Origin of the sequence: Streptomyces sp. NPDC052721 (genome assembly GCF_040678315.1) — a bacterium.
GTDB lineage: Bacteria > Actinomycetota > Actinomycetes > Streptomycetales > Streptomycetaceae > Streptomyces.
The window spans coordinates 56,410-110,612 of the sequence record NZ_JBFATL010000014.1 but is presented as its reverse complement, the minus strand read 5'-3'; the positions used below and the strand labels follow the sequence as shown (position 1 = coordinate 110,612).

The 54,203-nt window shown below is 72.0% G+C and carries 60 protein-coding genes and 1 tRNA gene (2 of these 61 only partly in view); 33 read left to right on the top strand and 28 right to left on the bottom strand.

Features of this window, described 5'->3' with window-relative positions; all coding sequences use genetic code 11:
* From AB0L21_RS16390 to AB0L21_RS16380, 3 genes are all read right to left on the bottom strand, one after another.
* A protein-coding gene (locus AB0L21_RS16390) for a fused response regulator/phosphatase (protein WP_365708659.1) crosses the window boundary here: on the bottom strand, positions 1-1,198 show its 5' portion. It extends 104 nt beyond the left edge of the window; the window shows 1,198 of its 1,302 coding nt (coding positions 1-1,198); its start codon is at positions 1,196-1,198; its stop codon lies beyond the left edge, outside the window.
* A 293-nt stretch (positions 1,199-1,491) separates the two neighbouring features.
* Positions 1,492-2,577, bottom strand: coding sequence for an NlpC/P60 family protein (locus tag AB0L21_RS16385; protein ID WP_365784592.1), 1,086 nt, complete (start codon positions 2,575-2,577; stop codon positions 1,492-1,494).
* Between the two features lie 213 nt (positions 2,578-2,790).
* Positions 2,791-3,603 (bottom strand): class I SAM-dependent methyltransferase, encoded by an 813-nt coding sequence (locus AB0L21_RS16380; protein WP_365708655.1) that lies wholly within the window; start codon positions 3,601-3,603, stop codon positions 2,791-2,793.
* A 256-nt stretch (positions 3,604-3,859) separates the two neighbouring features.
* Between AB0L21_RS16380 and AB0L21_RS16375 the strand changes: the two genes are divergently transcribed.
* From AB0L21_RS16375 to AB0L21_RS16365, 3 genes are all read left to right on the top strand, one after another.
* Positions 3,860-5,272 (top strand): glycosyltransferase, encoded by a 1,413-nt coding sequence (locus tag AB0L21_RS16375; protein ID WP_365784590.1) that lies wholly within the window; start codon positions 3,860-3,862, stop codon positions 5,270-5,272.
* On the top strand, positions 5,265-5,765 hold the full coding sequence (locus tag AB0L21_RS16370) for a YbjN domain-containing protein (protein ID WP_365708651.1): 501 nt from the start codon (positions 5,265-5,267) through the stop codon (positions 5,763-5,765). The genes AB0L21_RS16375 and AB0L21_RS16370 overlap by 8 nt, the downstream gene beginning before the upstream one ends.
* Positions 5,766-5,890: 125 nt before the next feature.
* Positions 5,891-7,540, top strand: a complete 1,650-nt coding sequence (locus AB0L21_RS16365) for a glycosyl hydrolase family 28-related protein (RefSeq protein WP_365784588.1) — start codon at positions 5,891-5,893, stop codon at positions 7,538-7,540.
* Here the strand turns inward: AB0L21_RS16365 and AB0L21_RS16360 are convergent.
* On the bottom strand, positions 7,519-8,316 hold the full coding sequence (locus AB0L21_RS16360) for an AraC family transcriptional regulator (protein WP_365708647.1): 798 nt from the start codon (positions 8,314-8,316) through the stop codon (positions 7,519-7,521). The two genes, AB0L21_RS16365 and AB0L21_RS16360, sit on opposite strands and share 22 nt — an antisense overlap.
* On the opposite strand from AB0L21_RS16360, the gene AB0L21_RS16355 reads away from it, so the two are divergent.
* On the top strand, positions 8,315-8,791 hold the full coding sequence (locus tag AB0L21_RS16355) for a DUF2000 domain-containing protein (RefSeq protein WP_365784586.1): 477 nt from the start codon (positions 8,315-8,317) through the stop codon (positions 8,789-8,791). The genes AB0L21_RS16360 and AB0L21_RS16355 overlap by 2 nt on opposite strands.
* 12 nt (positions 8,792-8,803) lie before the next feature.
* On the opposite strand, the gene AB0L21_RS16350 is transcribed toward AB0L21_RS16355, so the two are convergent.
* Entirely contained in the window at positions 8,804-9,277 is a 474-nt protein-coding gene (locus AB0L21_RS16350; protein ID WP_365708643.1) for a carboxymuconolactone decarboxylase family protein, read from the bottom strand.
* A 248-nt stretch (positions 9,278-9,525) separates the two neighbouring features.
* Between AB0L21_RS16350 and AB0L21_RS16345 the strand changes: the two genes are divergently transcribed.
* From AB0L21_RS16345 to AB0L21_RS16335, 3 genes are all read left to right on the top strand, one after another.
* The gene (locus AB0L21_RS16345; RefSeq protein WP_365784584.1) at positions 9,526-9,909 is read left to right on the top strand and encodes a hypothetical protein; all 384 of its coding nucleotides are present in this window, start codon (positions 9,526-9,528) and stop codon (positions 9,907-9,909) included.
* A 65-nt stretch (positions 9,910-9,974) separates the two neighbouring features.
* Positions 9,975-10,385, top strand: a complete 411-nt coding sequence (locus AB0L21_RS16340; protein WP_365784582.1) for a hypothetical protein — start codon at positions 9,975-9,977, stop codon at positions 10,383-10,385.
* Between the two features lie 161 nt (positions 10,386-10,546).
* Entirely contained in the window at positions 10,547-10,897 is a 351-nt protein-coding gene (locus AB0L21_RS16335) for a hypothetical protein (RefSeq protein WP_365708637.1), read from the top strand.
* A gap of 109 nt (positions 10,898-11,006) precedes the next feature.
* Here AB0L21_RS16335 and AB0L21_RS16330 read toward each other — a convergent pair whose 3' ends face one another.
* Complete coding sequence (locus AB0L21_RS16330; RefSeq protein ID WP_365784580.1) at positions 11,007-11,684, bottom strand: hypothetical protein; 678 nt, start codon at positions 11,682-11,684, stop codon at positions 11,007-11,009.
* Positions 11,685-12,318: 634 nt separating this feature from the next.
* Positions 12,319-12,489 (bottom strand): GYD domain-containing protein, encoded by a 171-nt coding sequence (locus AB0L21_RS16325; RefSeq protein ID WP_365784657.1) that lies wholly within the window; start codon positions 12,487-12,489, stop codon positions 12,319-12,321.
* Between the two features lie 315 nt (positions 12,490-12,804).
* Here AB0L21_RS16325 and AB0L21_RS16320 point away from each other — a divergent pair, with 315 nt between their 5' ends.
* Entirely contained in the window at positions 12,805-13,011 is a 207-nt protein-coding gene (locus AB0L21_RS16320) for a hypothetical protein (RefSeq protein WP_365784578.1), read from the top strand.
* Between the two features lie 251 nt (positions 13,012-13,262).
* Here AB0L21_RS16320 and AB0L21_RS16315 read toward each other — a convergent pair whose 3' ends face one another.
* The gene (locus tag AB0L21_RS16315) at positions 13,263-14,024 is read right to left on the bottom strand and encodes a phosphoglyceromutase (protein ID WP_365708633.1); all 762 of its coding nucleotides are present in this window, start codon (positions 14,022-14,024) and stop codon (positions 13,263-13,265) included.
* Between AB0L21_RS16315 and AB0L21_RS16310 the strand changes: the two genes are divergently transcribed.
* Together AB0L21_RS16310 and AB0L21_RS16305 are read left to right on the top strand one after the other, a co-directional pair.
* A complete protein-coding gene (locus AB0L21_RS16310) occupies positions 14,023-14,448 on the top strand; it encodes a hypothetical protein (RefSeq protein WP_365784576.1) in 426 nt (141 codons plus the stop codon). The genes AB0L21_RS16315 and AB0L21_RS16310 overlap by 2 nt on opposite strands.
* Positions 14,449-14,521: 73 nt before the next feature.
* A complete protein-coding gene (locus AB0L21_RS16305; protein ID WP_365708631.1) occupies positions 14,522-15,775 on the top strand; it encodes an MFS transporter in 1,254 nt (417 codons plus the stop codon).
* Between the two features lie 89 nt (positions 15,776-15,864).
* Here AB0L21_RS16305 and AB0L21_RS16300 read toward each other — a convergent pair whose 3' ends face one another.
* On the bottom strand, positions 15,865-16,248 hold the full coding sequence (locus AB0L21_RS16300; RefSeq protein ID WP_365784574.1) for a hypothetical protein: 384 nt from the start codon (positions 16,246-16,248) through the stop codon (positions 15,865-15,867).
* A 167-nt stretch (positions 16,249-16,415) separates the two neighbouring features.
* Here AB0L21_RS16300 and AB0L21_RS16295 point away from each other — a divergent pair, with 167 nt between their 5' ends.
* Entirely contained in the window at positions 16,416-17,288 is an 873-nt protein-coding gene (locus tag AB0L21_RS16295; protein WP_365784572.1) for a GAF and ANTAR domain-containing protein, read from the top strand.
* 20 nt (positions 17,289-17,308) lie between these two features.
* Here the strand turns inward: AB0L21_RS16295 and AB0L21_RS16290 are convergent, their stop codons facing one another.
* The 3 genes from AB0L21_RS16290 to phoU form a co-directional block, all read right to left on the bottom strand.
* Entirely contained in the window at positions 17,309-17,557 is a 249-nt protein-coding gene (locus tag AB0L21_RS16290; protein ID WP_365709829.1) for an SCO4226 family nickel-binding protein, read from the bottom strand.
* A 133-nt stretch (positions 17,558-17,690) separates the two neighbouring features.
* The gene (locus AB0L21_RS16285) at positions 17,691-17,846 is read right to left on the bottom strand and encodes a hypothetical protein (RefSeq protein ID WP_165951611.1); all 156 of its coding nucleotides are present in this window, start codon (positions 17,844-17,846) and stop codon (positions 17,691-17,693) included.
* A 115-nt stretch (positions 17,847-17,961) separates the two neighbouring features.
* A complete protein-coding gene (phoU, locus tag AB0L21_RS16280; RefSeq protein ID WP_365709831.1) occupies positions 17,962-18,651 on the bottom strand; it encodes a phosphate signaling complex protein PhoU in 690 nt (229 codons plus the stop codon).
* Positions 18,652-18,830: 179 nt separating this feature from the next.
* On the opposite strand from phoU, the gene AB0L21_RS16275 reads away from it, so the two are divergent.
* Entirely contained in the window at positions 18,831-20,132 is a 1,302-nt protein-coding gene (locus AB0L21_RS16275; RefSeq protein ID WP_365784570.1) for an ATP-binding protein, read from the top strand.
* On the top strand, positions 20,129-20,809 hold the full coding sequence (locus tag AB0L21_RS16270) for a response regulator transcription factor (RefSeq protein WP_365709836.1): 681 nt from the start codon (positions 20,129-20,131) through the stop codon (positions 20,807-20,809). The genes AB0L21_RS16275 and AB0L21_RS16270 overlap by 4 nt, the downstream gene beginning before the upstream one ends.
* An 89-nt stretch (positions 20,810-20,898) precedes the next feature.
* On the opposite strand, the gene AB0L21_RS16265 is transcribed toward AB0L21_RS16270, so the two are convergent.
* On the bottom strand, positions 20,899-21,582 hold the full coding sequence (locus AB0L21_RS16265; protein ID WP_365784568.1) for a DUF461 domain-containing protein: 684 nt from the start codon (positions 21,580-21,582) through the stop codon (positions 20,899-20,901).
* 626 nt (positions 21,583-22,208) lie between these two features.
* On the opposite strand from AB0L21_RS16265, the gene AB0L21_RS16260 reads away from it, so the two are divergent.
* The 7 genes from AB0L21_RS16260 to AB0L21_RS16230 all read left to right on the top strand — a co-directional run bounded on the left by AB0L21_RS16260 (position 22,209) and on the right by AB0L21_RS16230 (position 29,066).
* Entirely contained in the window at positions 22,209-22,691 is a 483-nt protein-coding gene (locus AB0L21_RS16260) for a CarD family transcriptional regulator (protein WP_003953493.1), read from the top strand.
* 341 nt (positions 22,692-23,032) lie between these two features.
* Positions 23,033-23,785 (top strand): 2-C-methyl-D-erythritol 4-phosphate cytidylyltransferase, encoded by a 753-nt coding sequence (ispD, locus tag AB0L21_RS16255; protein ID WP_365709840.1) that lies wholly within the window; start codon positions 23,033-23,035, stop codon positions 23,783-23,785.
* The gene (gene ispF / locus AB0L21_RS16250; RefSeq protein WP_030989328.1) at positions 23,775-24,272 is read left to right on the top strand and encodes a 2-C-methyl-D-erythritol 2,4-cyclodiphosphate synthase; all 498 of its coding nucleotides are present in this window, start codon (positions 23,775-23,777) and stop codon (positions 24,270-24,272) included. The genes ispD and ispF overlap by 11 nt, the downstream gene beginning before the upstream one ends.
* 56 nt (positions 24,273-24,328) lie before the next feature.
* On the top strand, positions 24,329-24,733 hold the full coding sequence (locus AB0L21_RS16245) for a PPOX class F420-dependent oxidoreductase (RefSeq protein WP_365709842.1): 405 nt from the start codon (positions 24,329-24,331) through the stop codon (positions 24,731-24,733).
* 83 nt (positions 24,734-24,816) lie between these two features.
* Complete coding sequence (gene cysS, locus AB0L21_RS16240) at positions 24,817-26,220, top strand: cysteine--tRNA ligase (protein WP_365709844.1); 1,404 nt, start codon at positions 24,817-24,819, stop codon at positions 26,218-26,220.
* Positions 26,221-26,309: 89 nt separating this feature from the next.
* Positions 26,310-27,251 (top strand): 23S rRNA (guanosine(2251)-2'-O)-methyltransferase RlmB, encoded by a 942-nt coding sequence (gene rlmB, locus AB0L21_RS16235; RefSeq protein ID WP_365784566.1) that lies wholly within the window; start codon positions 26,310-26,312, stop codon positions 27,249-27,251.
* A gap of 228 nt (positions 27,252-27,479) precedes the next feature.
* Positions 27,480-29,066, top strand: coding sequence for a DoxX family protein (locus AB0L21_RS16230; RefSeq protein WP_365784655.1), 1,587 nt, complete (start codon positions 27,480-27,482; stop codon positions 29,064-29,066).
* 80 nt (positions 29,067-29,146) lie between these two features.
* On the opposite strand, the gene AB0L21_RS16225 is transcribed toward AB0L21_RS16230, so the two are convergent.
* From AB0L21_RS16225 to ugpC, 3 genes are all read right to left on the bottom strand, one after another.
* Positions 29,147-29,878 carry a nucleotidyltransferase family protein gene (locus tag AB0L21_RS16225; protein WP_365709848.1) on the bottom strand — a complete coding sequence of 244 codons (732 nt, stop codon included), beginning with the start codon at positions 29,876-29,878 and terminating at the stop codon, positions 29,147-29,149.
* Between the two features lie 101 nt (positions 29,879-29,979).
* Positions 29,980-30,441, bottom strand: coding sequence for a hypothetical protein (locus AB0L21_RS16220; RefSeq protein WP_365709850.1), 462 nt, complete (start codon positions 30,439-30,441; stop codon positions 29,980-29,982).
* Between the two features lie 219 nt (positions 30,442-30,660).
* Positions 30,661-31,797 (bottom strand): sn-glycerol-3-phosphate ABC transporter ATP-binding protein UgpC, encoded by a 1,137-nt coding sequence (gene ugpC, locus AB0L21_RS16215; RefSeq protein ID WP_365784564.1) that lies wholly within the window; start codon positions 31,795-31,797, stop codon positions 30,661-30,663.
* A 207-nt stretch (positions 31,798-32,004) separates the two neighbouring features.
* Here ugpC and AB0L21_RS16210 point away from each other — a divergent pair.
* Positions 32,005-32,078, top strand: a tRNA-Thr gene (locus tag AB0L21_RS16210).
* A 41-nt stretch (positions 32,079-32,119) separates the two neighbouring features.
* On the opposite strand, the gene AB0L21_RS16205 is transcribed toward AB0L21_RS16210, so the two are convergent.
* Positions 32,120-33,031: an aminoglycoside phosphotransferase family protein gene (locus tag AB0L21_RS16205; RefSeq protein ID WP_365709854.1), complete on the bottom strand. Its 912-nt coding sequence runs from the start codon at positions 33,029-33,031 to the stop codon at positions 32,120-32,122.
* On the opposite strand from AB0L21_RS16205, the gene AB0L21_RS16200 reads away from it, so the two are divergent.
* The 3 genes from AB0L21_RS16200 to AB0L21_RS16190 are packed head-to-tail and all read left to right on the top strand — an operon-like array spanning position 33,030 to position 35,612.
* Positions 33,030-33,683, top strand: coding sequence for a rhomboid-like protein (locus tag AB0L21_RS16200; protein ID WP_365784653.1), 654 nt, complete (start codon positions 33,030-33,032; stop codon positions 33,681-33,683). The two genes, AB0L21_RS16205 and AB0L21_RS16200, sit on opposite strands and share 2 nt — an antisense overlap.
* 10 nt (positions 33,684-33,693) lie before the next feature.
* Complete coding sequence (locus AB0L21_RS16195) at positions 33,694-35,100, top strand: FAD-binding oxidoreductase (protein WP_365784562.1); 1,407 nt, start codon at positions 33,694-33,696, stop codon at positions 35,098-35,100.
* Positions 35,101-35,132: 32 nt separating this feature from the next.
* The gene (locus AB0L21_RS16190) at positions 35,133-35,612 is read left to right on the top strand and encodes a GNAT family N-acetyltransferase (RefSeq protein WP_365709860.1); all 480 of its coding nucleotides are present in this window, start codon (positions 35,133-35,135) and stop codon (positions 35,610-35,612) included.
* Positions 35,613-35,943: 331 nt separating this feature from the next.
* Here AB0L21_RS16190 and AB0L21_RS16185 read toward each other — a convergent pair whose 3' ends face one another.
* Together AB0L21_RS16185 and AB0L21_RS16180 are read right to left on the bottom strand one after the other, a co-directional pair.
* Positions 35,944-36,927, bottom strand: a complete 984-nt coding sequence (locus tag AB0L21_RS16185; RefSeq protein ID WP_365784560.1) for a zinc-binding dehydrogenase — start codon at positions 36,925-36,927, stop codon at positions 35,944-35,946.
* 47 nt (positions 36,928-36,974) lie between these two features.
* Positions 36,975-38,147: an FAD-dependent oxidoreductase gene (locus tag AB0L21_RS16180; RefSeq protein ID WP_365784558.1), complete on the bottom strand. Its 1,173-nt coding sequence runs from the start codon at positions 38,145-38,147 to the stop codon at positions 36,975-36,977.
* A gap of 122 nt (positions 38,148-38,269) precedes the next feature.
* Between AB0L21_RS16180 and AB0L21_RS16175 the strand changes: the two genes are divergently transcribed.
* The 3 genes from AB0L21_RS16175 (at position 38,270) to AB0L21_RS16165 (ending at position 41,249) form a co-directional block, all read left to right on the top strand.
* Positions 38,270-38,959, top strand: a complete 690-nt coding sequence (locus tag AB0L21_RS16175) for a pentapeptide repeat-containing protein (RefSeq protein ID WP_365709867.1) — start codon at positions 38,270-38,272, stop codon at positions 38,957-38,959.
* Between the two features lie 214 nt (positions 38,960-39,173).
* Positions 39,174-39,305: a hypothetical protein gene (locus AB0L21_RS16170; protein WP_365784651.1), complete on the top strand. Its 132-nt coding sequence runs from the start codon at positions 39,174-39,176 to the stop codon at positions 39,303-39,305.
* 384 nt (positions 39,306-39,689) lie between these two features.
* Positions 39,690-41,249: a M4 family metallopeptidase gene (locus AB0L21_RS16165; protein ID WP_365784649.1), complete on the top strand. Its 1,560-nt coding sequence runs from the start codon at positions 39,690-39,692 to the stop codon at positions 41,247-41,249.
* Between the two features lie 37 nt (positions 41,250-41,286).
* Here the strand turns inward: AB0L21_RS16165 and AB0L21_RS16160 are convergent, their stop codons facing one another.
* Complete coding sequence (locus tag AB0L21_RS16160) at positions 41,287-42,681, bottom strand: M1 family metallopeptidase (RefSeq protein WP_365784556.1); 1,395 nt, start codon at positions 42,679-42,681, stop codon at positions 41,287-41,289.
* A 71-nt stretch (positions 42,682-42,752) separates the two neighbouring features.
* Here AB0L21_RS16160 and AB0L21_RS16155 point away from each other — a divergent pair, with 71 nt between their 5' ends.
* On the top strand, positions 42,753-43,253 hold the full coding sequence (locus AB0L21_RS16155) for a hypothetical protein (RefSeq protein WP_364862032.1): 501 nt from the start codon (positions 42,753-42,755) through the stop codon (positions 43,251-43,253).
* Positions 43,254-43,301: 48 nt separating this feature from the next.
* Here the strand turns inward: AB0L21_RS16155 and AB0L21_RS16150 are convergent, their stop codons facing one another.
* Positions 43,302-43,877, bottom strand: coding sequence for a TerD family protein (locus AB0L21_RS16150; RefSeq protein ID WP_365709871.1), 576 nt, complete (start codon positions 43,875-43,877; stop codon positions 43,302-43,304).
* A 166-nt stretch (positions 43,878-44,043) separates the two neighbouring features.
* Here AB0L21_RS16150 and arfB point away from each other — a divergent pair, with 166 nt between their 5' ends.
* Both arfB and AB0L21_RS16140 read left to right on the top strand, forming a co-directional pair.
* Positions 44,044-44,481, top strand: coding sequence for an alternative ribosome rescue aminoacyl-tRNA hydrolase ArfB (arfB, locus tag AB0L21_RS16145; protein WP_365709873.1), 438 nt, complete (start codon positions 44,044-44,046; stop codon positions 44,479-44,481).
* A gap of 107 nt (positions 44,482-44,588) precedes the next feature.
* Positions 44,589-45,428 (top strand): sigma-70 family RNA polymerase sigma factor, encoded by an 840-nt coding sequence (locus AB0L21_RS16140; protein ID WP_365784554.1) that lies wholly within the window; start codon positions 44,589-44,591, stop codon positions 45,426-45,428.
* A 17-nt stretch (positions 45,429-45,445) separates the two neighbouring features.
* Here the strand turns inward: AB0L21_RS16140 and AB0L21_RS16135 are convergent, their stop codons facing one another.
* Positions 45,446-45,907 carry a GNAT family N-acetyltransferase gene (locus AB0L21_RS16135; RefSeq protein WP_365784552.1) on the bottom strand — a complete coding sequence of 154 codons (462 nt, stop codon included), beginning with the start codon at positions 45,905-45,907 and terminating at the stop codon, positions 45,446-45,448.
* 80 nt (positions 45,908-45,987) lie between these two features.
* Positions 45,988-46,560 carry a flavin reductase family protein gene (locus AB0L21_RS16130; protein ID WP_365709879.1) on the bottom strand — a complete coding sequence of 191 codons (573 nt, stop codon included), beginning with the start codon at positions 46,558-46,560 and terminating at the stop codon, positions 45,988-45,990.
* Between the two features lie 369 nt (positions 46,561-46,929).
* On the opposite strand from AB0L21_RS16130, the gene cdgB reads away from it, so the two are divergent.
* On the top strand, positions 46,930-48,585 hold the full coding sequence (gene cdgB, locus AB0L21_RS16125) for a diguanylate cyclase CdgB (protein WP_365784550.1): 1,656 nt from the start codon (positions 46,930-46,932) through the stop codon (positions 48,583-48,585).
* Positions 48,586-48,703: 118 nt separating this feature from the next.
* Positions 48,704-49,639, top strand: a complete 936-nt coding sequence (locus tag AB0L21_RS16120; RefSeq protein WP_365784548.1) for a carbohydrate-binding protein — start codon at positions 48,704-48,706, stop codon at positions 49,637-49,639.
* A gap of 55 nt (positions 49,640-49,694) precedes the next feature.
* Here the strand turns inward: AB0L21_RS16120 and AB0L21_RS16115 are convergent, their stop codons facing one another.
* The 5 genes from AB0L21_RS16115 to AB0L21_RS16095 form a co-directional block, all read right to left on the bottom strand.
* Positions 49,695-50,105, bottom strand: a complete 411-nt coding sequence (locus AB0L21_RS16115; RefSeq protein WP_365784546.1) for a hypothetical protein — start codon at positions 50,103-50,105, stop codon at positions 49,695-49,697.
* 2 nt (positions 50,106-50,107) lie between these two features.
* Entirely contained in the window at positions 50,108-50,293 is a 186-nt protein-coding gene (locus AB0L21_RS16110) for a peptidase inhibitor family I36 protein (protein WP_365784647.1), read from the bottom strand.
* 213 nt (positions 50,294-50,506) lie between these two features.
* Positions 50,507-51,424: a 1-phosphofructokinase family hexose kinase gene (locus AB0L21_RS16105; RefSeq protein WP_365784544.1), complete on the bottom strand. Its 918-nt coding sequence runs from the start codon at positions 51,422-51,424 to the stop codon at positions 50,507-50,509.
* Positions 51,425-51,546: 122 nt separating this feature from the next.
* Positions 51,547-52,674, bottom strand: coding sequence for an N-acetylglucosamine-6-phosphate deacetylase (gene nagA / locus AB0L21_RS16100; protein ID WP_365784645.1), 1,128 nt, complete (start codon positions 52,672-52,674; stop codon positions 51,547-51,549).
* A gap of 74 nt (positions 52,675-52,748) precedes the next feature.
* Entirely contained in the window at positions 52,749-53,693 is a 945-nt protein-coding gene (locus tag AB0L21_RS16095) for an ROK family protein (protein ID WP_365709910.1), read from the bottom strand.
* 141 nt (positions 53,694-53,834) lie between these two features.
* On the opposite strand from AB0L21_RS16095, the gene AB0L21_RS16090 reads away from it, so the two are divergent.
* Positions 53,835-54,203, top strand: the 5' portion of a protein-coding gene (locus AB0L21_RS16090; RefSeq protein WP_365709888.1) for an extracellular solute-binding protein. Its footprint extends 885 nt past the window's final position; 369 of the gene's 1,254 nt are visible here — the first part of the coding sequence; it begins with the start codon at positions 53,835-53,837; its stop codon lies beyond the right edge, outside the window.

The window sequence follows — 54,203 nt, the reverse complement described above, 5'->3', positions numbered from 1 at the left end:
GCAGCCCCTCGGAGAGCTGCCGGCGGATCATCTCCAGCATGCCGTCCTGCCCGAGCCGCTCCCCGCCCTCACCGACCCGGCCCTCGATCAGCCCGTCGGTGTAGAGCATCAGGCTCCACTCGGCACCCAGCTCGACCTGCATCCGCGGCCAGCGGGCGCCGGGCAGCAGCCCCAGGGCGGGGCCGTTGTTCTCGTAGGGGAGCAGCCGCGCCGGCCGGCCGGGGCGGGCGATCAGCGGGGCCGGGTGGCCGGCCAGGCACAGGCCGGCCCGGCGGCCGTCGGGCGCGATGTCCACCGTGCACAGCGTCGCGAAGATCTCCTCGTCGGCGCGCTCGTGCTCCAGCACCTGCTGGAGCGTGTTCAGCAGCTCGTCCCCGCACAGCCCGGCCAGGGTCAGCGCCCGCCAGGCGATGCGCAGCTCCACGCCGAGCGCGGCCTCGTCCGGGCCGTGCCCGCAGACGTCACCGATCATGGCGTGCACGGTGCCGTCCGGGGTGCGGACGGCGTCGTAGAAGTCACCGCCGAGCAGCGCCCGGGACCGGCCGGGGCGGTAGCGCGCGGCGAACCGCAGCGAGGAGCCCTCCAGCAGCGGCGTGGGCAGCAGCCCGCGCTCCAGCCGGCGGTTCTCCTGGGCGCGCAGCTTGCCCTCGGCGAGCCTGCGCTCGGCCGTGTCGGACCGCTTCCGCTCCACCGCGTAGCGGATGGCGCGGCTGAGCAGCCGGCCGTCCAGCTCGTCCCGGAAGAGGTAGTCCTGGGCGCCCACGCGCACGGCCTCGGCGCCGCGCTCGGCGTCGCCGGAGGCGGTCAGTGCCAGCACGGCGTGCCGGGGCGCGAGCTGGAGGACGTGCCGGAGCACGGCCAGCTCGTCGCCGGTGTCGCTGCCGCAGGGCGCCGGGAGCGCCAGATCCAGCAGGATGCAGTGGACGTCGTCGGTGAGCAGCCGCTCGGCCTCGGTGAGGTTGCGGGCGGTGCGGACGCGGATCGGCTTGCCGGCCGAGTCCAGCAGGTCGGGCACGATCGGCGAGCCGGCCGGATCGTCCTCGATCAGCAGCAGGGTGAGAGTGGCGCCGGTGCCGTTCACGGCCGTGGCGTCGCGGTGGGCCTCTTCCTTGAGGGGGCCGCCGGCTGCGCGGGCGGCCTGCGCCTGACCACTCTCCACGGCCGGGATCGCTCTCTGCCGCGGTACGGGTACGGGCATTGTCCTGGGTTCCTTCCCTCCCCCCGAGGGCACGGCGGCGTCGAGGGGTCTCGACCCACCGACCGGGACCATAGCGGCTGGGACCGCCCCGATGGAATGGTGTGAGCCGCGTCGCTCCGGTGCCCGCCACTGTCATATGCCGCGTTCCGTACCGCAGTTGGACACGCCGACGGCCCCGACGGGATGACGAAGCTCACGTCCTGGGGGAGTTTGGCAGGGGATCGGGCGTGCGGTGGCTCACATGACGTACGTCACCGGGGACATGGCCCGCGCCGCACCGCGCGGGCGTCCGGTCACGCGTCCGGCCGTACGACCCCCAGGATCGGCATCGAGCCGGCGCCCGCGATCGTCACCGTCCGCCCGGGGCGCGGCGCGTGGATGATCGCGCCGTCGCCGATGTACATCCCGACATGGCTGGCGTCGTCGAAGTAGATGACGAGGTCGCCGGGGCGCATGTCCTTCACGTCGACGCGTTTCAGCTGCTTCCACTGCTCCTGCGAGGTGCGCGGCACGGGATGGCCGGCCGCCGCCCAGGCCTGGGAGGTCAGGCCCGAGCAGTCGAACGAGTCCGGCCCCTCGGCGCCCCACACATACGGCTTGCCGAGCTGCCGGGTGGCGTACTTCACGGCCTTCTCGCCCTGCGCGGAGGCCTTTCCGTGGACGTCCTTGAGGACGCCGGTGTCCAGCCAGGCGGTCTGCGCCTGGGCCGCGGCCTGCCGTTCCAGCTCGGCGAGCCGCTCCTTCTCCTTCTTCTCCAGCCGGGACTGAAGCTTCTCGGCCGCGTCGATCTGCTTCTCGATCTTCTTCTTGGCGGCGTCCTTGGCCTTGCGGTTCGCCTCCAGCTCCTTCCAGCGGGCGGAGGCGTCGTCGGCGTACTGCTGCAACTCCTGCTGCGTGCGGGCCTTGTCCGTCATCAGGTTCTTCGCCGCCCGCTGGCCCTGGAGCACCCGGCCGGCGCCGTCCAGGAACCGGCCCGGGTCGTCGCCGAGCAGGAAGCGGGCCGTGTCGGACAGGCCGCCGGTGCGGTACTGGTCGCGGGCGGCGGCGCCCGCCTGGTCCTTGAGCTTCTCCAGCTTCCGCCGGCCCTCGACGATCTTCTTCGCCAGCGCCACGATCTCGGCGGACTGCTTCTCCGCCTTCTCCTCGGCCGCGTTGTAGGCGTCGGTGGCCACGGCCGCGTCGTGGTAGAGCTTGTCGAGCTTCGCGCGGACCTCCTCAAGGTCCTTGCCGGGCGCGGGAGTCGCGGTCGGTGTGGGAGTCGCCGTCGGTGTGCGGCTGGGCCCGGGCGTCGCGAACGCCGTGCCGGGCGCCGACAGGACGGTCACCGCGCAGATGACGGTCAGGGCGGCCGTGAGCAGGCCGCGCTTGCCCGGTCCCATACCTCTTCCCCCAAACTGATTTACCGTCAGTAACTTACGGTCGTCTGAGGGATCGTGCCACGGCCGCGTGCAAAGCGACAGAGGTCGTCGGAAACCGGAATTCCCCCGCTCACCGCCGGATACGACGATCTCCTCGCCGGTGTGACGAACGACGCGCGGAGATCGTTCCGCCTCCGCTGCCCGGCCCCCCGAACGGGTGATGCCGAACCGGTGTCAGACCCGGGGAGCCAACGCCGCCCAGGCCACCGTCACTTCACCCTGCCGCCAGCGGGCCGGGGAGTCGGTGACGGGCCAGTCGGCGGTCAGGTCCCGCACCGCGCGCAGCCAGCGCTGCCGGGCGCCGTAGGAGGCGTAGGGCGCGGCGGCGGCCCAGGCGCGGTCGAAGTCGCGGAGGAAGGCGTGCACCGGCTCGCCCGGGACATTGCGGTGGATCAGCGCCTTCGGCAGGCGCTCGGCGAGGTCGGAGGGGCGGTCCAGGGAGCCCAGCCGGGTGGCGAAGGTGACCGTGCGCGGACCCTCGGGGCCGAGCGCCACCCACACGTGCCGCCGCCCGATCTCGTCGCACGTCCCCTCGACCAGCAGCCCGCCGCGCGAGCCGCCGGCCGCCGGGGCGAGCCGCGCGCGCAGCCGCTCCCACACCGCGGCGACCTCGTCCTCGTCGTACTGGCGCAGCACGTTGGCGGCCCGGATCAGCACCGGGCGCCCGGGGACCGGGATCTCGAAGCCGCCGTGCCGGAAGGCCAGCCCCTCCCGCTCGTACGGCCGGGCCGCCGCCACCCGGTCCGGCTCGATCTCGATACCGACCACGCGCGCGCGGGGCGCTGCCGTGCGGAGCCGGGTCAGCAGCTCCACGGCGGTCCAGGGGGCGGCGCCGTATCCCAGGTCGATCGCCACCGGGTCGCTCGCGCGGCGCAGCTCGGCGCCGTGCGTGGCCGCGATCCAGCGGTCCATGCGGCGGAGCCGGTTGGGGTTGGTCGTCCCGCGCGTCACCGTTCCAATGGGGCGGGCGGCGGTGCGGGCTGTCATGGGTACGAGGGTAAGCGGGCGGCGCCCCGCCGGGGCGCGGGGCCGTGTCGGTGTGCGGCTTTGCCGCGTGGGCGCGACCAGCCACGACGTACCCGCAGCCGGAGAGCGACCCGCACCGAACGGTTGATCGGCCAAGGGTAATGATTCGGCAAAGCCGCCTGATCGGGAAATGGCCGGACACCCGCCCACTGTTGGACCACCTTGGAGGGCGAGGTGGGCCCTCGTCAGGCATGCCCGCAACAAGGAGGAACGCCAGGTGAGCCAGTACGTCAGCAGGCTCGGGCGACGCTCCCCGTCGGCCGGCACGCGGCTCCGGCTGTACCGCAGGCCCCGCCGGGTCGCCATGCTCTCCGTGCACACCTCCCCGCTCCACCAGCCCGGCACCGGCGACGCGGGCGGCATGAACGTCTACATCGTGGAGCTGGCCCAGCGGCTGGCCGCGATCAACATCGAGGTCGAGATCTTCACCCGGGCCACGGCCGGCGGCCTGCCCCCCACCGTCGAGCTGGCCCCCGGCGTCCTCGTCCGGCACGTCGACGCGGGCCCCTACGAGGGCCTGGCCAAGGAGGATCTCCCGGCCCAGCTGTGCGCCTTCACGCACGGCGTGATGCAGGCCTGGGCCGGCCACCGCCCCGGCTACTACGACCTCGTCCACTCCCACTACTGGCTCTCCGGCCACGTCGGCTGGCTCGCCGCCCAGCGCTGGGGCGTGCCCCTGGTGCACGCCATGCACACCATGGCCAAGGTCAAGAACGCCAACCTGGCCGACGGCGACACCCCCGAGCCCGCCGCCCGGGTCATCGGCGAGACCCAGATCGTGGCCGCCGCCGACCGGCTGATCGCCAACACCGCCGAGGAGGCCGGCGAGCTGGTCCAGCACTACGCCGCCGACCCCGCGAAGGTCGCCGTCGTCCACCCCGGCGTGAACCTGGACCGCTTCCGCCCCTTCCCGAAGAACGGCTTCCCGAGCGACGGCTTCCCGAGCGACGGCTCCCTGAGCGACGGCTCGCCCGCCCCGGCCGACGACGCCCGCGCCGCCGCCCGCGCCCGCCTCGGTCTCCCGCGGGACGCCCTGATCCCCCTCTTCGCGGGCCGCATACAGCCCCTCAAGGCACCGGACATCCTGCTGCGCGCGGTCGCCGTCCTGCTGGACGAGCGCCCGGAGCTGCGCTCGCGCATCCTCGTCCCGGTCGTCGGCGGCCCCAGCGGCAGCGGGCTCGCCAAGCCGGAGGGGCTGCAGAAGCTCGCGGCCCGGCTCGGCATCGCGGACGTCGTACGGTTCCGCCCGCCGATCGGCCAGGAGCAGCTGGCGGACTGGTTCCGGGCCGCGTCCGTCCTGGTCATGCCCTCGTACAGCGAGTCCTTCGGTCTGGTCGCCATCGAGGCGCAGGCGTCCGGGACGCCGGTGCTCGCGGCCTCGGTCGGCGGTCTGCCGGTGGCCGTGCGGGACGGCGAGACCGGCTTCCTCGTCCGGGGCCACGATCCCGCCGACTACGCGCGCGTGCTGCGCCGGTTCGCCGACGAGCCGGCCCTCTCGGCGCGCATGGGCCGGGCCGCCGCCCGGCACGCCCAGTCCTTCGGCTGGGACGCCGCCGCCGCCGCCACCGCCGACGTCTACACGGCCGCGACCCAGTCCCACCGCCGTCGCGTACGCTCCCACCATGGGTGATGTCGAGAAGGCCGGACAGGTCCTGGAGAGCGTCTTCCGGGACGCGGAGCTGGAGTGGGAGAGCCCCGGGCCCGGGAACTACGTGGTCAAGCTCCCCGGTACGCGCAAGCTGTCCACCACGGTGTCCTTCCTCGTCGGCCGCCACTCCCTGTCCCTCAACGCCTTCGTCGTCCGCCACCCCGACGAGAACGAGGCGGGCGTCCACCGCTGGCTGCTGGAGCGCAACCTCAAGCTGTACGGCGTGAGTTACGCCGTGGACCACCTGGGCGACGTCTACGTCACCGCCCGGCTGCCCCTCGCCGCCGTCACCCCGGACGGGGTGGACCGGCTCCTCGGTCAGGTCCTGGAAGCGGCCGACGGCGCCTTCAACACCCTGCTGGAGCTGGGGTTCGCCTCCTCGATCCGCAAGGAGTACGCCTGGCGGGTGGCGCGCGGCGAGTCCACACGGAACCTGGAGGCGTTCATGCACCTGATCGACCGCCCGACGGACTGACGCTCGCTTTTCTTCGGTACGACCCCTTTCCCGCTCGCCGGGCGCAGTGGCATGCTCACCGCCAACGCATTCCTGAACGTCATTCATATAGATGAATACCGGGAAGATGTAAGGGGCGGGTGGACATGAGCAACACGCACCTCACCAGACGAACCCTGCTCGCCGGCGCCACCGCGGTGGCCCTGGGCGCCGCGACCGGCACCGCACGGGCGGCCGAACCACCCACCCTGTGGCGGGAGTTCACCCGCACCCCGCTCACCCACCCGCAGATCCCGTACATCGGCCGGGCGGGCTGCCGGGCCGGAGCGAGCCGCTTGCCCCGCCCCCGGGTCGTCGCCGACGTCACCGCGTACGGCGCCGTACCCGACGGCACCACGGACTGCGCCCCCGCGATCAACCGTGCCCTCGCCGCCGCCGGAAGGGCCGGCGGTGGCACGGTCACCATCCCGCCCGGCACCTACCGCATCGACGACGTCATCCGCCTCGGCGACTCGAACGTCGTCCTGCGCGGCGCCGGCAGCGGCCGTACGACCCTGTACGCGACGAAGAACCTCACCGAGCTGATCGGCGTCTACGGCTCCCGCTACGGCGGCGACAAATCCTCCTGGTCCTGGGCCGGCGGCCTCATCTGGCTGGCGCCGAGGGCCCGTTGGGAATCCCTGACCGCCGCCATCAGGGACCGGGCCTGGCCCTTCGAGGGCTGGACCGGCAACAGGCGGGACGAGTGGACGACCCTCACCACCGTCGCACCGGCCGAGCGGGGCTCGTGGACGGTCACGGTCGCCGACGCCTCCGCCCTCCACCCCGGCCGGCTCGTCCTCCTCCGCCTCGCCGACGACGCCACCCACACCCTCCTCCAGCACATGGCGGGCGACGGCCCCGGCCCGGCGTCGTACGTCTGGGACGACAAGACCAAACTGACGTCGTACGTCCCCTACGAATGGCCCGTCCGCGTCCACCGCGTCCACGGCCGGAGCGTCACCCTGGAACGCCCCCTCCCCCTCGACATCCGCCCCGAGTGGGACCCGCGCCTGACCACGCACGTGACGGAGCTGACCGGATCAGGCGTCGAAGGACTGACCCTCGAAGCGGTTCAGACCCCGCAGTCCCCCCACCTCCTCGACAAGGGCTACAACGGCGTCGTCCTCCAGTGCGCCTACGACTGCTGGGTGGACGACGTCACGGTCCGTCACGTCGACAACGGCTTCGGCCTCGTCGCCGCCTCCGCCTGCACCCTGCGCCGTACCCGGGTCGCCGGCCGCGGCTCGCACCACCCGTACTTCTGCCGCGAGGGCTCCCACGACAACCTGATCGAGGACTTCACCATCGAGGAGCGCACGGTCCCCGCGCCCGCGAACACGCAACTGCACGGCATCAACGTCGAAGGACTGTCCTCCCACAACGTCTGGTCGCGCGGCGACATGCGGATGGGCACCTTCGACAGCCACCGCGGCCTGCCCTTCGCCAACGTCCGCACCGACATCACCGTCGACAACAACGGCCGCCACGGCGGGGACGCCAGCGCCGGCCCGCTCTTCGGCGCCCGGTTCACCCACTGGAACATCCGGGTCACCAACGGCCGGGCCGGCCTGATGAAGATCGACGGCCTCGCCCCGTACTCGGCGACCGTCGGCATCAACGAGGTCCGCGAATTCGACCAGACCGACGTCCCCGACTTCACCGGCGACCTGCACTCCCGCCTGGAGCTGTACGGCACCACGGACGCCGTACGCCCGCGCAACCTGTACGACGCTCAGCGCGCCCTGCTCCGATAACGCCCCGGAGTCACCCCGACCAGCTTCTTGAAGTGCCGGGTGAGATGGGCCTGGTCGTAGAACCCGGCGACCGGGGCCACCTCGCCCGGAGGCAGCCCGTCCAGCAGCAGCCGCCGGGCCCGCCCGACCCGCCGCGACATCAGGTACTGGTGCGGGGCGATGCCGTACGCGCCGCTGAACGCCCGGATGAGATGCGCCGGATGGGCGTGCAGCAACCGGCCGGCCTCCTCCAGCGAGACACCGTCGACGACCCGCGAGTCCAGCAACTCCCGCAGCCTGCGGGCGAGTACCGGACTCTCATGCCGTCGCCCGGCCGCGCGCCGCCGCAGCCGGTGCCGCAGCTGCTCCGCGACGAGGGCCAGCCTGCTCTCCGCCTCCAGCTCGTCGCCGGGCCGCGCGAGGGCGGAGTGCAACTGCCCGACGCGCAGCCGGAGCACGGGATCCCGGAGGTCGGGGGAGTCCACGGCGGGCCCGATGAACTCCTCCCCGAGCCGGCTGCTGTCCAGATAGACGACCCGCTTGCGGAAACCGCCCGGCGTGGCAGGCGACCCGTTGTGCGGCACATGCGGCGGCAGCAGCGACACGGTGTCGAGCGGGGTGCCGTGCTCATGCCGGTCGAGGTCGTACCGTACGGCCCCGTCGTCCACGATGAGCAGCGTCCAGGCGTCGTGGACGTGCATCGGATAGGCGTACTCCGTGAAGTGGGCGTGGAAGACCTCGGTGACGCCCGGCACCCGGGGACGCCACGCGCTGACGAGTTCCTGCCCGGCGGCCATGCAAAAAACGTACAAGACGCGACCGGGCGCCGCCCGCGAGTCTCACCCCATGACCACTGAACCCATCCGTTTCGACACGAAGATCGCCGTGCTGCTGCGCGAGGACCTGGAGCCCTGGCAGCGCCTGAACGTGACCGCGTTCCTGGTCAGCGGCCTGGGCCCGACGCTTCCCGAGGTGGTCGGCGACCCGTACGAGGACGCGGACGGCGTGTCGTACCTGCCGATGTTCCGCCAGCCGGTGCTGGTCTTCGAGGGCACGAAGGAGACCCTGAAGGCGGCGCACGGCAGGGCGCTGAGCCGTGCCCTGCCGTGCGCGGTGTTCACAGCGGACCTGTTCACCACGGGCAACGACCGCGACAACCGCGCGGCGGTCCGCGCCGTCCCGACGGCCGAGCTGGACCTGGTGGGCGTGGCGGTCTACGGCCCGAGGAACGGAGTGGACAAGGTCCTGAAGGGCGCGCGCATGCACCCGTGATCCTCTGCCGGTTCACCCGAACATGCCGGGGACGTAGTCGCCGGCGGGCTGCTGGACGATGACGTTGGCGCGGTTGTAGGCGTTGATCAGGGCGATGAGGGCCACGAGGGCGGCGAGCTGCTCCTCGTCGTAGTGCTTGGCGGCGTTCGCCCACACCTCGTCCGGGACCCCGCCGGCCGCGTCGGCGATCCGGGTGCCCTGCTCCACCAGCTCCAGCGCCGCCCGCTCGGCGTCGGTGAACACGGTGGCCTCACGCCAGGCCGCGACCAGGTTCAGCCGGGTCTGCGTCTCCCCGGCCTCCAGGGCGTCCTTGGTGTGCATGTCGGTGCAGAACCCGCACCCATTGATCTGGCTGGCACGGATCTTCACCAGCTCCTGCGTGGCAGCGGGCAGCGTGGACTCCGTGATCGCCCTGCCGGCCGCGTTGAAGTGCTTGAACACCTTGCCGATGACGGGGCTGGCGAAGAGATTGAGCCGAGCGTCCATGGTGTGCTCCTGAGTGGGTTGCGGCTGCTTGCACCTCCTTGACGGAGGGCGAGCCGGAGATGTGACGCGCCGAACAGTGACCCGCGTCACACAATCACTCCGACTGCTGCATTGGCACCACCTCCGTCACCGGGACGTGGGAGGGGCATGGCGCTCGCCAGGACGGCCGCCGGAACCGGTGTGACGATCACAGAGAGATGACAGGCCGTCCGCCGTCCGTCATTGCGCCTGCCAGGGAGACCCACTTGATGAACCACTCGATGCACCACACCCCGCACCGCCTGCTCGGCGCCGTCGCGGCGGTGGCCATGGGCGCCACGGCCCTGCTCGGCACCGGCGCCGGCACCGCCACCGCATCGGAAAGGGCACAGTGCGAGCGTGCCGAGCGCCCGATATGGAGCGAAGGGCCGAGCCGCAACGTCACCGCCCACGGCTGCGACATCCCGGAGCAGAAACACCGCTGGTACGTCATCGACATCGACACCCTCGTCCAGCCCCGCCACACGACGGACTACCTGGACGAGGACATCGCCGGGACCGGCACCCTGCACGACAAGACGCTGAGGTGCATGGGCTACACGAAGGACAAGCACGCGGTGAACTGGTTCGGCTGCGTACCGCACCTGAGGTGACCTGTGCGGTGGACCAGGCACCCGGCGCGGAACCGCGCCGGGTGCGTTCGCTGTCGTGTCCTGTCGTGACCACAGCCAAGCCGAGTTCCGACTCCTGCCTCCCCTGGGCGGCCTCCGCCGTGTTCGGGGCCGCCATGGGCTACGCCGCCTGGTCACTGACCGTCTGGGCCCGCGCGTACTGCGACGCGGGGTACGACGCCGGCGGACGCCTGGAACTCAACGCCTTGCTCCCGCTGGCCCTGGGTGCGGAAGCACTCGTGGCGCTGATGGCCGGAGCCGTCGGCCGCCGCCTGGTGTCCGGTGCCCCGAGGACGATCCGCGTCGCACTGCCGACGTTGCTGGTGATCGTCACGACGGTGTGCCTGGCCTGGTGGCTCTTCGCGGTCCGGGGAACGCTGAACGACTACCCCGGCGACTCGGGCCTCTGCCCGGCGTCCAACGTCCCGCCGGGGTGGCCTGACTGGATCCCGGTCTGATCAGCGGGCGGCCATCGCTGAGGCCTACGTTGCCGCGTCGCCGCGCAGCAGGAGCCCACTGGATGCGCGCCCCGGGGCGTGGATGACCTGGATGGACAGTGGACCGCGAACAGCTTGATCGCTGACACTGTGCTGGGTACAGGTGGCGATCAAGGGGCGAGATGACTGCGCACAGCTTCGGCAACAAGTGGGTGGGGATCAAGGCCCTGGCGGAACCGCCGGTCGCGCCCGCGGTCCGGGACATGGGCCGCGGCCGAGGCCATGTGTCGCGGTCAGGAACGTCTGTTGCATACACGGGTGTTCCGTCGATCGATCTGGGGGAGGGGCTCCTGGTCAATGCGCCCACCGTGCGCTCGGCGCTGCTGCAACTGGCCAGGGCGCACAGGCGGAACGGCCGCACTACCGAGGCCGAGCTGCTCCTGGACCTGCGGCGAAGGCTGATCCGTGATCCGAGCGCCGAGCTGGGCGAAGACCTGAAGCTTCTGCTTCGGAGAGGTTTTGGTGCGGCTTAGCCGGACGTCGCTCTGAATGAGCGGATGATGGACGCGAGCGCACCCTTGGGGCCGTTGGAACTGTCCCCAACAGTCCGCCCGCCACTTGTACATCGGCGTTGTCACGCAGTCAGACACTCCGGCGCAGAAGTCGCGCCATTACCGTGCACACCAGGACCGGCACGGTCACGAGCACGGTCCACCACGGGATGTGGAGCCACACCGAGGCGGCCCCCACGCCCACGCCGACGCAGATGTCGGTGAAGGCCAGCCACCTGCCGTACGGCTCCCAGACGAGGGGCGCGTAGGCGGTCGGCCTGGCCAGGCGGACCGCGCCGAATACCAGCGACTGGGCCGCGAGAAGTGCGAGGAGGACGCCCAGGGCGGCGTTCCCCTGGTGCTCGTCGCGGGGTGCGTCGGAGGTGTTCTGGCGGACACCGTCCTTGCTGAGGACGACGATGTCGCGGCGCCAGCCGGTGGCGGTGACCTCGTCGCCCCGATGCAGCTTGTCGAAGAGCGGCCCGGAGTCGCTGAACCGCACGGTCCTGTGCCGTAAGTCGTCGCCCTTGTCCCTGAGGGTCGCCTCGTAGACCGTGACCTTTCCTGTGAACGTGGACTCGGCCTTCGTGACGGTGAAGTGCCAGGTAACGAGGCAGTCCTTCGCAGCCACCTCCTGCGGGGCCGCCTGCGCGGGGCACGGCTCAGCCGCCCGGTACTGCTCGTAGCGCTCCTGTCGGCCCGGCACCCACACCGTAAACGTCAGGTAGCTCAGCACTGCTCCCGTCAGAGACAGCACGATCAGCGCCATGCCCGCGAGCCGCGCCCGGCTCGCTGACTTCCGGTCGGGACTGCCCTTCTTGCCTGCCGCGGCCCACGCCCGCTCTACCATCGCCGCCCCCAGCCGTTTTTCATGAGCTGAAGCAGGCATAGCACGGGCGGAGGGCAGTCGGTGGGCGGGTACGCGTTCCACCGGTGATCGGCCGGAGAGGGTCTTCCCACAGGCGCGTACGTGGTCACGTGGCGGTCCGGCCGAGGGGACGGCCTCACGACAGCCTCGCCACGGCATCAAGCCCCCTGCCCGCGAGAAACCCGCAGGCAAGGGGCCCGAGCGGCTGGGTTTCGCTTGTCAGAGCGGCCTCGGACTGCTTACGCACGGCCCGGCCGCCGCCAGACCACCCACGGAGGTGGTGACATCCTCAGTGCTTGAAGGAACTCTTGGCTCCCTCTTTCGCGCCCCGCATCCTGCCCCGCGCTTCGAGGGCGGCACCCTTCACCGCTAGATCATCCTTGTGCACCGCGTGAGCCAGCGTTCGCACGGCCTTTCCCACAACCTGTTCGGCCTTTGCCTTGGCCTTCTCTCCCCTCTCCGGCACTCATCTCAGTACCTCCACGCTTACTGACCGAGTGCCCTGTAGGGCGAGGAAGCATGTCTCCCCGCACCCTCAGCGCACGACCTCCCGCCAGGCCGTTTCGATCTCTTCGAGTGGGAGGAGGGGAGTGGCCCGGGTGTGGAGGGCGCCGCTGGCCTCGACGGTGAGGCTGACGGCGGCCATCGACACTGGGGGGAGGTCGATGATGCACACGAGGTCGTCCTCCCCGAAGTCGAAGTAGATGACAGCGCGATGGCCTACCCGCTGTCACGTCTGACGCCACTCAGCGAACGGCTTGATCCACTCGGAAGCTGAATGTCTTTCCTTCTCTGCTGAGTAGCCGAGTAGAGCAGCAGACCCCTGCCCGCGAGAAAGTCGCAGGTAGGAGGACTGGAAAGGCGAGGGTACTTCTTCTTTCCCTGGCTCTGGCGGGCCCGTCTTCCGCCCCGCACCCGACAGCTACGTCACCCGAATGGCGCAACATGGCGTGCCACCCACATGGGTGAAGATCAAGCTGAGTAGTGCCCCAACCGAGGCAATCCGTGAAAGGCGAACCACATGCGCATTCGACGAATCCTCGCCGCCGGCATCGCCACGGCAGCTCTCGCCGGACTCGGCCTCACAGGCGCCGCCACCGCCACCGCCGCCGCACAGGGTGCCCCGACCTACGTCACCCCTTCTGAGTGCAAGCAGGGCGGCGGAACGCCCGATCTGACGGACAACCTCTGCAAGGGCGGTTCGCACGACGGGGAGAAGATCGACTGAACCCCACAAGGCGCCCCGCAGCCACGCGCCGCGGGGCGCTCCCGCGCGAGCGCAGCCAGCCGGGAGAGCCGCAGGGACTGTGCCGACCCGACGGGCACGCCAGGTCCGAGTCGGCCCGGAAGCACGCCGCGGGCGGGAGCTCCCGAACGCCGTTACTGAGGCAAGAAGCCGGGGCCCAGAGACGGCCCCAGCACAGCAACAAGCCCCCTACTCACGGAGAAACCGCAGGCAGGGGGCTTGTTCGTGCGGGCTTACTTCTTCTTGCCCTGGTTCTTGACCGCCTCGATCGCAGCCGCCGCCGCCTCCGGGTCCAGGTACTTGCCGCCGGGGGTGACCGGCTTGAAGTCGGTGTCCAGCTCGTAGTAGAGGGGGATGCCGGTCGGGATGTTCAGGCCCGCGATGTCCGCGTCGGAGATGCCGTCCAGGTGCTTGACCAGGGCGCGCAGGCTGTTGCCGTGGGCGGCGATCAGGACCGTGCGGCCGGTCAGCAGGTCGGGGACGATCGCGTCGTACCAGTACGGGAGCATCCGGATGACGACGTCCTTCAGGCACTCCGTGCGCGGGCGCAGCTCCGGCGGGATCGTCGCGTAGCGCGCGTCGTGGGCCTGGGAGAACTCGGAGTCGTCCGACAGCGGCGGGGGCGGGGTGTCGTACGAGCGGCGCCAGAGCATGAACTGCTCCTCGCCGAACTCGGCCAGCGTCGCCGCCTTGTCCTTGCCCTGGAGGGCGCCGTAGTGGCGCTCGTTCAGGCGCCAGGACCGGTGGACGGGGATCCAGTGGCGGTCCGCGGCCTCCAGCGCCAGCTGGGCCGTGCGGATCGCGCGCTTCTGGAGGGACGTGTGGACCACGTCGGGGAGGAGATCGGCGTCCTTCAGAAGCTCGCCACCGCGGACTGCCTCCTTCTCGCCCTTCTCGTTCAGGTTGACGTCCACCCAGCCGGTGAACAGGTTCTTCGCGTTCCACTCGCTCTCGCCGTGGCGGAGGAGGATCAGCTTGTACGGTGCGTCGGCCATGGCCTTGAGCCTACCTAAGGGTGATGGGGGCCGTGTCGGGCGCGGGGGCCGCAGCACGCCGGCCGGCCGGCGGGGCCACGGCGGGGCCACGGCGGGGCCACGGCGGGGCCACGGCGGGGCCACGGCGGGGCCACGGGTCGCTGAGTCCGGGTTGATTGTGGCGCGGCTCGCGGCCGGCGAGGGCGTGGACTTCTTCTGCCTCAACGACGTGGACACCGACCCGGCGGACCGGGCGGCGGCGCAGACGGCCATCCGCGCCTTCCTGGGGCGGAAGTATCCGTTCCCGAGCCGTTTCGAGAGGGCGGCACGGGCCGCGTCGTATCCAGCCGCTTCCTCCGCGCCTCCGGCCACCCCTCCCGCCGCACCGCGCCGGTCGCGCCGGCGCCGCCCGGTCGTGGCTCGATTGACGCGGCCCGCTAATTGAGTGGCGTTTCCGGGAGCCCCGCTCGTAATTTGTGCTCACCGCTTGAGCCGCTTACAGACGTGGGGGATCCTCGATGTCACCAGCCCGTGTGAGACGTGCCGTCCACGAATCCGTCTCCGGGCTCCCCAGAGAGTTCTGGTGGCTGTGGACCAGCACCCTCGTCAACCGGCTGGGTGCCTTCGTGGCCACGTTCATGGCCCTCTACCTCACGCTCGACCGCGGCTACTCCGCCTCGTACGCCGGTCTCGTCGCCTCCCTGCACGGGCTCGGCGGGGTCGTCTCCTCGCTGGGGGGCGGTGTGATGGCCGACCGGCTCGGCCGGCGGCCGACGCTGCTCATCGCGCAGACCGCCACCGCCGCCTCGGTCGCCCTGCTCGGCTTCATGACCGACCCGGTCACCATCGCCGCCGTCGCGTTCCTCGTCGGCATGGCCTCCAACGCCTCCCGGCCGGCCGTGCAGGCGATGATGGCCGACATCGTCCGTCCCGAGGACCGGGTGCGGGCCTTCTCCCTCAACTACTGGGCGATCAACCTGGGCTTCGCCGTCTCCTCCATGGCCGCCGGTTTCATCGCCGAGTTCAGCTATCTCGCCGGGTTCCTGATCGAGGCCGGGATGACCCTGGCCTGTGCGGTGGTCGTCTTCGCCAAGGTGCCGGAGTCGCGGCCGGCGGCCACGGCCAAGCAGGCGGAGGACAGCGTCAGCCTGGGCACGGTGCTGCGGGACAGGCGGTACATGGCCGTCGTCGGGCTGTCCTTCCTCGTCGCCCTGGTCTTCCAGCAGGGCTCCGTCGGACTGCCGGTGGCCATGGGGCGGGCCGGGTTCTCCCCGGCCGACTACGGCCTCGCCATCGCCGTCAACGGCATCCTGATCGTCGCCCTCCAGATCCCCGTCACCCGGTTCATCGAGCACCGCGACCCGCGCACGCTCCTGGTCGCCTCCTCGCTCCTCGCGGGATACGGCTTCGGGCTCACCGCGTTCGCCGGCTCGGTCGGCGTCTTCATGGTCACCGTGTGCGTGTGGACCCTGGCCGAGATCGTCAACGCCCCGACCCAGACCGGCCTCGTCGTGCGCCTCTCCCCGGTCCACGGCCGAGGGCGCTACCAGGGCGTGTACACCCTCTCCTGGTCCGTCGCCGCCCTGATCGCGCCCCTGATGTCGGGCATGGTGATCGACCACCTCGGCGCCGGGTGGCTGTGGGGGATGTGCGCGGTGGTGGGTACGGCGGCCGGACTCGGCTACGGCGTCCTGATGCGCCGTCTGCCCGCGGAGCAGCCGGCCCCGGCCAGGGCGCGGGCGGACGCCGGGGCCGAGGTCCGTACGGCCTAGGTCCTGTCGTCAAACTCCCGTCGTCCGCCCGGAGCGCGGCAGACGGGAGTTTGACGACAGGGCCTAGTCAGCCGCTGCTCGTACCGCCCTCACAGGGCCGGCAGGAAGCCGCCGCGGGCCGTGCCCGAGGAGAGCAGGGCGGACCAGTCGAGGGTCTCGGGCAGCCGGTCCAGGGACAGTACGACCGCTCCGCCCGCCCGCTCGGCGTCCGTGCACCAGTCGCCCATGTCGCCGGGCGCTCCCTCTCCGCCGGTCACGGGGGCGGCGAGGGCGGGTACGACGAGGCCCAGATCGCCGGGTCCGTCCACGACGCACAGGGTGAGCCGGGGGGCGATGCTCCACCCCTCGCACACCGGCACCGCCCCGTCGGGCGCGGCCAGCACCGGCAGTGCTTCGTGGACAGGCGCCTCGGCCAGCAGCAGCACGGGCGTGGCCCCACGGACGAACAGGGTCTTCTCAGGTTCCAGCAGCACGGACCCACTCTCGCAGGACCCCTCTGCGGGCGCCGGAGGGGGGTGTGCCGACGTGCGGGGCTCACGTCGGCGGAAACGCGCAGTTACTTTCCCCTTCCTGGGAACTCGGCAGGCGGATGCCGGTGGATCATGCCGGCGGAGACCGTGCCCCGGCGGGGGTGATGAGCATGCCGCCCGAGAAGTCAGGGCCGCCCGCGGGTGGCGGCGGGCCGCCCGACGCCGAGGTACGGCAGCGGGTCAGTGAGACGCTGGCCGCCGCCGCGCGCGGTGCCGACGAGCCGAAGGCGGTGCCCGGGGCGCTGTGCGCGGCGTGCGCGCGGCTGCTGCCGGTCACCGGTTCCTCGGTGTCGATCTCCGGTGGCAAGGGCGTCCGCATGACCTGGTGCGCCAGCGACCGGGTCGCCGCCCGGCTGGCGGAGCTGCAGTACACGGTGGGCGACGGCCCCTGCCAGACCGCCCTCGACCAGGGCGCCCCCGTCCTCGCCGCCGACCTCACGCAGGGTCCCGACGTCCGCCGCTGGCCGATCTTCGCGCACGAGGCGGTGGGTCTCGGCGTCCGCGCGGTGTTCTCGCTGCCGCTCGGCGTCAGCGGCGCCGCCATCGGCACCCTCGACCTGTACAGCGAGCAGGCGGGCGGGCTGGCCGAGCCGGATCTGCGGGTCGCGCTGTGGGTGCGGGACGCGGTCACCCTGGCGCTGATGAACCTCCAGGCGGGCCGCCACGGCGGCGCGGGCGGGGGCACCGATGAGGACACCGAGGGTGAGGTGGCGTCCTGGGTGGCGGCCTCGGAGGCCGGCCACACCGAGGTCTACCAGGCGGTCGGCATGGTGATGGTGCAGCTGGACGTGGATTCCGAGCAGGCCCTGGACCGGCTGCGGGCCCGCGCGTACGCCGACGGCCGCACGGTCAGCCAGGTGGCCCGGGAGGTCCTGACCCGCCGGCTGAGCTTCCGGCCGGAGACGGACGGCGGTGACCCGGCTCGTCCGTACGGCGGTGACTCCCCGGGCCCCCTCGGAGAAGACGGGCGTGACGTCCGCTGACGCGGAAGCGGGCGCCGCCCTCACACCTCCAGCGGTACCGGATGCACCTCGTCCGCCCGGTGGCCCGCGCGCTCGTGGATGCGCTGGACGGCTTCCGCCGAGGGCGCTTCGGAGAGGCAGTAGACGATGCCGGACTCCGGGTCCGCCCAGGCGTGCTCGAAGTGCACGGACTCGTCCGCCTCGATGGCGAGGTCGGCCCGGTGCGCCTCCCTCAGCTGGTCGGCCGTGATGCCCTCCATGCCACGGTGTACGTCGATGAACTTGGCCATGGCCCGACACCTCCTCTTCGCGCCGGTCGTCCTTCCCACCCGCTCCTTCCATGCTGCGCCCGGGGGAAGGGAGGGGCATCCGGTACGGCGGGGGCCGGTGTGAACCGTGCTCACACCGGCCCGGGGGTGCCGTTCAGCCGCACTGGCAGGGGTTGCCCGACTGGCACCCGCAGCCGCAGCCGGAGCCGCAGCCGCACGCGCCGAACAGCGGAAGGGTCCTGATCTCGGCGGGCTGCCCGGACTCGCGCTCCTGCGTCGGGTCGGGCGTGGTGCTGGGGGATTCGGCCATGGGTCCCTCCTAGACCTGGGGCAGGGTGCCCTCGCCCATTTCATGCCCGTTCCGCCGGGCGCATCAACGGCGCACGGAGGCGTTCGCGGACCCGGCCCGCCCCGGCCCGGAGGGGTTACGCCCCCTCGGTGCCCGTCACCGGCTGGATGTCCGGCTGCAGCTCGTCCGCGTGCTCGCCGGTCACCAGGTACACCACGCGCTTGGCGACGGCCACGGCGTGGTCGGCGTACCGCTCGTAGTAGCGGCCCAGCAGGGTGACGTCCACGGCCGTCTCGATGCCGTGCTTCCAGCGGTCGTCGATCAGGTGCTGGAAGAGGGTGCGGTGCAGCAGGTCCATCTCGTCGTCGTCCTGCTCCAGCTGGAGGGCGAGGTCGACGTCCTTGGTCACGAGCACTTCGGCCGCCTTGGCCATCAGGCGCTGCGCGAGCTGGCCCATCTCCAGGATGGTGGCGTGCAGGTCGTGCGGAACGGCCCGGTCCGGGAAGCGCAGCCGCGCGAGCTTCGCCACGTGCTGGGCGAGGTCGCCGGAGCGCTCCAGGTCGGCGGACATGCGCAGTGACGTGACGACGATCCGCAGGTCCGTCGCCACCGGCTGCTGCCGGGCCAGCAGGGCTATCGCCCGGGCCTCCAGGTCGTGCTGGAGTTCGTCGACCTTCTTGTCGGCCTCGATCACGCTCTCGGCCAGCTTGAGGTCGGCGTCGAGGATGGCGGTCGTGGCGCGCCCGATCGCCGATCCGACCAGCCGGGCCATCTCCACCAGTCCGTCGCCGATCGAGTCCAGTTCCTCGTGGTACGCGTCCCGCATCAGGGTTCCCTCTCATCGGTGTGCTTGGTCCCCACGCTCCCACGTTCCGCCCCGCACCCGTCCGTTTCCGCCACCCCGAATGAACCGGTACTGGCTGCAAGGTGAACTCTGGGCGACGAGTGTTCGAGGTCGCACCTCGACGCTGTGGCCATGTCCTACCCCGTGCCTAACCTGGAGGCATGGACGTGAACGCGGCGGTCGCCGCAGCGGCAGCGATCGCCGGGGTGCTCACCGGTGTCATCGCCATGCTGGCGTTCCGCTGGAGCGAACGCGACCAGAAGCGACCCACCAGGACTTCCTTGCACACTGATCCCGTACTCCCGCCCGGCGTGGACACCGTACTGTCCGTGCTCCGCTCCTCCGCCGTCGTCCTCGACGAGGCCGACGCCGTGGTCAAGGCCAGCTCCGCCGCCTACGCCCTCGGGCTGGTCCGCGGCGGCAAGCTCGCCGTCGAGCCCATGCTCCAGATGGCCCGGGACACCAGACGGGACGGGGAGATACGACAGGTCGAACTGGACCTGCCCCGGCGCGGCACCGGACGCGGCGAGGCGCTCGCCGTCTCCGCCCGCGTGGCCCCGCTCGGCTCCCGCCTGGTCCTGCTGCTGGTCGAGGACCTGACCGAGGCCCGCCGGATCGAGGCGGTGCGCCGCGACTTCGTGGCGAACGTCAGCCATGAGCTGAAGACGCCCGTCGGCGCGCTGTCCCTGCTCTCCGAGGCCGTGATGGACGCCTCCGACGACCCCGAGGCCGTGCAGCGCTTCGCCGGCCGGATGCAGATCGAGGCGACCCGCCTGACCAATCTGGTGCAGGAGCTGATCGACCTCTCCCGGGTGCAGAACGACGACCCGCTGGAGGACGCCGAGCCCGTCCGGGTGGACGAGCTGGTGGCCGAGGCGATCGACCGCTGCCGCCACCAGGCGGGCGCGAAGCAGATCACAATGGCCTCGAACGTATGGGTGCCCGAAGGGCCCGATCAGGGTGGTGGCGGACGACGGGCGGGCGGTGCGGCGGACCTGCACGTGTGGGGCAACCGCGGCCAGCTGGCCGCCGCCCTCGGCAACCTGGTCGAGAACGCGGTCAACTACTCCCCGGCCCGCACCCGCGTCGGCATCGTCGCACGCCGGGTCGACGCGCCCGGCGGCGACATGATCGAGCTGGCGGTGACCGACCAGGGCATCGGCATCTCGGACAGGGACAAGGAGCGCATCTTCGAGCGGTTCTACCGCGTCGACCCGGCCCGCTCCCGGGCCACCGGCGGCACCGGTCTGGGTCTCGCCATCGTCAAGCACGTGGTCGCCTCGCACGGCGGGGAGGTCACGGTGTGGAGCGCCGAAGGCCAGGGCTCCACCTTCACTCTCAGGCTGCCGGAGGCGGGCGCGGCCCGCGACCGCGCACAGCAGCACGCCGGCCTCGACGACGAGGCCGGGCCCACCGACTCATCCCCGTACGCATCACTTCCCGCCCCGGAGGTCCTTCCGTGACCCGTGTGCTCGTCGTCGAGGACGAGGAGTCCTTCTCGGACGCCCTGTCGTACATGCTCCGCAAGGAGGGCTTCGAGGTCGCCGTCGCGGCGACCGGCCCCGACGGCCTGGACGAGTTCGAGCGCAACGGCGCCGACCTGGTCCTCCTCGACCTGATGCTGCCGGGCCTGCCCGGCACCGAGGTCTGCCGCCAGCTGCGCGGCCGTTCCAACGTCCCCGTGATCATGGTGACCGCCAAGGACAGCGAGATCGACAAGGTCGTCGGGCTCGAAATAGGAGCCGACGACTACGTCACCAAGCCGTTCTCCTCCCGCGAGCTGGTCGCCCGCATCCGCGCGGTGCTGCGCCGGCGCGGTGAGCCCGAGGAGGTCACCCCGGCCGCGCTGGAGGCGGGCCCGGTCCGTATGGACGTCGACCGGCACGTGGTCACCGTCGGCGGCACCAAGGTCGACCTTCCGCTCAAGGAGTTCGACCTCCTGGAGATGCTGCTGCGCAACGCCGGCCGCGTGCTCACCCGCATGCAGCTCATCGACCGCGTCTGGGGCGCCGACTACGTGGGCGACACCAAGACCCTCGACGTCCACGTCAAGCGCCTGCGCGCCAAGATCGAACCGGACCCGGGCGCGCCGCGGTACCTGGTGACGGTGCGGGGTCTGGGCTACAAGTTCGAGCCGTAAACCGCAGGCGCCCGCAGCGTAGGCAAACGCCGGCAGGCATGCCGAAGGGCGGCACCCGCGCGGGGTACCGCCCTTCGGCGTACGGCTGGTCAGTGGCCGGCGGCCGACGCCGACGCCGAGTCGTGCGGGGTGACGGCCGCACCGGACGCGGTGGCCGACGGGCTCGTCTTGTGGCCGCCCTCCGGCTTGCCGTTGCCGGACGCGCTCGCGCTGCCGGACGGGGTGGCCGGGGCGCCGCCGGCGGCGGCCGGGGCCGACGGGACCTGGCTCGGGCCCCACTTGTCGAAGTAGCTGGTGGCCGGGACGACGAAGGCGCGCAGGCTCACCTTGCCGGTCTTGCTGAAGGTGAAGGTGATCTTCTGGGCGTTGCCGTCCTGGACGGCCTCACGGCCGCTGGGCAGCGTCGCGGACGCGTTGTCCTTGCCGCCGAGGATCAGCGAGCCGTGCGCCGGAACGGTCAGGCTCTGGCCCTTGGCGGGCTTCAGCTCGGCGGACGTGCCGCTGCCGTCCAGGGTGATCGACTGGAGGGTCTGGTCGGTGCGCCCGGAGTTGAACACGGTCCCGGAGATCACCGCGGGGCCCGTCGACTGGAGGTCGGGCTGGGTGATGACCACGGCGTTCTGGATCTTGATGTCGCCCACGGTGGTCGCCGCGTTGTCCGGCTTGACCTCCAGTGTCTGGGCGTTGTTTCCGGCGCCGCAGGCGGCGAGCGAGGCGATCGAGAAGGCGATGGCGGAGGCGGCGAGGGCGCCGCGTCGAAGGCTGCTGCTCACGGCGGCGGCAACTCCTTGAACGCGCGGGCGGCTCCCCTTATAAAGCCGCCCTAAGTGTCTGTCAGCGGCCTTAGGTTACCGAGCCGTTCCCAGGCCATCGCACCCGACCCTCCTCCTGGCCCCGGGCTTCCCTCCAGGTGGGGGTACCCCGCGCGGCACAAGTGACTCCACGGTCACATTGCGGATCCGCTGGTCTGTCATTCACATAACGCGACGGTGACCCCCTCTCGGCCCCTCACAACGACGCTCGCAAAATTTCCGTGAAGGAATGCGCGGCCCTCCCCGATATTGATCACGGCCCACCCCTCCGGCAGCCGTTGATCAATTCCGGATTCGTCTCACATCCGGCCATGGCCACCGAACGGAGTAGCGGAAGTCGCACGCCTGAGACCGGACGAATCGGGATGTTCCGCCACTTGGAACGGCCTCCCGAGGCGTGTGACGTACGTGTTTCACCCCGCCCGGAGAGCCCCTCCGACCTGCGAATACCCGCTTCCGGAGACTCCTCGCAGCACGTTCCGGTTGCTGTTGTCAAGCCCCGAGATATGCCCTGACCTGCGAAAACGCCATTCAGAAGACGCCGTATCCGTGTTACCCTGGATAGCCACGGAAGGGGTACCTGTCACATGACGTTCAAGGTTGGCGACACCGTGGTCTATCCCCATCACGGGGCCGCGCTGATCGAGGCCATCGAAACTCGCCAGATCAAAGGCGTGGACAAGACCTACTTGGTGCTGAAGGTCGCCCAGGGTGACCTGACGGTACGTGTGCCAGCGGACAATGCGGAGTTCGTCGGCGTACGTGATGTGGTCGGTCAGGACGGGCTGGACCGGGTCTTCGAGGTGCTGCGCGCGCCGTACGCCGAGGAGCCCACGAACTGGTCCCGTCGCTACAAGGCAAACCTGGAGAAGCTCGCCTCCGGCGATGTCATCAAGGTCGCGGAAGTCGTGCGTGACCTGTGGCGTCGCGAGCGCGAGCGCGGACTGTCCGCCGGTGAGAAGCGCATGCTCGCCAAGGCCCGCCAGATCCTGGTGAGCGAGCTGGCTCTCGCGGAGAACACGAACGAGGACAAGGCCGAGGCCCTGCTCGACGAGGTGCTCGCCTCCTGACGCGCGACGGCAGCGAACCTTCGCTTCCGGCACGCTCAGCACACTGAAATGCCGCGGTGCCCGATGACACTGAACCTGTCGCCGGGCGCTGCGGCATGTTGCGTCCCCGCAGCGGGTGCTCCTCGGGAAGCCTGTGGGTCAACCCCCCGACCCGCGATCCCCCGATAATCGATCCCCGGTCGATACTCGATCCCCCGGTACCCGATGTGCCGGTACTCGATGTACCGGCCCGAGCGGATGGCTCGACCAGGGTCACGGAAAGGGTCCGGTCAAGGCGTCGCGCCCGGCACTCCTCCAGGCCATACCCACCTAGGTCGAGCACACAAACCTGACAGGAACCGATGTCTGACGAATCGCGCCCCACGCCCGCGCAGACCCCCGTCGCCGCCGTGATTCCGGCCGCCGGCCGGGGCGTGCGGCTCGGTCCGGGCGCCCCCAAGGCGCTCCGCGCGCTGAACGGCACGCCCATGCTCATCCACGCGGTCCGCGCCCTCGCCGCGTCCCGCCATGTCTCGCTGGTGATCGTCGTGGCCCCACCGGACGGCGCCGCCGAGGTCAAGTCCTTGCTCGACGCGCACGCGCTGCCGGAGAGGACGGACTTCCAGGTCGTCCCCGGCGGCCAGTCCCGCCAGGAGTCGGTCCGGATCGGCCTGGACGCCCTGCCGCCGCACTACGGGACCGTCCTCGTCCACGACGCGGCCCGGCCGCTCGTCCCGGTCGACACGGTCGACGCGGTCATCGAGGCCGTACGCGACGGCGCCCCCGCCGTGGTGCCCGTGCTGCCGCTGTCCGACACGGTCAAGGAGGTCGCGCCCGCGGCCGTGGCCGGCGACCCCGAGCCGGTCGTCGCCACCCCCGACCGGGCCCGGCTGCGCGCCGTGCAGACCCCGCAGGGCTTCGACCGGGCGACCCTGGTCCGCGCGCACGAGAGCGTCACCGACAACGTCACCGACGACGCGAGCATGGTGGAGCAGCTGGGGCTGCCGGTCGTGGCCGTCCCCGGCCACGAGGAGGCCTTCAAGGTCACCCGCCCCCTCGATCTGATCCTCGCCGAGGCGGTCCTGGCCCGCAGGAGGCTGACCGATGGCTTCTGAGGCGGGCTTCGTGCTTCCCCAGGTCGGCATCGGCACCGACATCCACGCCTTCGAGGAGGGCCGCGAGCTGTGGTGCGCCGGCCTGAAGTGGGAGGGGGAGGGGCCCGGCCTGGCCGGCCACTCCGACGCCGACGTCGTCGCCCACGCGGCCTGCAACGCCCTCTTCTCCGCCGCCGGGCTCGGTGACCTGGGGCAGCACTTCGGCACCGGCCGCCCCGAGTGGTCCGGCGCGTCCGGGGTCACCCTGCTCACCGAGGCCGCCCGGATCGTGCGCGCGGCGGGCTTCACCATCGGCAACGTCGCCGTCCAGGTGATCGGCCCCCGCCCGAAGATCGGCAAGCGGCGGGACGAGGCCCAGAAGATCCTCTCCGAGGCGGCCGGCGCGCCCGTGTCCGTCTCCGGCGCCACGACCGACGGGCTCGGCTTCCCGGGCCGCGAGGAGGGGCTGATGGCGGTGGCCACGGCACTCGTGGTGCGCGTGAGCTGACGGCGTGGCAGGGTACCCACACGACCACGAGTGATCGCGTACTCCGGAGGGTGCCCATGTCCGCCGTACTGTCCGACCGCCTGAAGTCCGTACTCGACGGCAAGGTGTTCGTCGTCGTCGGTACCGTCCAGCCCGACGGCAGCCCGCAGATGTCCCCGGTCTGGGTGAAGCGCGACGGCGACGACCTCCTGATCTCCACGACGGTCGACCGCCGCAAGTACCAAAACCTGGAGCGCGAGCCCCGGGTGACGGTCGTCGTCGTGAACCCCGACGAGCCGTACGAGTACGCCGAGATCCGCGGCACCGCCGAGACCACGACCGAGGGCGGCGAGGAACTCATCGACGACCTCAGCCGCAAGTACACCGGCAAGGACTATGCGGACTTCAACCCCGCGTCGGCCCAGGACGCCGAGCGGGTGGTCGTGCGGATCCGGCCGCGGAAGGTCGTCGGGCGGTTGTGAGGCGGTGGGGCGTGGCCGGGGGGTGAGGCGGCTTGCCGGCGGTAAGGCGCATGGCACTGCCCGGGGCCCACTACTCTGGAGTGGTGACTATTCGCCTGTACGACACCAGCGCCCGGCAGATCCGTGACTTCACCCCGCTCAAGCCGGGCTGTGTCTCGATCTACCTCTGCGGCGCCACCGTGCAGGCGGCACCGCACATCGGCCACATCCGCTCGGGCCTCAACTTCGACATCATGCGCCGCTGGTTCGCGTACCGCGGCTACGAGGTGACGTTCATCCGCAACGTCACCGACATCGACGACAAGATCATCGTCAAGAGCCACGAGCAGGACCGGCCCTGGTGGTCGATCGGGTACGAGAACGAGCGCGCGTTCAACGAGGGCTACGCCGCCCTCGGCTGCCTCCCGCCGACCTACGAGCCCCGCGCCACCGGCCACATCCCCGAGATGGTCGAGATGATGCGGGGCCTCATCGAGCGCGGGCACGCCTACGAGGCCGACGGCAACGTCTACTTCGACGTACGGTCCTTCCCGCACTACCTGCAGCTGTCCCGGCAGGAGCTGGACAACCTGCTCCAGCCGTCCGGCGAGGGAGAGACCGGGAAGCGGGACGCGCGCGACTTCGCCATGTGGAAGGCGGCGAAGCCGGGCGAGCCGACCTGGCCGACCCCCTGGGGGCCGGGGCGCCCCGGCTGGCACCTGGAGTGCTCCGCCATGGCGCACAAGTACCTCGGCAGCGCCTTCGACATCCACGGCGGCGGCCTCGACCTGATCTTCCCGCACCACGAGAACGAGATCGCCCAGGCCAAGGCCTACGGCGACGACTTCGCCCAGTACTGGGTGCACAACGCCTGGGTGACCATGGCCGGCGACAAGATGTCCAAGTCGCTCGGCAACAGCGTCCTGGTCGGCGAGATGGTCAAGCAGTGGCGGCCCATCGTGCTGCGCTACTACCTGGGCACTCCGCACTACCGCTCGATGATCGAGTACAGCGAGGAGTCCCTGCGCGAGGCCGAGTCCGCGTTCGCGCGGATCGAGGGCTTCGTGCAGCGGGTCACCGAGCTGGCCGGGAAGACGGTCGAGCCGGCCGCCGAGGTCCCGCCCGCCTTCGCCGAGGCGATGGACGACGACCTGGGCGTCCCGCAGGCCCTCGCCGTCGTGCACACCACCGTCCGGCAGGGCAACAGCGCGCTGGCCGCCGACGACAAGGAGGCCGCCGTCGCCCGGCTCGCCGAGGTGCGGGCGATGCTCGGCGTCCTCGGCCTCGACCCGCTCGACCCGCACTGGGCCGGTGAGGGCGGCGACCGGGGCGAGGACCTGAACGGCGTGGTCGACAGCCTCGTACGCCTCGTCCTCGACCAGCGCGAGTCCGCCCGCGCCCGCAAGGACTGGGCCACGGCCGACGCCATCCGCGACCAGCTGGGCCAGGCCGGGCTGGTCATCGAGGACGGCCCGCAGGGCCCGCGCTGGAACCTCGGTCCGCGCTAGCGCCCCGCTTGATCGATTGTGCCGCCCGGCCGTCCGGGCGGCACACTGCATAAGACGTACGTACGAAAGCTCACGAAGACAGGTAGGTCATGGCCGCGAACAACCGTCGCATGTCCGGCAAGAAGGGCGCGCAGGTCGGCAGTGGCGGCCAGCGGCGCAAGGGGCTGGAGGGCCGGGGGCCGACCCCGCCGGCCGAGATGCGCAAGGGCCACAAGAAGAACCGCATCGCCAACGCCAAGGCGAAGCAGGCCGTGCGCCGCCCCGTGGCCCGGGGCCGCGGCGGCAAGTCCGCCTCCGAGCTGGTCGTCGGCCGCAACCCGGTCGTCGAGGCGCTCCGCGAGGGCGTCCCGGCCTCCACCCTCTACGTCCAGCAGTTCATCGACAACGACGAGCGCGTCCGCGAGGCCCTCCAGCTCGCCGCCGAGCGCGGTGGCATCAACCTCATGGAGGCCCCGCGTCCCGAGCTGGACCGCATGACGAACGGCCTCAACCACCAGGGCCTGGTCCTCCAGGTCCCGCCGTACGAGTACGCGCACCCGGAGGACCTGCTCGACGCCGCCGCCGGCGAGGGTGAGGACCCGCTGGTCGTCGCCCTGGACGGGGTCACCGACCCGCGCAACCTCGGCGCCGTCGTCCGTTCCGTCTCCGCCTTCGGCGGCCACGGCGTGGTCGTGCCCGAGCGCCGCTCGGCCGGTATGACCGCCGGTGCCTGGAAGACCTCCGCCGGTACGGCCGCCCGTACGCCGGTCGCCCGCGCCACCAACCTCACCCGGACCCTGGAGTCCTACAAGAAGGCCGGGCTCACGGTGGTCGGCCTGGCGGCGGACGGCGAGGTCGAACTCGGCGACCTGGAGGCCCTGGAGGGCCCGGTCGCCATCGTCGTCGGCAGCGAGGGCAAGGGCCTGTCCCGGCTGGTCGGCGAAACCTGCGACTTCCGCGTCCGCATCCCGATGCCGGGCGGCGCCGAGTCGCTCAACGCGGGTGTGGCCGCCGGGATCGTGCTGTACGAGGCCGCACGCAGGCGGAGCTGAACAACCGTCCGGACGGGTCTGAACGCCCGTCCGGAAGTTCACCCCTGCGGGGTAATTCGGGCGTCCATATGGCCTTCGGGGCCGCTTTGACGGGGTCCGGACACATCCGGGCGGTCAAAGCAGTGTCCTAACGCCACGTCACTCGGTTAGATCCGTGTGGACACCAGAACACCCCGCACACCCACGGGGGACCGCTCGTCGGGATTCGACGACGCTCCCGCGCTGAGCATGGTGAAGGTGCCGAGCGATCCGGCGCAGGTCATCGTCAATCACGCCAGCTTCCGCGTGCAGCTGGGCGCGGCGGCCCAGCGCGTCCAATCCCCGCGGATCACCCGGCATCTGAGCGCCACCCAGGACACCGACCGGATGCCCGTCGTGGGCACGGCGGGCCGGGCCGGCGCCACCGGCCGCCGCCGCCCCGTCGTGTGGAGCGGCAAGTCCGCCCCCGACGACACCGGCGCCCACCGGCTCCTCCAGGCCGTGCGGGGCAGCAGCGTCCGCCACGCCGACGAGTCCGAGGCCGGCGCCACCCAGGTCATCCCGCGCGTGCACACGGGCTACGCCGACACCTACGACGAACGCGACCGGACCGTCGAGACCCCCGTCGTCGGCCACCAGCGCACCGCCTCCGACGCCGACGGCACCCGTCTGCTGCCGCACACGCGCACGGTCACCGGCGCCTACGACGACCCGGCCTACCCGGATGACCACGAGCCGTACGACACCTACCCGGCCGACACCGACCCCGCGCCCGACGCCGACACCCCGCGCCCCGCCAAGCGCCAGGGCGACGATCCCGCCCGGCACGCCTACTACCCCGGCCGCCGGTTCAACCTCGGCGTCGTCCTCCTCCCGCTGCGCGTCTTCCTCGGCTTCATCTCCATCTACGCCGGCATGGGCAAGCTGTGCGACCCCGTCTACTTCGACGGCGGCAAGCGCGGCTCCATGGTCACCTGGCTCAACACGCTGCACCCCTGGGACGTCGCCGAGCCGCTGCGCCAGTTCGCCCTGCACCACCCGGTCGGCTCCGGCCTGGTCATCGCGTTCCTCCAGGTCGTCGTCGGCGTCCTGACGATCCTGGGCTGCTGGCAGCGCGTCGCCGCGGTCGTCGGCGCGATGCTCTCCGCCGCCCTGATCGTCACCGTCAGCTGGAAGACCGTCCCGGTCTACGACGCCCCGGACATCATCTACCTCGCCGCCTGGTCCCCGCTGATCATCGCCGGCGCCCCCGTGTACTCCGTGGACGGCCGTCTCGCGGGCGGCGCCTGGCGCCGTCTCGGCCCCCGCGCCGACATCTGGGAGCTGCGCAGCTACGTCCTGCGCCGCGGCGCGCTGATCACGGCCGTCACGGTCGGTCTGACCCTGCTCATCGGCTCCCTGCTGGGCGGTGCGGTCCGCGACTCCAGCCGCGTGGTCGTCCCCGGCCCCGGCGAGGCGCCCCGCAACCAGCTCCCCGGCTCCGCGCTCCCGCGGGAACCCGGCACCCGGGACGAGAAGACCCCGGGGGCCTCCAGCTCCCCGACGGGCGGCGCCACGGCCGGCGCGAGCCCCTCCGGGACGGCGACGAGCCCGGGCACGGGCCGCGCCACCTCCGGTGGCACCACCACGACCCCGACCCACACCCAGGGCACCACGGGGCAGGCCCCGCCCCGCCAGACGTCCCCGACGGGCGGCGCCCCCAGCACGACGGCGGGTCCGACGAGCACGGGCGGCGGCACGAGCACCGGTGGTTCGACGACAGGCGGCGGCACGTCCTCGGGCGGCGGCAGCTCGTCCACGGGCCAGCCGGGCCTGGTGGGCGGCCTGCTGGGCTGACGGAGCAGGACAGGAGAGGGCCCCGTACCGGGAAAGGTACGGGGCCCTTTTCGGCTGGGACCAGTGGACCCGCGGAACTCTCAGCGACCGAGCGCCGCCAGTTCCTTGGCCGCCTCCGTCAGATCCTTCGCCGTGTCGATGGCCCGCCAGTACGCCCCCTGTGGAAGGGGGAACCCGGCCAGCTTCTTCTCCCGGGCCAGCCGGGGGAACGTGGTCCGCTCGTGGTCGCCCCGCTCGGGCAGCAGGGAGGCGAACTCCGGCGAGAACACGTAGACACCCGCGTTGATCTCGAACGTCGACGGCGGTGCCTCGATGAAGTCGGTGATGTGCCCGAACCCGTCGGTCTTCACGGCCCCCCACGGAATCCGTGGCCGGGCGAGCGCCAGCGTGGCGACGGCGTCCCGCTCGGTGTGGAAGTCGGCCATGTCCCGCAGGGAGAACCGCGTCCAGATGTCCCCGTTCGTGGCGTACCAGGGCCGGTCGGGATGGGGCAGACGGGCCGCCGCGTACCGCAGGCCGCCGCCGCGGCCGAGGGGCTCGGTCTCCACGACGGTGGTGACGGAGACGGGAAGGTCGGCCGAGTCCAGCCACTTCTGCAGGACGTCGGCGAGGTGGCCGCAGGAGACCACGACGTCCGTCACACCTTCCTCGGCCAGCCAGGTCAGCTGGTGGCCGATGATCGGAGTGCCCGTACCGGGGATCTCGACCATCGGCTTGGGCCGGTCGTCGGTGTACGGACGCAGCCGGGAGCCCTGGCCACCGGCCAGGACCACGGCTTGAGTGGGGCGCGACGCGGCGTTCGGATGGGTCATGACCGCACTGTACGTGGCGCCCCACCTCGGTGCGCCGGGGGCAACGCGCTCCTTGAGGAGCCGTTACCCGGTTCGCACCGGGAACCCGCTGCCGGCGGGGTTCAGCTGTGCGCGGCCAGGACGCCGGAGGCGAAGGCCGTGTCGCACACCGGGCGGGCGTACGACTGCGCGCGCGAGGCGCCGTAGATGTGCACCGCGGCCCTGCCGAGGGCGCGGGCGATGGAGGAGCAGTGCCGGGCCAGCGAGGGGCGGCCGTTGACGGCCTGCTGGAGGTGGGTGAGGACCACCCCCGGGTTCGTGTGCTGCAGCTCGGTCATCAGCTGGTCGCGGAGCACGTCCTGCGGGGCGCGGGTGACCTTCCTGGCGGAGATCTCCGCCGACGAGACGTCGGAGGCGGCCAGAACCGAGCTGGAGGGGCTCCCCGTCCAGTTGACCCGGGTGACCGCGAGGGTCCCGGAGAGCACCAGGAAGACGGGCAGGACGAGGGCGAGAGTGCGGCCGATCCGGCGGGCAGGGCCGCCCCCGTGGCCGCGTCGCGTCTGTGGGGTGGTGGAGTGCTTCACGCGTGTGAGGGTAGCGCCCAGTGATGATTTGGAGACATTGAGTCACTCTTATGGGGGATGAGAAGGCGTTGATTTCCGGGTAACGGGTTGACGAAGCGCCCCCCGCCAAGATCAACGCCAGGATCCAGCGCCGGTATCCAGCGCCGGCATCCGACGACGGACCCGACGCCAAGGGCCCCGCACGCCGAGCGCGCGGGGCCCTTCCGGTGCCGTCGGCCGTCAGTCGGACAGCCGCTCGCCGGTGGACGTGGAGAACACGTGGGTCTCGCCCGGCCGCGGTACGACGTGGAGCGTGGAGCCCTTCTCCGGCACGGAACGGCTGCTGACGCGGACCACGAGGTCCCGCGTCTCGCCACCGACCTCGACGGTGCCGTAGACGTAGCCGTCGGCTCCGGTCTCCTCGACGACGTTCACGGAGACGGCGAGGCCGGCCGGGGCGTCGGAGGCGTCCTTGGACAGGGAGGCGGCGACGGAGCCGTTGTGCTCGACCACGACGAAGTGCTCGGGACGCACGCCCACGGTGACCGTGCGGTCGCCCTTGTCGGAGGCGGCCTTCAGGGCGTCCCGGTTGACCGGGACGACGCTGTTGCCGAACTTCACGCCGCCGTCGGTGATCGGGACCTCGACCAGGTTCATCGCCGGGGAGCCGATGAAGCCGGCGACGAAGAGGTTCGCGGGCTTGTCGTACATGTTCCGCGGCGAGTCGACCTGCTGGAGGATGCCGTCCTTGAGCACGGCCACGCGGTCGCCCATCGTCATGGCCTCGACCTGGTCGTGGGTGACGTAGACGGTGGTGATGCCGAGGCGGCGCTGGAGGGACGCGATCTGCGTACGGGTGGAGACGCGGAGCTTGGCGTCCAGGTTGGACAGCGGCTCGTCCATGAGGAAGACCTGCGGCTCGCGGACGATCGCGCGGCCCATCGCGACACGCTGGCGCTGACCGCCGGAGAGCGCCTTCGGCTTGCGGTCCAGGTACTCGGTGAGGTCGAGGATCTTCGCGGCCTCCTCGACCTTCTGCCGGATCTCCGCCTTGTTGACGCCGGCGATCTTGAGCGCGAAGCCCATGTTGTCGGCGACCGTCATGTGCGGGTAGAGGGCGTAGTTCTGGAACACCATGGCGATGTCCCGGTCCTTGGGCGGCAGGTGCGTGACGTCGCGGTCACCGATGCGGATGGCGCCGGCGTTGACGTCCTCCAGGCCCGCGAGCATCCGCAGGGAGGTGGACTTTCCGCAACCGGACGGGCCGACCAGGACGAGGAACTCGCCGTCCTCGATCGCGATGTCGAGTGCGTCGACGGCGGGCTTGGTGGAACCCGGGTAGATCCGGGTCGCCTTGTCGAACGTTACTGTGGCCATGGTGAATGGGCCCCCTTCTACCGGCAGGAACGTGCCGGACGATCCGTTGTAGGAAGGTGGTTGGTGTAGTCCACGCGAGTGAACTGGATCAGGACGGTACCTGGCGTTCACTCGCTCTGTCAGTACCTCGGCCCATGTGAACTTCGCGGAAATTTTCGACAGGGCGGCCCCGAGACCTGGGTACACTGCACGGGCACCCAGGTGCACGCCTCCTTAGCTCAGCTGGTCAGAGCGCCGCTCTTGTAAAGCGAAGGTCGTCGGTTCGAATCCGACAGGGGGCTCCGACAGCCCGGGCGGGACCCGCTTCCCACCTGGGCTTTTTTCATGCCAACAGGCGAGCGATCTCCAGTTGCCGGGCCTGGACCGGGCGGTCGTCCTTCACGTCCCACAGGGCGTTCTGGAGCAGGCGGCCGAGGGTCCAGGCGCGGGCCCGGGGCCGGTCCAGGCCGAGGACGTCGGTCATCGCGTCGAAGCGCCAGCGGACCTCGGCCGCCTCGAAGCGGTTGTCCAGGGCGGGCCACAGCTCGAAGCCGGGGTCGCCGGCCAGCGGCTTGGGGTCGATGGCGAGCCAGTCGGCGCGGTCGGCGGCGAGGACGTTCTCGTCGTGCAGGTCCCAGTGGAGGAGCCGGTCGCCGGGGTCGTGGACGACCTCGCGCACGGCGGCGGCGCAGTCGGCGACGATCCGGCGGGCCCCGGGGTCCGGGATGCGCTTCAGCGCCCAGGGGGTCCGTTCCAGCATGGCCTCGGCGATGTCGCCCAGGCGGCGCAGGCCGGGCGGGGCCGGGAAGGACGTGAGGTGGGCCAGCAGCCGGGCGATGACCAGGACGGCCTCGCGGGTGTCGCCGAGACCGGCCAGCATCCGGGACTCGTCCAGGCGCTCCAGGAGCATGGTGCCGGTGGCCGGGTCGTGGTCCAGGAGCCGTACCGCCCCGTCGCCGTCCCACACGCGCAGCGCGACCGGTTCGCCCACGCTCTCCTCGTCCGTCAGCTGCAGCTTGAGGACCGCGCGGAGGCCGTCGGCGCGGACGACCGGCAGGACCAGGGCGCTGACGCCGTTCATCGACGGCCCGTCGAGCGTGAGCCGCCAGCGGTGCAGGAAGCCGGCAGCGAGGTCCGGCAGTGCGGCGATGAACGCCCGCCCCGCCGCGCCGTTGTACGCCTCCTGCGCCTCCGCCAGCTCGCCCGGGATGTCGATCACGAAGCGGACGATACTGGCGTGCGTGAATCGGCTCATGCGAATTTTCCGGGGCCTGAGCGGGGTGTGGGCGTATGTCCGCGGTGCTCCCGGCACGTACGTGTGGCTGGGGATCCTGTGCGTGACGACGGTCGCGCTGCACCACATGCCGCCGGAGTTCGAGGAGCACTTCCTGCGGCGGCGGTCGACGAACATCCACGAGCTGTCCCGCAATCCGCTGCGGGTGCTGGTGGCCAGCGCGATGTGGATCGAGAGCGGGCACTGGGTGCCGTACGCCTTCCTGTACACGGTGTTCCACGCGCCGGCCGAGCGCTGGCTGGGCACGGCCCGCTGGCTGGCGGTGTGCGTGCTGGCGCACGTGCTGGCCTCGCTGATCAGCGAGGGGGCGCTGCTGGAGGCGATCCGCCGGGGCATGGCCCCGCATTCGGCGGTGTACACCCTGGACATCGGGGTGAGTTACGCGCTGGCCGGGGTGATGGCGGTGCTGGTCTACCGGATCGCGGCGCCCTGGCGGTACGCGTATCTGCTCGCGGTACTGGCCGTGTTCGGGCTGCCGCCGGCCGCCGGGCCGACCTTCACCGACTTCGGTCACGTCGTCGCCGTACTGATCGGTCTCGCCTGCTATCCGCTGGTCAGGGGCCGCGGAAAAGCATGGAATCCGAAGGAGACACTGGCCGGGCTCAGGGGTTAACGTCCCGGCCATGAGCAGCTCGGCGAGCAGTGTCGTGAACGGTGGCATCTCCTTCTGGTACACGGACGACGGCCTTCCGGCGGTGCGGGAGCCGCTGCCCGGGGACGCGTCCGCCGACGTCGTGATCGTGGGCGGCGGCTACACGGGCCTGTGGACCGCGTACTACCTGAAGAAGGCCGCACCCTTCCTGCGCATCACCGTGCTGGAGCAGAAGTTCTGCGGGTACGGCGCCTCCGGCCGCAACGGCGGCTGGCTGTACAACGGGATCGCGGGCCGGGACCGGTACGCGAAGCTGCACGGCCACGAGGCCGCCGTACGGCTCCAGCGGGCGATGAACGACACCGTGGCCGAGGTGATCGCGGTCGCCGAGGCGGAGGGCATCGACGCCGACGTGCACAAGGGCGGCGTCCTGGAGGTGGCCACCACCCCGGCGCAGCTGGCCCGGCTGAAGGCGTTCCACCAGCACGAGCTGTCGTACGGCGAGAAGGACCGGGAGCTGTACGGCGCCCGGGAGACCGCCGAGCGGATCCGGATCGCGGACGCGGTCGGCTCCACCTGGACCCCGCACGGGGCCCGGCTGCACCCGGTGAAGCTGGTCAAGGGGCTCGCGGCGGCCGTGGAGGCGCTCGGCGTCACCATCCACGAGTCGACGCCGGTGACGGAGATCCGCCCCAAGCACGCGGTCACCCCCTACGGCACCGTCCGCGCGCCCTACGTCCTGCGCTGCACCGAGGGCTTCACCGCCTCCCTCAAGGGGCAGAGGCGGACCTGGCTGCCGATGAACTCCTCGATGATCGCGACCGAGCCGCTGACCGGGGAGCAGTGGGCGGCGATCGGCTGGGCGGGCCGGGAGACCCTCGGCGACATGGCGCACGCCTACATGTACGCCCAGCGCACGGCCGACGGCCGGATCGCGCTCGGCGGGCGCGGGGTGCCGTACCGCTTCGGTTCGCGCACCGACAACGACGGCCGGACGCAGACGGCGACCGTCGAGGCCCTGCGGGAGATCCTGACCCGCTTCTTCCCGTCCCTGGCCGGGGTGCGGATCGAGCACGCCTGGTCGGGCGTGCTCGGTGTGCCGCGCGACTGGTGCGCCACGGTGACGCTCGACCGCTCCACCGGCCTCGGCTGGGCGGGCGGCTACGTCGGCTCCGGCGTCGCCACCACCAACCTGGCCGCCCGCACCCTGCGCGACCTGGTCCAGCGGGACTCCGGGCAGGGCGGGCGGACCGAGCTGACGGAGCTGCCCTGGGTCGGCCACAAGGTCCGCAAGTGGGAGCCGGAACCCTTCCGCTGGCTGGGCGTCCAGGGCATGTACGCCACCTATCGCGCCGCCGACCAGCGCGAACGCCTCCGCCCGGGCACGGAGTCCTCACGGCTGGCGAAGGTGGCGGACCGGGTGGCGGGACGGCACTGAGGCCCGGGCCTCGGGCTGGTTACCCTCGCGGCATGATTCGTACCGCGACCCCCGACGACGTCCCTGTCATCCACACCCTGATCCGTGAGCTGGCCGAGTACGAGAAGGCGCCCGAGGAGGCCCGGGCGAGTGAGGCGCAGCTGCGGGAGGCCCTGTTCGGGGAGCGGCCCGCCGCGTTCGCGCACATGGCGGTGGACGAGGCGAGCGGGGATCCGGTCGGGTTCGCGCTGTGGTTCCTGAACTTCTCCACCTGGCGCGGGGTGCACGGCATCCATCTGGAGGACCTGTTCGTCCGCCCGGAGGCGCGCGGCGGCGGCCACGGGCGGGCGCTGCTGGCCGAGCTGGCGCGGATCTGCGTGGAGCGCGGGTACGAGCGGCTGGAGTGGTCCGTGCTGAACTGGAACCAGCCGGCGATCGGCTTCTACGAGGCGCTGGGCGCCCGGCCGCAGGACGAGTGGACGGTGTACCGGCTCACGGACGAGGCCCTGACCGCGCTGGGCTCGTCCGGCTGACTCGGCACCGGCGGTGGCGGTGGCGGTGGTCCGGCGGACACAGGTCGTCCTTGGGCCGGTCGCGCAGTTCCCCGCGCCCCTTGGGCGGGCGAGCCGCAGCGTGCTCACGGGGCGCGGGGCTGTGTCGCTCGCGGCCCCGCCGGACGCCCGAGGCGCGGGTGCGGCCCGCCCGCGCGGGGGTGGCCGCCGCTCCGACGGACGGCAGGAAACCGCGCGCGTGGGCCCGGTGCCGTGGCGCGGGCCACCGACGCCGCCGCCCGGGCGGGAGCGGCCACCAGGCGCCCGCACACGACGGCGAACCGCGCCCCCCGGCACGCGCCGCCGCCGTCCGTCACGGTTCCAGTACGACCTTGCCGGTCGTGCCCCGCCCTTCCAGTGCCCGGTGCGCGGCGGCGGCCTCCGCGAGGGGGAAGCGGGTGACGGCCGGGCGCAGCCGGCCCCGCGCGGCTTCGGCGAGGGCGCGCAGTTCCAGCGCGCGCAGGCCGCCGGCCCGCTCCAGCATCGCCGGGCCGAGCACCGACTCCGAGACGCCCTCGACGTGGTACCCCCGGCCCTGCCCGATGCCCTCCGCGGACCAGCCGAACACCAGGTGCCGGCCGCCGGGGCGGAGCAGCGCGACGGCCTCCCGGGCGACGTCCCCGCCGACGCCGTCGTAGACGATCGTGGCGAGCTCCGCCTCTTCCGGCGCACCGAGCCGGGCGCGGACCTTGGCGGGCCAGTCCGGGGCGGTGTAGTCGACGGCGAGGTCGGCGCCCGTGGCCAGGACGCGGGCGGTCTTCTCCGGGCCGCCGGCGAGCCCGATCACGGTCGCCCCGGCGTTCTTGGCGTGCTGCACGAGCAGCGTGCCGATGCCGCCGGCCGCGGCCGGTACGACCACCACGTCGTCCGGTCCCGGCTCGGCGAACTGCGCGATGCCCAGTGCCGTACGGCCCGTGCCGATCATGGCGACGGCGGCGGCGAAGTCCAGGTTCTCCGGGATGTCGTGCACCCGCTCGACCTCGGTGACGGCGAGTTCGGCGTACCCGCCGGGCGCGAACCCCAGGTGGGCCACCACCCGTCGGCCGAGCCACAGGTCGTCCACGCCGTCGCCGAGCGCGTCCACGACCCCCGCGACCTCCCGGCCGGGCACGGTCGGCAGGCGGGGCGGCTCCGGCAGCGGACCCCGGTGGCCCTCCCGCAGGGCCGCGTCGAGCAGGTGCACACCGGCCGCGGCGACCGCGATCCGCACCTGGCCGGGGCCCGGGACGGGGTCCGGGACCTCCTCGTAGGTCAGGTTCTCGGCCGGGCCGAAGGCGTACAGGCGGACGGCGTGCATGGGACCCCCAGGGAGACGAGGCGCGGTGTGACCCCCACCCTCGGACCTCAAGCGCGCTTGAGGTCAAGGGCGGGCCGGCCGAGGATCAGGGACACCGCCGTCACCGCGCTGTTGAAGGACACCTCCGCGAGCACACCCGGCGCCGCCACCTGGTCGCCCACGAGGTAGACCCCGTCGCCACGGTCCACTGCGGGCCGGTCCCGCCAGCTGCGGCCCGGCAGGTCCACGGCCCCCGTACGGCCGTCCGCCACCGCCTCCCGCCGCCAGGTCACCCGCTCCCGCCACCCCCGCAGCCCCAGGTCGAGCAGCTGCTCGGCGCGGGCCACGCCGTCGGCCCGGGCCTGGCCGGGCCCGATCGGGAACTGCCCCTGGACCAGCTGCTCCCCGGCCGGCGCGAGGGACGGGTCCTGCGCGGTGAAGCGCTCGATCCAGCCCGGCGCGTCCAGGTCGGAGACGGCGAAGGCGTCCCCGCGCCGTGTGCGTACGGCGAGGTCGAGGAGGACGGTACGGCCGCTCGGCCACTCCAGCGAGTCGTCGCGGAGCAGCCGCCGGGCGGCGGGCAGGCCGGTGGCGACGACCACCGGGCTGTCCTCCGGCAGCTCGTCCACCCGGGCCCCCGTCTCGATCCGCACGCCCGTGTTCCAGGCCCGCGCGGCCATCCGGTCGATGACCCCGCCCCAGCCGCCGCGCGGATAGTGCGCCTCCGGCGGCAGCTTGGCGGCCCGGCGCAGCCGCTCCTGCACGAAGGCGGCGGACAGGCCGCCCGGGTCGTGGTGGAACAGCGCCACCGCCGCGTAGTGGGCCGCCGCGCGGGCTCCCTCCTCGCCCGCGATCCCGGTCGCCCAGCCGAGGAAGTCGGCGTCCACGGGGGCCGGGCCGACCCGGCGCCGCAGCAGCTTGAGCATGGCGAAGGGCGGGGTACGGCGCAGCACACCGTGGTGGCGCAGCCGCAGCCGGGCGGCCTCCAGGGGCGGCAGCGGAGCGAGCGGGCCGACCAGGTCCCGCTGCCTGAGCCAGGCCCAGTGCGGGCCGCCGGCGTAGAACGCGTGCGGGCCCTCGTTGGTCCGGTACGGCCCCTGCGCCGTCCGGGCCCGCCCGCCCAGGGTGCCGTGGGCCTCGTACACGGTGACCTGGGCGCCGGCCTCGGCGGCGGTGATCGCGGCGGTGAGTCCGGCGAAGCCGCCGCCGATGACGGTGATGTGGTGCGCGGGCTTGTGCATGGTTCTCCCTGAGGTCGGTGCACTGCTCGGGAGTACGACGGCCGGCACCCCGCCGCGTGTGACATCCCGGGGGTTTTCCCAGCTCGGGACGGATTGTCAGTGACGGGGTGCAGCATGGGCGCATGGTGAGGCGAGCGACGGGAAGCCGGTCCGCGGGCCGGGCGGCGGTGCGGGGCGCGCGGCGGCCGGAGGTGCGGCTGCCGCCCCTGGAGCCCTGGGCTGTGGGGGAGTTGGAGCCGGACGGCGACTACGACGGGCTGGAGTTCCGGGAGTGCGACCTGGCCGGGCAGGACGGCGCGGGCGCCCGGTTCATGGACTGCGCGCTCACCGGCTGCGCGGTGGACGAGACCGCGCTGGGCCGGGCCCGGGTGCTGGACTCGGTGCTGACCGGACTGCGCGGGGTCGGGACGCGGTTGGCCGAGGCCACGCTCAGAGACGTCGAACTGGTCGACGCACGCCTGGGCGGCACGCAGCTGCACGGCGCCGTGCTGGAGAGAGTCGTGGTCCGGGGCGGCAAGATCGACTGTCTGAACCTGCGCGAGGCCCGCCTCAAGGACGTCGTCTTCGAGTCCTGCGTCCTGGTCGAACCGGACTTCGCGGGCGCGCGCCTGGAACGGGTGGAGTTCACCGACTGCGCCCTGAAGGGGGCCGACTTCGGCGGGGCGACCCTGACGGACGTCGACCTGCGCGGGGCCGCTCCGCTGGAGATCACCCGGGGCCTGGACCGGCTCTCCGGCGCCGTGATCAGCACGGGTCAACTGCTGGACCTGGCCCCGGTGCTGGCGGCGGCGATGGGGATCCGGGTCATGTGACTCGCGTCATCGACTCCATGGCGAAAGAGCCGTGAGGCACTCCATGGGCACCCCGGTGCGTGGCGCGTGATTCTCGAACGCCTGCCGTGCCACGGCGGCATCCCGGCCCCGGACGACATACGGCGCCGAGCAGGTGGCGGCCGGACCGCGTCGAGGGGCGGCCGGTGGTGATCTCGTCGAGGCCGGCCTTCACTGGGCCCTGCCCGGCGGCGGCATGGAGGCGGACGAGGGTCCGCGCGAGGGCGCGCTGCGGGAGCTGCGGGGAGGAGACCGGCCGGACCGACCTGGAGCTGGCCCCCTCCTGCGCGCCTGGGAACACGCGCGGGTGGAGCAGACGGGAACTTGACGAGGATGCGGAGCCGGTGTGGCCGCCGGGCCGCGCGCGGCCGGACGAGTGGGAGGCGCGTCGGGTGTGACGTTCCACGCCTCAAGTGCGCTGGAAGAGACGGAGGTTGAGACTGGGCCCCGTGTCCGTATAACGGATTCCGCAGCACGGCATTCGGATACGAACACGTAAAGTCTTGACGGCGCTCTGTCAAACAGCCGGGTTCCGGTGTCACTCTCTCCTCGCCCGCCGCAAGTCTGTGCATCCCCTGTGGCCCTCTGTGTCTCCACCCCACGAGACCGGACAGAAGGAGATCGAGTGAGACAGCAGCCCCACGACACCGGCGCCTCCCGTACTCCCCGCAAGACCGCCGTGCGCGCCGCGGCCCTGGTCGGCTCCGCGGCGATGGTCGTCCTCGCCCTGCAGAACGGCGCCGCGACCGCCGCGCCCGCGCCGCACCCCTCCGGCGCCAAGGCCGTCGCACTCAGCGCCCCGGCCCGTGCCGCCGCGCTGGAGTCGGCCCAGCAGCACGCCGGTGCGGCGGCCCGTGAACTCGGGCTCGGCGCCCAGGAGAAGCTGGTCGTCCGGGACGTGGTCAAGGACGCGGACGGCACCGTCCACACCCGCTACGAGCGCACGTACGCCGGTCTGCCGGTGCTCGGCGGTGACCTGGTCGTCCACGCGGCGAAGAACGGTGCGCTGAAGGGCGTCAGCCAGGCGACCAGGGCCCGGATATCCGTGCCGAGCACGACGGCGGCCGTGTCCCCGGCCGCCGCGAAGCAGACCGCCCTCAAGGCCGCCGGCACCGCGAAGGCCAGCGCCGTTACCGCCCGCACGATCGTGTGGGCCGCCGCCGGCAAGCCGGTCCTCGCCTACGAGTCCGTCGTCAAGGGCCGCCGGCACGACGGCACCCCGAGCGAGCTGCACGTCATCACGGACGCGCGCACCGGCGAGCGGCTGTACTCCTTCGAGGCCGTCGACACCGGCACGGGCACCAGCCAGTACAGCGGCACCGTCCCGCTCGGCACCACCGCCGCCGCCTCCGGGGGCTACGACCTGACCGACGGCGGGCGCGGCGGCCACAAGACGTACGACCTGAACGGCGGCACCACCGGCACCGGCACCCTCTTCCACGACGCCGACGACCTCTGGGGCGACGGCACCGTGAACAACCGCCAGACCGCCGCCGTCGACGCGGCCTACGGCGCCGCCGTCACCTGGGACTTCTACAAGTCCGCCTTCAACCGCAACGGCATCGCGGGCGACGGCAAGGCCGCCTACTCCCGCGTCCACTACGGCAACGCCTACGTCAACGCGTTCTGGAGCGACAGCTGCTTCTGCATGACGTACGGCGACGGCGCGAACAACGCCGACCCGCTGACCTCGCTCGACGTCGCCGGGCACGAGATGAGCCACGGTCTGACCGCGGCCACCGCCGGCCTGAAGTACAGCCGCGAGTCGGGCGGCCTGAACGAGGCCACCTCCGACATCTTCGGCACCTCGGTGGAGTTCTTCGCGAACAACTCCGCCGACGCCGGTGACTACCTCATCGGCGAGAAGATCGACATCAACGGCGACGGCACCCCGCTGCGCTACATGGACAAGCCCAGCAAGGACGGCGCCTCCGCCGACTACTGGTCGCGCACCGTCGGCCGCCTGGACGTGCACTACTCGTCCGGTGTCGCCAACCACTTCTTCTACCTGCTGTCCGAGGGCAGCGGCGCGAAGACCGTCAACGGGGTGTCCTACAACTCCCCGACCTACGACGGCTCCACGGTCACCGGCATCGGCCGGGACAAGGCGGCCCAGATCTGGTACAAGGCCCTGACCACGTACTTCACCTCGTCCACGGACTACGCGGGTGCCCGCACCGGCACCCTGCAGGCCGCGGCCGACCTGTACGGCTCGGGCAGCGCGGAGTACAACGCGGTGGCGGCGGCCTGGGCGGCCGTGAACGTCAAGTAGCGCGGGCACGGCGCCGCGGTGGCCGGGCCGCCCGTCCTCACGGGTGGTCCGGCTTGCCGTCGCCGTACAGCCAGTCCTTCCAGATCCCGCCGAAGTCCTGGTCCGGGGCCTTCTTCTCGACGTACGCGGTGAAGTCGGCGGTGCTCGCGGTGGAGTGGCGGTGGGCGGCGGCCCAGCCCTGGAGGATGGCGTAGAAGGTGTCGTCGCCGACCTTCTGCCGGATCTTCTGCAGGACCATCGCGCCGCGCTCGTAGACCGGGCTGCCGGAGATGTGCGCGGCATCCGACTGCTTCGCCGGCGGGAAGGCCCAGATCTCCTCGCGGTCGCCCTCGTACAGACGGGTGAACGTCTCCTGGGCGGTGGGCCCGCCGTGGTCCTCCTGGTACAGCCACTCCGCGTACGTCGCGAAGCCCTCGTTGAGCCACATGTCCCGCCAGGACCGAGGGGTGACCGAGTCGCCGTACCACTGGTGGGCGAGTTCGTGCACGAGGACCGAGGTGTTCAGCTCGTCGGCGGGGAAGACGGGCCGGTTCTGGGTCTCCAGGGCGTAGCCGGCGTCGTGCGGGCGGTCGACGATCGCACCGGACGAGGAGAAGGGGTACGGCCCGAAGTTGTACTCCTCCCAGTCCAGGATCTCCGGGATCTCGGCGAGCACCTTGGCGCTCGCCCTGGCCTGGGTGGGGTCGACGGCGGTGATCACGGGCAGGCCGTGCGGGCCGGTGCTGCGGGCGATGTCGTAGTGGCCGATGGCGACGGTGGCGGCATAGCTCGCCATGGGCTGACCGGTGTGCCAGTGGTAGGAGGTACGGCCCCCCTTCGTGCTCTGCTCCGTCAACTCGCCGTTGGAGACCGCCTGGAGGCCCTTCGGCACGGTGACCGAGATGTCGTACGCCGCCTTGTCGGAAGGGTGGTGGTTGCCGGGGAACCAGGCCATGGAGCCGACGGGTTCGCCGAGCGCGAGGGCGCCGTCGGCGGTGGGCAGCCAGCCCTCCTCGGAGCCGTCGGGGTCGGTGAGGGTGCGCGGGGTGCCCGAGTAGCGGACGGTCGTGCGGAACGTCTCGCCCCGGGTGAGGTCGTCGTGCGGGCGGACGGTGAGTTCCTGTCCGGCGCGGTTCCAGCGGGCTTCCTCGCCCTCGACGGTGACCGAGTCGACGCGCAGCCCGGCGAGGTCGAGGTCGAAGGCGGACAGGTCCCGCGTGGCCCGGGCGGTGATGACGGCCGTGCCGGTGAGCCGGCGGGTGGCCGGGGTGTAGTCCAGGGTGAGGGCGTAGTGGCCGACGTCGTAGCCGCCGTTGCCGGCCTTCGGGAAGTACGGGTCGCGCACGCCGGAGCCGCCCGGGGTGCCCCGCACGCCGCCGTCGCACGCGGTGCCGGTGAGGGCGAGGGCGAGGAGCGCGGCGAGGGCCGGGACAAGGCGTACGGATCTGGACATGTCAGCGATCTTAGGCGGGCGGGGCGCACGCGGGCAGGGGTGCGGCGGGCCGGCGTGACACCATCTCCCCCGTGCTCGACATCGGCTACGCCCTCTCCAACCGGTTCCCGGACCCCCCGCAGACCGACTACCGCCGCGCGGACGTCCACGCGCTGCGGTACGACCTGTTCTGCGGGGACGTCTACCTCGCGGACACCGAGACCGACCGGGAGCTGTCCACAGCCTGGGGATGGGTGCCGGTGCTGGACTTCGCGTGGGCGCTGTGCGACATCGTGGAACGGCTGGACCGGGACCCGATGGGCTCCCGCGCCGCCCGGCCGCAGCGGGCGGAGCTGGACTTCACCGAGTCCACCGACCGGATGCTCTTCGAGCGCCGCTTCGGCTGGGTCGACATCACCGCCGACTGGATGCCGGCCGAGGAGTCCCCGCTGACCTTCTCCCACACCGAACTGCGCCGCGAGGCCCGCGACTTCCTGCACGACCTGCTCGCGGACCTCGTCGACCTCCACGAGGACCTGGCGGAGAACCCGGCGATCTGGACCCTCCAGGCCCGCTTCCCCCGGGTGCCGTGAAGAGGACCCCCGGTGTGAGCCGGGGATCTTCTCGCACCGCCGCGCTCGTCAGACGTTCACGCCGAAGTCCTGGGCGATGCCCACCAGGCCCGAGGCGTAACCCTGGCCCACCGCGCGGAATTTCCACTCCGCGCCGTTGCGGTACAGCTCGCCGAAGATCATGGCCGTTTCGGTGGCCGCGTCCTCGGACAGGTCGTAGCGCGCGATCTCGGCGCCGCCCGCCTGGTTGACGATGCGGATGTAGGCGTTGCGGACCTGGCCGAAGTTCTGGCCGCGGTTCTCGGCGTCGTAGATGGAGACCGGGAAGACGACCTTGTCGATGTCGGCCGGCAGCGCGGCCAGGTTGACGTTGATCGCCTCGTCGTCGCCGGCGCCCTCGCCCGTGCGGTTGTCGCCCGTGTGGACGATCGAGTTGTCCGGGGTCTGCTTGTTGTTGAAGAAGACGAAGTGGGCGTCCGAGTAGACCTTGCCCTGGGGGTTCACCGCGATGGCGGACGCGTCCAGGTCGAAGTCCGTGCCGGTCGTGGTGCGGACGTCCCAGCCGAGGCCCACGGTGACGGCGGTCAGGCCCGGAGCCTCCTTGGTGAGCGAGACGTTGCCACCCTTGGACAGGCTTACAGCCATGTTGGGAGTCCCTTCCTTAGATACCCGTGCATATCCGTGCACTCTGTGCCGACGAAGCTACCGTCACCCGGGACAACGTCGAGGGGTGTCCCCATGGTTCCGGATCCCTTTACCTTTTTTACCGAACCGGAAATCCAGGTGACGTGAGGCGGGCCGGGCCGGGAACATGAAAGACATGTCCGGGCCCTACCTCATCCGTGGCTCCGTCTCGCTTCCCGAGGCCGAGCTGATGTGGCGTTTCTCCAGGTCGTCCGGGCCCGGTGGACAGCATGTCAACACCAGCGACTCGCAGGTCGAGCTGCGCTTCGACCTCGCCCGCACGGAGGCGCTCCCTCCGGTGTGGAAGGAGCGGGCGCTGCGGCGGCTGGCCGGCCGCCTCGTCGACGGGGTGGTGTCCGTACGGGCCTCGGAGCACCGCTCCCAGTGGCGCAACCGGGAGACCGCCGCCGTACGCCTCGCCGCGCTCCTCGCGGAGGCCACCGCACCGCCGCCCAAGCCCCGCAGGCCGACCCGCATCCCGCGCGGCATCAACGAACGCCGGCTGCGGGAGAAGAAGCAGCGCGCGGAGACCAAGCGGGGCCGTTCGGGCCGGGACTGGGGTTAGGCGGACCGGGGGCCGCGGCCTGTCACATCTCCCGGCTCCCTGTCGTCAGGGTGGTGCGGGAGCACTCGGGACCGCCGAGGACGACGACGGAGAGGCCGCAGCCACCCATGACCGACAACGACTTTCTCGCCGAGCGGTTCGAGGCGTACCGGGGACATCTGCGGGCCGTCGCCCACCGGATGCTCGGCTCCGCCGCCGAGGCCGAGGACGCCGTCCAGGAGGCCTGGTTCCGGCTCAGCCGGTCCGACACCCGGCAGGTGGAGAACCTCGGCGGCTGGCTGACGACCGTCGTCGGCCGGGTCTGCCTCGACATGCTCCGCTCCCGCCGCTCCCGGGGCGAGCAGCCGCTGGAGACCTGGCAGCCGGCGCCCTCGGCCGAGCCGGACCCCGCGCGGAACGCCCTGCTCGCCGACTCGGTCGGGCCGGCCCTCCTCGTCGTCCTGGACACGCTCTCCCCGGCCGAGCGGCTCGCCTTCGTGCTGCACGACCTGTTCGGGGTGCCCTTCGAGGAGATCGGCGGCATCCTCGGACGCAGCCCGGCCGCGACGCGGCAGCTCGCCAGCCGGGCCCGGCGCCGGGTGCGGGGCGTGGAGGCGCCGGAGGCCGACCTGGCCCGGCAGCGCGAGGTGGTGGACGCCTTCCTGGCCGCCGCGCGGAACGGCGACTTCGACGGGCTGCTGGAGGTGCTCGACCCCGAGGTCGAGGCCCGTACCGAGGCCGGGGTGAACAGCGGTGCGGCCCGGGTCGCCGCCGCCGCGGCGAGCTTCGCCCATCTGGCGCGCGTCGCGCGTCCGGTGCTGGTCGACGGCGCGACCGGCCTGGCCGTGTTCGCCGACGGCCGTCCGGAGCGGGTCCTGGCCTTCACCTTCGTCGCCGACCGCATCTGCGTGATCGACATCATCGCCGACCCCGCCCGGCTGGCGGACCTCACCGTCGAGGAGGTCTAGCCCAGGACGGATGCCGCTCAGGACAGGTCCAGCACTCCCACCGTCTGGCCCCCGCTCGTCTCCCCGTTCTTCCGGAAGCCCAGGCGGAGGTAGAAGTCCTCGGGGCCGTCCGGGCCGGGGTGCCGGCTGACGTACAGCTCCGTGCCGCCCCGGCGGCGGATCTCACCGGCCACGGCGTCGACGGCGAATCGGCCGTAACCCCTGCCCTGCTCGCCGGCGGCGATGTTCAGCCGCCACAGCCCGGAGCGGCGCACGCTGCCGTCGCCGTGCCAGTCGATGCCGAAGAAGGCCATCAGGAAGCCGACCGCGCGGCCGTCGTCGACGATCAGGCGGGGCCAGGCGACGCCGGGGGGATGTACGTAGGCCTCGGCGAGGGACTGCACGACCGGTGAGACGGCGTGTTCCTGGTCGGGGCGGACACGGACGGCGACGGCGGTGTCGAAGTTCCGCGGGGTGACTTCTTCCAGACGTGGTGTCATCCGCGCACCGTAGGCGGGCGGTCCCTCCGCCCGCCACGGAATTCGGCGCTCGGCCCGGCGGGGCCGCGAGGCGATGCCCCTCAGCCCAACTGCCGGTACCGCCCCCGGAAGTACAGCAGCGGGCCGCCCTCGGCGCTCGGCACCCGGGCGGTGAGGACGCGGCCGATGACCAGGGTGTGGTCCCCGGCGGTCACCCGCTGCTCGGTCCGGCACTCCAGGGTGGCCAGCGCGCCGCCGACCAGCGGGGCGCCGGTGACCTCGCCGCGGACGTAGGGGATGTCCTCGAAGAGCAGCCGGTCGCTGATGCGTCCCTTCATGGCGAAGCGGCCCGCGATGTGCCGCTGGCTCTCGGTGAGGACCGACACCGCCCACAGCGGCTGCTCGTCGAGCAGGTCGTCCATCCGGGCGCCCGTGCGCAGGCTGACCAGGACCAGCGGCGGGTCGAGGGAGACGGACATGAAAGCGGTGGCGGTCATGCCGACGTCCTCCACGCCCGGCGCCTCGGGGTCGTCCGGGGCCAGCGGCGGTTCCTGCGCGGTCACCAGGACCACGCCCGCGGCCAGCCGGGACATCGCGGCCCGGAACTCGTCGTTGCTCACCCCCTCAGCATGCCCGGACGGCAGGGGGGTCGTGGGGGAGGGAGTCTTCAGCACGCCGGAAACGCTAGTCTCCGCCCCGCGCGGCCCGCATCGGCCCTCCGCCCGAGGCGGGTCCTAGGACCAGCGGCGCACGCGTGCGGCGACCAGCGGCGCACGCGTGCGGCGACCAGCGGCGCACCCATGCGGCCAGATCCGTGCATCATGTGAGCACAGGCGCACGCTGTGCGTTCAGTAAACGCACAGGGCAAACGCAGAAACTCCACTCAATTGTTCACGTTCTCCTGTGACTTGAGTCACAAGAGGCAGGAATTGTTGACCCTGTGTACCGAGTGGGCTTCGCGCTGTGATTCAGTGGCGGAGAAGCCACGAAGAGGTTCAGACACAACCCTTGATTCGCTGCGAGGTCTCGGGGGGAGGGTGAGCATGGAGACCGAGTCGGAGCCGTATGTCCGTCTTGCGTCCCTGCGACAGCTGCACCAGGTCATGGCCGACATGAACACGGCACGCAGCCTGGCGGACACACTGCAGACCGTCGCGGACGGCGCCGTGACCGCCCTCGGCTACGAGATGGCGGCCGTCAACCTGGTCCGCCAGGACGGCGATCTCGTGGTCGCCGCCTTCTCCGGCAACTCCGCCGCCGAGGCCCTGATCACCGGCCGGGCCGGCTCCCGCGAGTCCTGGGACCGGCGGCTGAACATGGGCGAACGCTGGGGCGACCTCGTCTTCATACCGCACACCGAGGGCTGGGTCCTCGACGACGACGACGTCCCCCAGTGGTACACCGACGGGCCCGCGCCGCGCTTCGAGGACGAGTGGCACCCCTCCGACCGGCTCTTCGCGCCCATGTACACCCCCGGCGTGCAGGGCAGCTCCTGCGGCGAACTGCTCGGCGTCATATCCGTCGACCGGCCGCGCAACGGCCGCCGCCCCGGCGCCTGGGGCCGCGAGGCCCTCCAGATGTACGCCTTCCAGGCCGCCATCGCGATCAGCAACGCGCGCCTGCGCGCCAACATGCAGCGCGCCCTGGTCCGCCTGGAGCGCGAGCAACAGGCCCTGCGCGCCAGCGAGGAATCCTTCCGGCAGGCCTTCGAGTACGCCCCCTCCGGCATGGCCATCGCCGAGATGGGCGGCGACCAGCACGGCCGCATCCTGCGCACCAACGACGCCCTGTGCCGGCTGCTCGGCCGGCCCGCCTCCGCGATGCGCCGCTACTCCTTCGCCGACCTCGTCCACCCCGAGGACGTCGGCACCCTGCTGCGGACCTCCGCGGAGGGCGGCCGTGCGGAACTGCGTCTGGGCCGCCGCGACGGCACCTACGTCTGGGTGTCCCTGCGCAACAGCGTCGTCGCCGACGCCGCCGACGGCCCCCGCTTCCTCCTCACCCACGTCGAGGACATAGAGGAGCGCAAGCGGCGCGAACTGCAGCTCGCCCACCGCGCCTCCCACGACTCGCTGACCGGCCTGCCCAACTCCGCCGAACTGCGCTCGCGCCTGTCCGCCCGGCTCTGTCAGCGCCCCGCCCACGCCGGCGCCGTGGAGTCCCTGGACGCGGCCTACGGCCACCCCGCCTTCGACGCCCCCGCCGGCCACGGCTTCGACTTCACGCCGGGCGCGGAGGGCTTCGACGCCCACGACCACCATGTGCACACCGTCGCCCCCGAGGACGGCCGCGACGACGGCACCAAGGGCCTCGCGGTGCTCTTCTGCGACCTCGACGGCTTCAAGTCGATCAACGACCGGTTCGGGCACAACGCGGGCGACGCGGTGCTCATCGAGGTCGCCCGGCGGCTGAGCAACGGCGTCCGCGACGGCGACACGGTCGCCCGGCTCGGCGGCGACGAGTTCGTGATCCTCGCCGACGGCCTCGGCCGGGCCGACGCCCAGGACCTCGCCGTACGGCTGCGCAACGAGATCATCCAGCCGATCCGCGCCGAGGGCCGGGCCGTCCGGGTGGGCGCCAGCTTCGGCATCGGCTGGGCACACTGCGGCATGACGGCGGACGAGGTGCTGAAGTCCGCTGACGAGCGGATGTACGTAGAGAAACGATCTCGTCCCAAACAGCACCGGCGTGCCGGATGAACCGCAGGTCAGCGAGTTGATGCGGTCCGAGTCACCCGTTTGGGCCAGTGAGAGCGGGTAGGCTCGCCATTCCACAGCCATACCGCATCCGCCCGCACCTGTTGAGGAGTACCAAGGGATGACGCCCGGCGACAACGGCGCGAGCACGCCCGAGGACGACGACCCGTTCGGCTACCTGTACGCAGACGGCCAGGCCCGGGGAGCCCAGCCGCCGTCCGGCGGTTACGGCTACCCGAACTCGGTCAGCAGGGTGCGTACGGTCGGCGAGCGCAGCTACGGCGCACAGCCGCCGCAGGCCACCTACGGCCAGGGCGTCCCCCAGCAGGGCGCCTACGGCCAGCCGAACGCCCACTACCAGGCCCCGGAGACGCTCCCCGGCGGCGCCCCGGCCTCCCACCGCACCGCGCCCCCCGCGCCCGGCCGCCGCGGCCCCAACACCAAGGGCCTGCTGATCGGCGCCATCGCGGTGGTCGCCGCGGTCGTCATCGGCATCGGCGTCGCGATGATCAACGGCAACACGGACGACGACAAGTCCGGCAACGAGGCCGGCTCCACTCCGACCCAGTCCCAGACCAGCAGCCCGAGCCCGTCGGGGAGCGGTTCGGCGGCGCCGGGTGAGCTGCCGAAGTCGGACGCGAGCGCGCTCCAGCTGGCCGGCGGTGCGACCAAGGCGACGGACGTGCAGGGCGCACGGGCGGCCGGCGGCACCTATGTGACGGGCTTCAACCAGACCGGCGCCTCGATCACCTGGACCGTCGACAACATCCCCGAGTCCGGCAAATACAGTGTCTACATCGGTTACAGCGTTCCCGGCAAGGACGCCACCGCCACCCTCACGGTCAACGGCGCGGCTTCCAACACGCCTGTCGGACTGAAGAACTGGTCGGGTGCCCCCGCGGGCGACTACAAGAAGGGCTGGACGAAGACGTACAACTGGATCCAGCTCGACAAGGGAACGAACACCATCGCGCTCTCGTGCGCGCAGGGAAATCAGTGCGATGCTCTGATCGACCAGATGTGGCTGGTGAAGGGTTGGGTCAATTCCAGCGGTTGAGCCCCGAAGCGGGTGCGATGACCTCGACGGCCGCCGAGGTCACCACGCCCTCTGCTCAGATGCGTCCGCCTTCGACGCAGAGGACGGCCACCCAACCTGTCTTTCCGTCCCACTTCACCTTCACCCAGTCATTGCCGGACGGGCCTCCCGACCAGCACTTGTAAGAGCCGCCGTCGTTCTCCCGCGTGCACGGGGTCGTCGTGCAAGGAATCCTGGCATCTGGGTCGGTAACCGAGTGGACTACGGCTGACGAGGTGCTGGCAGTCTTTCGGATGCTGAAGTAGTGGCCATCCTTCATCCAGACTCCGGCTTGATCGGCCGACGCCGTGGAACTCATGGAGATGGTGAGTCCCATCGAGGCCAGGCCGAGAACCGCGAGTTGTTTGGCAGCGTGTAATGCGCGCATGTGTTCCTCCAGCGAGAAGTAGATTTCAAGCGCGGTGCCCGCCCGTGACGGGTAGAGCACCGTCAGTGCGCCTCAGGCTCGGCCAACTCGATGCGGTAGGACGTCTGGTTGGAGACGGACCGGGCTGCGGTGAAGGGAAGGCAGCTGGGCGTCACGGAAAGAACGGTCCTGGTTCCCGTCCTGTTCGTCCCCGACCATCCGCAGGCCTTTCCTTGCGGGCAGGTCTTGGGATCAGCCGCCGCAGCCAGGCGTGGCGAAAGCGCCGCCCAGCCACGCGCCGGTTACAGCCACCGCCGTCAGGCTTTTCTTGAGCATGCTCATACGAGGTTTCCCCCTCTGTCTATCGCTACTGGTCGAGGTAGCGAGTGGGATGATCATCTGATCACTCCGTTGACTTCGGAAACAGGCCGATTCTCGGCCAAACCCGCTACGCGGGCATGTCCGGCGAGGCCGCACAACTCTCAGGCCGCCGTCACCGGCACCCGCGCAAGGAGCTTCTCGTAGGCCGCGCGGTCGAAGTCGCCCGCTGTCGGGGACCGCACGGTGGCCGCCGACAAGGCGACCGCGCGGGTGAGTCGGTCAGGCCAGGGGAGTTGGTCCGGCAGGCCGGACAGGAGGCCGGCGACCGCCGCGTCGCCCGCGCCGGTGGGGTTGCCGAATTCGGGGGCCGGCGGTACCGCGCGCCAGCGGCCCTCCGGGGTGACGGCGAGCAGGCCGTCCGGGCCGAGGGAGGCGACCACCGCGCGGGCCCCGCGGCGCCGGGCGTCCTGGGTGGCGCGCAGCGGGTCGTGGGAGCCGGTGAGTTCGGCCAGTTCGTCGGCGTTCGGCTTGATGATGTCCGGGCGGGCCGCGACCCCTCGGCGCAGCGGCTCGCCGCTCGTGTCCAGCAGCACGGGGACGCCGGCGGACCGGGCCGTGCGGACCAGGTTCGCGTACGCCCCCACCGGTACCCCCGGCGGCAGGCTGCCGCACAGGGCCACCGCCGAGGCGCCGCCCAGCAGTTCCTCGTAACGGTCGAGGAAGGCGCCCCACTCGGCCGGCTCGATCTGCGGGCCGGGCTCGTTCAGCTGGGTCGTGTCACCTGACAGTTCGTCGACCACGGCTATCGTGCGCCGGGTCGCCCCGGCGACCGGTACCAGCGCGTCCGTCAGGCCGGGCGTGCCGGTCAGCCGGTCGCGTATCGCCCGGCCGGTCCCGCCGCCCGCGAACCCCGTGACCGTCACCTCGTGGCCGAGCGCGGCCAGGACCCGGGCCACGTTCACGCCCTTGCCGCCGGGCCGCTCGATGACCTCCGAGACGCGGTGCGAGGCGTGCGGCCGCAGTGACCGTACGCGATAGGTGATGTCGAGAGCGGTGTTCAGCGTGACCGTGAGGATCACCCGGGCCGACCTCCCTCGAAGTCCGTGCGGCTGTCTCGGTTTCCGGGGTCTCGATCATGCCAAAGAGACGGCGGCCGGCCCAGTGCGCGGGTCGGCCTCCGTCTCCTCGACACCGGTACGGATCAGGGCAGTTGGGGCGCTACCACCCATTCGCCCTGCCGCATCACGCCCTTCAGCTCGAAGTCCGCGTCCAGCAGGACCAGGTCGGCGTCCTTGCCGGGCTCCAGCGACCCGACGCGGTCGAAGAGGCCGAGCAGGCGGGCCGGGTTGGCCGACAGGGCCTCGACGGCGTCCTCGACCGACAGCCGGTCGATCGTCACCGCACGCCGGAACGCACGGTCCAGGGTCAGCGTGGAGCCCGCGATCGAACCGCCCTCCACCAGCCGGGCCACACCCTCGCTGACCTCGACCTCCAGCGGGCCGAGCAGGTAACGGCCGTCGCCGGTGCCGGCCGCGTCCATCGCGTCCGTGATGAAGGCGACGCGGGACGCACCCGCGCGGTGGAAGGCCAGCTCCAGCGCGGCGGGGTGCAGATGGACGCCGTCGTTGATCAGCTCGACGGTGACCCGCTCGTCCTCCAGCAGGGCGGCGATCGGACCGGGGGCGCGGTGGTTCAGGGCGGGCATGGCGTTGAAGAGGTGGGTGGCCACCGTGGCGCCCGCGTCGATGGCCTCGACCGTCTGCTCGTACGTGGCGTCCGTGTGCCCGATCGCCGCGATCACGCCGTGCTCGGCGAGCAGCCGTACGGAGTCGAGGCCGCCCGGCAGCTCGGCGGCGAGCGTGACCATCTTCGCCTTGCCGCGCGCGGCGTCGATCAGCTTGCGGACCTCGGCCGGGTCCGGGTCGCGCAGCAGCTTCTCGGAGTGCGCGCCCTTGCGGCACGGCGAGATGAACGGCCCCTCGAAGTGGATGCCCGCGATGTCGCCCTGCTCGGCCAGCTCGCTCAGCAGGCCGGCCTGACGGACCAGCAGGTCCATCTCGTCGGTGACGGTGGAGGCGACGAGGGTGGTGGTGCCGTGGACGCGGTGCGTGTGGACGGCGGTGAGGATCTGCTCGGCGGTGCCGGAGAAGGAGGCTCCGCCCCCGCCGTGGTTGTGGATGTCCACGAAGCCGGGGACGAGCCAGTGGCCGGTGACGTCGATCAGCATGGCGTCGGCCGGGGCGGTCCCGGCGATGCGCTTGCCGTCGACGGCCACCTGGCCGTTCTTCACCGTTCCGGTGGGGAGCACCACGTTCGCGCCGGTGAGCAGCTGCGGGCCGGTGGGGGTCGGTCGCGCCCCGGACGGGGCGCCGTACCTGCCCGGAGTTTCCCGCTCGGTTGCCATCAGGTGCTTACCTCCGGAGTCGTAGAAGTGGCTGTCAGCAGGTCCTGTGCGAGCAGCCCCGCGCCCAGGCAGCCGGCCGTGTCGCCCAGCGCCGCCGGGACGATCGCCGGCAGTTTCTGGAAGGTGACCCGGTGCCGGACGGCGTCCCGCAGGGGCTGGAACAACACTTCCCCCGCCTCGGCCAGGCCGCCACCGATGATCAGCGTGCGGGGGTCCAGCAGGGTGACGGCGGTGACCAGCCCGTCGGCGAGCGCGTCCACCGCCTCCTGCCAGACCCGGACGGCGTTCGGGTCGCCGGACGCGACGGCCTCGGCGCAGTCCGCCGCGTCCGCCCCGGGGTCGCCGCAGGCCGCCGCCCAGGCCTCGCTGACGGCGGACGCGGAGGCGTACCGCTCCAGGCAGCCGCGCTGCCCGCAGGGGCAGACCGTGCCTGCGGGGCGTACGACGATGTGGCCGATCTCGCCCGCGAAGCCGTGCGCGCCGGCCTCCACCCGGCCGTCGATGCCGATGGCACCGGCGATCCCGGTGCCCAGCGGCACGAACAGGAACCGGTCCGCGCCCCGGCCGGCGCCGATCCGGCCCTCCGCCAGGCCGCCGGCGCGGACGTCGTGGCCGAGCGCGACGGGCACCCCGAGCCGGTCGGTGAGCAGGGTCCGCAGGGGTACGTCCCGCCAGCCCAGGTTGGCGGCGTAGACGGCGGTGCCGGTCGTCTCGTCGACGATGCCGGGGACCGCGATGCCGGCCGCGCCGGCGGGCTCGCCGTAGTGCTCGACGCCGTACGCGCGCAGTTCGGCGGCGAAGTCGAGGATGCCCGCGAGCACCGCCTCGGGGCCGCGCTCGCGGCCGGTGGCGCGGCGGGCGCGGTGGAGCAGCGCGCCGTCGTCGCCGACCAGGGCGGCCTTCATCCCGGTACCGCCCACGTCGAGGGCGATGACATGTCTCACCACGGGCCTAGTGTGACCCTCCCACCCGGGAGAGGTCTAGTCCACTCACGTGGTGTAGACCTTACGTGTCCACATATTGAACCGTCAGACAGCAGGGTTGGGGCATTGAACGTGCGTCGGCGTACGGCAGGAACGATCGCGGTGGTGTCCGCACTGGGCATGACGGCGGTTCTCGGCGGCTGCGGGAGTACGGGCTCCTCCGACGTGACCCTCAGACTCGTCGCCGCCGACTACGGCGACTCCGCCGCCAACAGCTCCAAGAAGTACTGGAACGCCCTGGTCAAGGAGTACGAGAAGCAGCACTCCGGAGTGAAGGTCGAGGTCAGCGTCTACTCCTGGAACGACGTCGACCGCAAGGTCAAGGAGATGGTCGACGCCGGCCACGCCCCGGACATGGCCCAGATCGGCGCCTACGCCGACTACGCCGCCGCCGGCAAGCTCTACCCGGCCTCCGACCTGCTCTCCATACGCACCCAGGCGGACTTCCTCTCCCAGCTCTCCGACGCCGGC

Bases quoted from the DNA above. Each gene is read 5' to 3' on its own strand.
- AB0L21_RS16330 (WP_365784580.1), bottom strand. From the start codon at position 11,684: ATGGCGCTGATCGTGCTGTCTCTGACGGGAGCAGTGCTGAGCTACCTG.
- AB0L21_RS16350 (WP_365708643.1), bottom strand. From the start codon at position 9,277: ATGGACGCTCGGCTCAATCTCTTCGCCAGCCCCGTCATCGGCAAGGTG.
- AB0L21_RS16380 (WP_365708655.1), bottom strand. From the start codon at position 3,603: ATGACAGCCCGCACCGCCGCCCGCCCCATTGGAACGGTGACGCGCGGG.
- AB0L21_RS16360 (WP_365708647.1), bottom strand. From the start codon at position 8,316: ATGGCCGCCGGGCAGGAACTCGTCAGCGCGTGGCGTCCCCGGGTGCCG.
- AB0L21_RS16165 (WP_365784649.1), top strand. From the start codon at position 39,690: ATGGTCGTCCTCGCCCTGCAGAACGGCGCCGCGACCGCCGCGCCCGCG.
- AB0L21_RS16260 (WP_003953493.1), top strand. From the start codon at position 22,209: ATGACGTTCAAGGTTGGCGACACCGTGGTCTATCCCCATCACGGGGCC.
- AB0L21_RS16245 (WP_365709842.1), top strand. From the start codon at position 24,329: ATGTCCGCCGTACTGTCCGACCGCCTGAAGTCCGTACTCGACGGCAAG.
- AB0L21_RS16385 (WP_365784592.1), bottom strand. From the start codon at position 2,577: ATGGGACCGGGCAAGCGCGGCCTGCTCACGGCCGCCCTGACCGTCATC.
- AB0L21_RS16370 (WP_365708651.1), top strand. From the start codon at position 5,265: ATGGGTGATGTCGAGAAGGCCGGACAGGTCCTGGAGAGCGTCTTCCGG.
- AB0L21_RS16355 (WP_365784586.1), top strand. From the start codon at position 8,315: ATGCAAAAAACGTACAAGACGCGACCGGGCGCCGCCCGCGAGTCTCAC.
- AB0L21_RS16135 (WP_365784552.1), bottom strand. From the start codon at position 45,907: ATGACACCACGTCTGGAAGAAGTCACCCCGCGGAACTTCGACACCGCC.
- AB0L21_RS16310 (WP_365784576.1), top strand. From the start codon at position 14,023: ATGGCCTTGAGCCTACCTAAGGGTGATGGGGGCCGTGTCGGGCGCGGG.
- AB0L21_RS16170 (WP_365784651.1), top strand. From the start codon at position 39,174: ATGGAGGCGGACGAGGGTCCGCGCGAGGGCGCGCTGCGGGAGCTGCGG.
- phoU (WP_365709831.1), bottom strand. From the start codon at position 18,651: ATGCGGGACGCGTACCACGAGGAACTGGACTCGATCGGCGACGGACTG.
- AB0L21_RS16120 (WP_365784548.1), top strand. From the start codon at position 48,704: ATGACGCCCGGCGACAACGGCGCGAGCACGCCCGAGGACGACGACCCG.
- AB0L21_RS16150 (WP_365709871.1), bottom strand. From the start codon at position 43,877: ATGGCTGTAAGCCTGTCCAAGGGTGGCAACGTCTCGCTCACCAAGGAG.
- AB0L21_RS16195 (WP_365784562.1), top strand. From the start codon at position 33,694: ATGAGCAGCTCGGCGAGCAGTGTCGTGAACGGTGGCATCTCCTTCTGG.
- AB0L21_RS16320 (WP_365784578.1), top strand. From the start codon at position 12,805: ATGCGCATTCGACGAATCCTCGCCGCCGGCATCGCCACGGCAGCTCTC.
- rlmB (WP_365784566.1), top strand. From the start codon at position 26,310: ATGGCCGCGAACAACCGTCGCATGTCCGGCAAGAAGGGCGCGCAGGTC.
- AB0L21_RS16140 (WP_365784554.1), top strand. From the start codon at position 44,589: ATGACCGACAACGACTTTCTCGCCGAGCGGTTCGAGGCGTACCGGGGA.
- AB0L21_RS16230 (WP_365784655.1), top strand. From the start codon at position 27,480: ATGGTGAAGGTGCCGAGCGATCCGGCGCAGGTCATCGTCAATCACGCC.
- AB0L21_RS16290 (WP_365709829.1), bottom strand. From the start codon at position 17,557: ATGGCCAAGTTCATCGACGTACACCGTGGCATGGAGGGCATCACGGCC.
- ispD (WP_365709840.1), top strand. From the start codon at position 23,033: ATGTCTGACGAATCGCGCCCCACGCCCGCGCAGACCCCCGTCGCCGCC.
- AB0L21_RS16285 (WP_165951611.1), bottom strand. From the start codon at position 17,846: ATGGCCGAATCCCCCAGCACCACGCCCGACCCGACGCAGGAGCGCGAG.
- AB0L21_RS16275 (WP_365784570.1), top strand. From the start codon at position 18,831: ATGGACGTGAACGCGGCGGTCGCCGCAGCGGCAGCGATCGCCGGGGTG.
- AB0L21_RS16185 (WP_365784560.1), bottom strand. From the start codon at position 36,927: ATGCACGCCGTCCGCCTGTACGCCTTCGGCCCGGCCGAGAACCTGACC.
- AB0L21_RS16345 (WP_365784584.1), top strand. From the start codon at position 9,526: ATGAACCACTCGATGCACCACACCCCGCACCGCCTGCTCGGCGCCGTC.
- AB0L21_RS16315 (WP_365708633.1), bottom strand. From the start codon at position 14,024: ATGGCCGACGCACCGTACAAGCTGATCCTCCTCCGCCACGGCGAGAGC.
- arfB (WP_365709873.1), top strand. From the start codon at position 44,044: ATGAAAGACATGTCCGGGCCCTACCTCATCCGTGGCTCCGTCTCGCTT.
- AB0L21_RS16180 (WP_365784558.1), bottom strand. From the start codon at position 38,147: ATGCACAAGCCCGCGCACCACATCACCGTCATCGGCGGCGGCTTCGCC.
- AB0L21_RS16200 (WP_365784653.1), top strand. From the start codon at position 33,030: ATGCGAATTTTCCGGGGCCTGAGCGGGGTGTGGGCGTATGTCCGCGGT.
- AB0L21_RS16365 (WP_365784588.1), top strand. From the start codon at position 5,891: ATGAGCAACACGCACCTCACCAGACGAACCCTGCTCGCCGGCGCCACC.
- AB0L21_RS16160 (WP_365784556.1), bottom strand. From the start codon at position 42,681: ATGTCCAGATCCGTACGCCTTGTCCCGGCCCTCGCCGCGCTCCTCGCC.
- ispF (WP_030989328.1), top strand. From the start codon at position 23,775: ATGGCTTCTGAGGCGGGCTTCGTGCTTCCCCAGGTCGGCATCGGCACC.
- AB0L21_RS16305 (WP_365708631.1), top strand. From the start codon at position 14,522: ATGTCACCAGCCCGTGTGAGACGTGCCGTCCACGAATCCGTCTCCGGG.
- AB0L21_RS16225 (WP_365709848.1), bottom strand. From the start codon at position 29,878: ATGACCCATCCGAACGCCGCGTCGCGCCCCACTCAAGCCGTGGTCCTG.
- cdgB (WP_365784550.1), top strand. From the start codon at position 46,930: ATGGAGACCGAGTCGGAGCCGTATGTCCGTCTTGCGTCCCTGCGACAG.
- AB0L21_RS16175 (WP_365709867.1), top strand. From the start codon at position 38,270: ATGGTGAGGCGAGCGACGGGAAGCCGGTCCGCGGGCCGGGCGGCGGTG.
- AB0L21_RS16205 (WP_365709854.1), bottom strand. From the start codon at position 33,031: ATGAGCCGATTCACGCACGCCAGTATCGTCCGCTTCGTGATCGACATC.
- AB0L21_RS16190 (WP_365709860.1), top strand. From the start codon at position 35,133: ATGATTCGTACCGCGACCCCCGACGACGTCCCTGTCATCCACACCCTG.
- AB0L21_RS16335 (WP_365708637.1), top strand. From the start codon at position 10,547: ATGACTGCGCACAGCTTCGGCAACAAGTGGGTGGGGATCAAGGCCCTG.
- AB0L21_RS16295 (WP_365784572.1), top strand. From the start codon at position 16,416: ATGCCGCCCGAGAAGTCAGGGCCGCCCGCGGGTGGCGGCGGGCCGCCC.
- ugpC (WP_365784564.1), bottom strand. From the start codon at position 31,797: ATGGCCACAGTAACGTTCGACAAGGCGACCCGGATCTACCCGGGTTCC.